Consider the following 47,292-nt stretch of genomic DNA (forward strand, 5'->3'; position numbering starts at 1 on the left):
ATCCCTTCAAAATTCTGTTTTTCTATCATTTTATCTAAACTCATAATCTATATTCTAAAGACTCGCCATTTTTGCAAGTACACCTCTTCTCCCTCTCGGAAGATTATGATGGGTTTTTACAACATCCCTTTTGTTGATGGTAAAATCATTTTTTCTACATCGCGTTTTACTGCCATTTTTATAGCTTTCGCGAAGGCTTTAAATATCGCTTCAATTTTATGATGCTCGTTAGTCCCTTCCGCTTTTATGTTTAAATTACATTTTGCACCATCGGTAAACGATTTAAAGAAATGATAAAACATTTCTGTTGGCATTTTACCAACCATTTCACGTTTAAAATCAGCATCCCAAACCAACCAGTTTCTTCCTCCAAAATCGATTCCAGCAGATGCTAAACAATCGTCCATTGGCAGGTAAAAACCATAGCGTTCTATTCCTAATTTGTTTCCTAAAACGGTGTTGAATAATTCTCCTAAAGCAATCGCTGTATCTTCAATAGTATGGTGTTCGTCTACTTCTAAATCGCCAACCACTTTTAAATTTAAATCTAACTGCCCATGACGTGCAATTTGATCTAACATATGATCGAAAAAAGCAATACCTGTTTCAATATTACTTTTACCAGTTCCGTCTAAATTTAAATCGATTTTAATTTTAGTTTCGTTGGTGTTACGCTCAATACTTCCCGTCCGATCTTCTACTTTTAGATGTTTATAAATAGCTTCCCAATCGTTAGATTCTAAAGCGATATAAGCATCTAAAGCCTCACGTTTCACAGTGATTTCATCGGTACCAAGATTTGTATTGTCGTTTATAAAAATGCCTTTAGAACCTAAGTTCTTCGCTAATTCAATATCTGTTAAACGGTCACCAATAACATAAGAATTTTCTAAATCGTAAGCTTCAGAAAAATATTGAGTTAATAATCCGGTGTTAGGTTTACGCGTAGGCGCATTATCTTTTGCAAATGTTCTGTCTATAAATTGTTCTTTAAACTCTACACCTTCATTTTTAAAGGCTTCAAGAATAAAATTATGAACAGGCCAAAAGGTATCTTCAGGATACACCTCTGTACCTAAACCATCTTGATTGGTAATCATGACGATTTCGAAATCCAATTCTTTTGCTATTTTACTTAAATATTGAAATACTTTAGGGTAAAATTCTAACTTCTCAAAGCTATCAATCTGTTCGTCAGCAGGCTCTCTAATTATCGTGCCATCACGATCTATAAATAATACTTTTTGTTTCATTTTAACTTGGTAAGTGCGGTGATTAGCGTTTTATTTTCTGAAGGTGTTCCTACGGTTAAGCGTAAACAGTTTTCGCATAACGGTTGGGTGGTTCGGTTTCTTATTACAATACCTTCTTGAATTAATTGATTATAACGTGCTGTAGCGTCGTCTACTTTAACGAGTACGAAATTAGTATCCGACGGATATATTTTTTCAATGTAAGCAATAGATTTTAATTCCGATAGCAATTTACTACGCTCAATTAAAATGGAATCTATTTCGTCGCTAACAACTTCTGTTTGTTTTAATAATTCTACAGCTTTGTTTTGCGTTAACACGTTGATATTATACGGTGGTTTTATGGTATTTAAAACTGAAATAATTGTTTCTGATGCATAACAAATTCCCAATCTTAATCCTGCCATACCATAGGCTTTAGATAAGGTTTGCGTGATGACTAAGTTTGGAAATTCTTCTAAACGATGTAACCAACTGTCTTGTGTAGAAAAATCGATATACGCTTCATCTATCACAACAATACCTTCAAATTTCTTTAATAGTGTTTCAACTTCATTATCATTAAAACTATTCCCAGAAGGATTATTCGGGGAACATAAAAATAGAATCTTACTATGTGCATCTGCGACATTCAAAATCTGATCGACCTCCGGTTGAAAAGACTCAGAAAGCAATACCTTTTTAATGGCTACTGCATTTAAATTCGCCAATACTTCATACATACCGTATGTTGGTGGCAAGATTATGATGTTGTCTTGGTTAGGCTCACAAAATGCACGAACTAATAAATCTAAAACTTCATCGCTCCCATTTCCTAATAAGATTTGAGATTTCGACACGCCTTTAATATCTGCTAAAATGTCTTTTACAGCATTCTGATGCGGATCTGGATAACGATTTATTCCGTTTTCAAAAGGATTCTCGTTAGCATCTAAAAACACCATATTACTGGTTTCTTCTTGAAATTCGTCGCGTGCAGACGAATACGCTTTTAGTGCTTTTATGGACGGTCTTAAAAGATCTTGTACAGTCGCCATTAGTTTTTATTTAAATCGTTTAATCGTAAAGTAACCGCATTTTTGTGCGCTTCTAAACCTTCGGCTGCTGCCATTTTTTCTATAATCGGACCTAAATCTAATAAGCCTTTATCTGTTATTTTCTGAAATGTGATACTCTTTAAAAAACTATCTAAATTTACACCAGAATACGAACGACTAAATCCATTTGTTGGTAAGGTATGATTGGTTCCTGAGGCATAATCGCCTGCACTTTCAGGTGTATAATTCCCAATAAAAACAGAACCTGCATTACGTATACCATTTACAAAAAGGGCTTCATTCTTAGCGCATATAATAAAGTGTTCTGGTGCGTATTCATTAATTAATTCTAAAGCAATATCATCGTTTTCAACTAAAATCAACTTAGAATTAGCAATGGCTTTTTTAGCGATTTCTTGTCGTGGTAATTGTTCTATTTGAACATCTACAGCTTTTAAAACATCATTAATCATGGTTTTAGAAGTCGATACTAAAATCACCTGACTATCGGCACCGTGTTCTGCTTGGCTTAATAAATCTGAAGCCACGAAAGCAGCATTTGCAGTATCGTCTGCGACCACTAACAATTCACTTGGTCCAGCTGGCATATCAATAGCCACGCCGTGTTTAGTCGCCAATTGTTTGGCTACGGTTACAAACTGATTTCCTGGTCCGAAAATTTTATAAACTTGTGGAATATTTTCAGTTCCGAACGTTAATCCAGCAATAGCCTGAATCCCGCCTACTTTTATAATTTTTGAAACCCCACATAAATCTGCAGCAAATAAAATTTCGTTAGCAATTTTGCCAGATGCGTTTGGTGGTGAACATAACACGATTTCTTTGCAACCTGCAATTTTTGCTGGAATAGCTAACATTAAAACCGTAGAAAACAACGGTGCAGTTCCTCCTGGAATATATAATCCTATTTTTTCAATAGCACGTTTTTCTTGCCAGCAATGAACACCAGGCATGGTTTCAACTTCAACTTTAGTTGTTTTTTGAGCCGAGTGAAAGCGTTCAATATTTTTATATGCAGTTGTAATGGCTATTTTTAAGTCTTCTGAAACTTGTGCAATAGCTGCTTCAATTTCTTCTGCACTCACTAAATTATTTTCTAAAGTAACGCCATCGAAACGCGAAGTATATTTTGCTATTGCCTCATCCCCAATACATTTTACGTCATTGAAAATTTGAGTCACCGTATCTTCAATATCATTTACGGTTTGCGTTGGGCGCTGCAGTATATCTGACCAATCTGATTTATTGGGATTTTCAATAATATTCATCTTGTATGTTTTAATTATAACACCATATTATCTATAGGACAAACTAGGATACCTTCTGCTCCATGCGCTTTTAATTCGTCTATAATTTCCCAAAATTTATTTTTGTCGATTACAGTATGTACAGAGCTCCATCCTTCTTGTGCTAAAGGTAATACTGTTGGACTTTTCATACCTGGTAAAATGGTAATAATTTCTTCTAATTTATCATTTGGTGCATTTAGCAATACATATTTAGAACGTCGTCCTTTTAAAACAGAATCTATTCTAAATTTTATAGTATTTAAAATGGCTAATTTTTCTTCGGTAATTAAAGGTGAAGATGCTAAAACAGCTTCAGATTTAAGTAAAACCTCTACTTCTTTTAATCCGTTTTTAAATAATGTACTTCCGCTAGATACAATATCAACAATGGCGTCTGCAAGTCCAATATTTGGAGCAATCTCTACAGAACCGTTAATAATGTGTAACTGAGCATTTACATTGTTTTTATCTAAAAACTGTTGTACGGTATTTGGGTAAGATGTAGCAATACGCTTACCATCTAAGTCCTGCATACTAGTGTATTTAGCCGATTTTGGAACAGCTATAGATACTTTACAAGACGAGAAACCAAGTTTCTGAACAATTTGAATGTCTCCGCCTTTTTCAATCAAAACATTCTCTCCAATAATCGCGGCATCTACTACACCATCTTTTAAATACTGTGGAATATCGCCGTTACGTAAATAAAATACTTCTACTGGAAAGTTTTTTGCTGATGCTTTTAATTGTTCTTTTCCATTATCTATAGAAATACCTATGTCTTTAAGGATTTGCATAGATTCGTCGTAAAGTCGACCTGATTTTTGAACTGCAATTTTTAGTTTACTCATTTTGTTATTTAATATGTTCGAGTAAAATCATTCGGAGAAAAATAAAACCCCATCTGATTAACTCAAACGGGGTTTAAAAATATATTATTATGAAATTTATTCAATACACTTTCTGCTCGTTTAAGTACAAGTATGAAAATGATGATGATGTAATTGAATAAAGTTCATGGCTTTGTTTTTTGTTCTTTACAAATATTCAGAAATTTAAAACACTTATGCAAGTTTTAAACTAAAAAATATTAATTTATTATTGATTTCCAAGAATGATAGGCATTCCGCTTTTTCCAGAACCAATAACAATTACTTTAGAATTTGGAGATTCAGATAATTTAACTGTAGCTTCTATGCCTTTATCTTGTAAAATTTTATCGTTTAAAGACTCACTTAAAATTCTATTCGCATCAGCTTTACCTTGTGCTTCAATAATTTGTTTTTGAGCTTCTTTTTGCGCTGTAACTAATCTAAACTCATATTCTAAAGATTCTTGCTCTTGCTTTAATTTACGCTCAATAGCATCTTTAATTGTTGAAGGCAATGTGACGTCTCTAACTAAAATCTGATTTAATTGAATGTATTGATCATCTACAATATTCTTTGTTTCGTCAAAAATTTCTTGCTGAATGGCATCACGCTTACTAGAATACAATTGCTCAGGTGTATAACGCCCTACTACACTTCTCGCTGCCGAACGAATGGCAGGAAGTAAAATACGTTCTATATACATTTCACTTTTTTCTTGATGCAATTTTCCTAAGTTTTCGAATTGTGGTTGAAACCAAGCTGAAGCCTCTAATTTAATATCTAATCCGTTTGAAGAAAGCACATTCATTTTCTCGTAAATCTCTTGTTGTCTTACTTCGTAGACAAAAACTTTATTCCAAGGTGCTACAATGTGAAATCCTTCTCCCAAAGCTGGCTCATCTGTAACAACTCCATCATCAAATGTTTTATAAAGCACGCCAGCTTCCCCAGAATTAATGGTCACTGCCGACTTAGAAATTAAAATAATTATTGCTATGATAGCAACAACAAAGGGTAATGCAATTTTAGGTAATTTGTCCATTATTTATATATTAAGTTAATCCGTTATATTTTCTTAAAAACCATTCTAAAGATAAGCAGAAAACTATGATTCCTAGCACATATTTCCAGTCTATTAATCCCTGTGTTGTCTTTGTGCTTTTTTGAATCGTCACATATTTTTTATTAGCGATTAAATCATTAAACATATTATCGTAATTCGCTATAAAATAAGATGTTCCAGCCGTTTTACTCGCTAACTGATTTAACTTAGAAACATCTGCATTTAAAAACTGTTGTTCTACATTATATTCCAAAATTGTAAAGCTTCCAGAACTAGATATTTGCTCTGAGGCTGCACTAACCGTAAACTCGTATTCTCCGGCAGACAAATGACTTAAATCGACTTGATAATTATTGCTTTTAATTACAAAAGGCAGATTAAAAACATCTCCAGATTCTTTGTTTTTTAAAGCAATTTGAAGAGTTTCTCGATTATCGAACTCGTAATTTTTATTAAAAAATTGCGCTTTTATAATCACATTATTTACGCCTTCATAAAACGATTCGAAATCTACAACTAATCTGGTTTTACGTTTAGTAGTTGACAAATACTGTACCAACTTCCCTATAAAATTATCAAATGTGTTAAAGCTTTTGGTATTTAAAAAACTTTGAGCTCTCCATTGCCAAATGTTTTCGCCTAACAAGATCGCTTCTCGCCTACCTTTAGTTTCAAAAGTGGCTAATAATGGCTGATTTGTGGTTATGTTTCCATACTTTTTATACAGCAAGGTTTCATACGCACTAAAAAAAGTAAGTTCTCCAAAAGCCGATTGTAAAGGCGGAAACGATTCAAAATCTAAATCGTCTACTATAAATGTAGAATAATTAGTATTAAATACACCTTGATACATTTCTGTTTGCGAAGTAATATCGTGTTCATATATATCTGATTGATCATTTAGAAAAAACCAATCGGTTTGCGTTCCAGAAATGATAAACGTATTCTTGTTCTCAGCTTTTATATCATCGAAAATAAATTTAAACTGATTATCCGGCTGATACAATATAACCAAGTTAAAATCATTAAGTTTAGATTGAATTTCGTTTGGTTTTAAAATGGTAACTGCTCGTTGCTCATTACTTTCAATACTCTTTTTTAACGTTCCTAAATCTGGATGAAAGAAACTAGAAACTATCGCAATATTCATTTTTTCGTCAATCACTTCAACAGCAAAATTCTTAGCATTATTTACCTTATTCTTTTCTGAATCTAGAGGTTGTATTTGCGCCTTATAAGCAGATAGGCCCACTTGATTTGCAGGTAATGTAAATTGTAATACTTCTGAAGTGTGATTTGCAGTAAACGTAATATTTTTACTGTATACCGTTTGGTTCTTAGAGGTAACTGTAAATGTAGAGGTAACAGTTTCTTTTCCATTGAAAACGACAATCGTTTCTACAGGAAATTTATTCTTTAAATAGGCATATTTATTCACGTTTAGTTGCCTAATACTTAAATCTAAATATGTTGTAGTGTCTCCTAAAATAATAGGATAAACGGGCTGATTATAAGTAGAATATTCATAATCGTTACCAAAGGTTTGATTTCCATCTGTGATAAGAATGGTTGGAGCAACATCGTCTTTATAAATATCCTGAAGTGCTTCTAAAGCTGAAGAAATATCGGTTTGTTTTTCAGAGAAAGTTAAAGAATCTGATGCATTTAAGGTCTTACCAAAACTGTAATACTCTATATTAAATTTATCGTTTAGTGCGGCATGCGAGCGAATAGCTTCCACGGTTTGCTCAGCATTTTTATGTTGTCCTAATTGCGCTACCGAGTTAGAATTATCTACAGCAACTAAAAGTTTTGGCTTTTCTAAGGTTAATTGAAGTTGTTCGAACTTAGGATTAATTACCAATAAAAGCACAGAAAAAATGGTAAAAAAACGTAAAAAAGCAAAAAGCATGTACAATTTAGACATGCTTTTTACTTTATATTTATACTGAAATAAAGCTAATACGAGTGCTACAATTCCAGCAATAATTATATATAATACGGTTTGTGTAGGCATATATTAAGTTAACATTCCGCCATCAACATTTAACGTTTGTCCTGTAACATACGCACTTAAATCGCTTGCTAAGAATACACAAACATTAGCCACATCGTCTGGAGTACCCCCACGTTTTAGTGGAATACCTGCACGCCATCCTTTCACAGTCTCTTCATCTAATTTTGCAGTCATTTCGGTTTCTATAAAACCTGGAGCAACAACGTTACTTCTAATGTTTCTAGATCCTAATTCTAAAGCTACAGATTTAGAAAACCCAATGATTCCTGCTTTAGAAGCTGCATAATTGGTTTGACCAGCATTTCCTTTTACTCCCACTACAGAACTCATGTTAATAATAGAGCCTTTACGTTGTTTAAGCATGGTACGCTGTACTGCTTTAGTCATATTAAATACAGATTTTAGATTCACTTCTATAACCTGATCAAAATCTTCTTCACTCATACGCATTAACAAATTATCTTTTGTAATTCCTGCGTTATTTACTAATATATCTATGCTTCCAAACTCTTTTACTACATCTTCTGCTAAGGTTTGAGCTTCTGCAAAATTGGCAGCATTACTTTGATAACCTTTTGCTTTTATCCCTAAGTCATTTAACTCTGTTTCTAAAGCATTTGCAGCTTCTACAGAAGAACTGTAAGTGAATGCTACATTTGCACCATGTTGTGCAAAAATTTGTGCAATTCCTTTACCTATTCCACGGCTTGCACCCGTAATAATTGCTGTTTTTCCTTGTAATAATTTCATGTATAGTTAAATAAAATTTATGAAAATCAAAGATACTAATTCAAATTTTGACAGTATAAAAAAACCTCACAAATATTTGTGAGGTTTTCATGTGTTTATAAGATTAAATGAATGCTTTACAGCTTTACTTTATCTGTTGTTTCGTAATTAAACAAGTAATCGACATCCATTTCATTAACTTCTCCTAATTTCTTTAGTGCCGTAAAGTCTATGTCTTTTTTATTACCAACAACCATAACATTATAATTCTCTCCTTTAATATTCTCATTAAAGAAATCGCGTAAATCACTTATAGTCATGTTTTGTATAGTATTGTACATCTCTTCACGATTGTCGTTTTCTATACCTAATTTTTTCAAGCCTTCGTATTCCCAAAAAATATTGGCCTTAGTAATACGTTCTGCAGCAATTTTCTTTAATGCAGCATCTTTTGCAGCTTCAAACTGTTTATCTGCTTCTGGCATATCACTCATTAAAGACATCATTGCATCTACCGCCTGCTCCATTTTATTAGCTTGCGTACCAATATAAGCCATTACATAATTAGAATCTTCTTTTTTACTCGCTGTACTATAACGTGAAAATGCTGAATATGCTAAAGATTTAGATTCTCTAATTTCTTGAAAAACGATAGACGATAATCCACTACCAAAATAAGCATTAAATAAACTTGTCGCTGCTAGGTTTTTAGCATTAAACTCTCCACCTTTAGCTAAGAACACCATTTCTGATTGTACCATATCGTAATCTGCAAAATACACTTGTCCGCCAGTTTCTTTTTCAATATAACTTGTTGCTTCTGGATATTCTTTAAGAGGTGTATTTAATTTATGCTCTTTATTTAAGGCAGCTACAGCTTGATCTACGTCTTTACCATAATAAAAAATACGTTGTTTGTAATCTTTTATTCCTTTTACAATATCCACCAATTCTTGAGGATCTTGAGCTTTCAATTCTGAAGCTTTAATTATGTTTCTTAAACGTGAGTTTTCGCCATACTGACCGTAATTTACTAAGCCATTCCATAAAATATTGCTTTTTTGAGTTTTGCCATCTTGTCTCCCTTTTAAAATCTTATCTACATATTTAGCATAAGCCTCAGGATCTGATTTAGGATTATTAATTAAATCTTCTAATAACGCTAATCCTTTTGGTAAGTTCTCTTTTAATCCGCTTAAACCAATATAACTCACATCGTCTCTACTCACGACATAATAATTAATACCTAACTTATAAAACTCTTTTTTAATGTCTTCTGCAGACATGGTTTCTGTACCAATATATTCTAAGAATCCAACTGCTAAACTTAATTTTTTATCATTATCTGTCCCCATATCAAAAATGATATTCAGGTTAAACAAATCGTTAGACTCATTATTTATATATGATACTTTTACACCGCTGTCTAGATCTTTTTCTTTGATAGCCGTTTTGTAATCTACAAATTTAGGCACTAAAGCCTCTGCTTCTATCTTTTGAAAATCTGATAAATACTGAGAGCTTTTATCTCTATTTAAATTTACTGGCGTAATTCCAGGATTTTCTACCTTAACAATAGAGCTATCTTCACCCTTTCGCTTATAAACAACGACATAGTTTTCCTGATAAAAACGATTAGCAAAAGCCACTAACTCCTCTTTAGAAATAGCCTTTAATTCATCTAAAAACTTCACTTGATCTTCCCACTTTTGGTGATGGATAAATGCATTGTAATATGCAGATGCTAAAGCTGTACTGTTTTCGTATTGTCTGGTCTGACTTAATTTTAAATCGTTAACCACAGCATCAATCAACCAATCGTCAAATTCTCCTTTTTTAAGTTTATCGATTTGTGTGAATAATAAATCTTTAACTTCATCTAAAGACTGACCTTCTTTTGGGCTACCTGATAACTGCTGTAAACCATAATCGTTTAAAAACATGGTAGAACTTCCTGCTCTTTGCACCAATTGTTGTTGATTTAAATTTAAATCCATTAAACCTGCTTCACCATTTGCAAGAATCATATCTGCAAGAGTTACGAATTTTTCATCTTCAGAATTTATTCCGTCACTTCTATACGCAATACTGATTCGCTCTGAAGTTGGTCCAAATACTTCTTTAACGACCGGAGAAGTAATAGGGTCTTCTTTAGGAAGGGTTGGGTGTGTAACTTCTTTATTTTTTAGTTTTCCAAATGTATCATTGACGTCTTTAATTGTTTTTTCAAAATCGATGTCACCAACTAAAACCATAGCCATATTATTTGGCACATAATATTTATCGAAATAATTATTAATATCAACCAAAGACGGGTTCTTTAGATGTGCTGCCGTACCAATGGTTTGCTGTTGCCCATAAGGATGATTTGGAAATAAGCCATCAAGCATAGCTGTATACATTTTTCTGCCATCGTTATCTTGAGATCTATTAAATTCTTCAAAAACAGCTTCTAATTCTGTATGAAATAGACGCAAAACCAATTTACTAAAACGCTCACTTTCTAGAGATAACCATTTGTTTAACTCGTTAGTCGGAATTTTATTTTTGTATACCGTTTCCTCAAACCACGTATGCGCATTTGTTCCTGTTGCTCCCATACCGCTAACCATTTTATCGTATTCGTTAGCTACGGAATAGTTCGAAGCCTCTAAAGACACTTCATCTATTTTCTTATAAATTTCTAACTTTTTAGCTTCGTCTGTTTCTGCACGATGCGCTTCATATAAATCTGAAATTTGTTTAATGTATTCTTGCTCTTTTTCCCAGTCTGTAGTTCCGATTTTATCGGTACCTTTAAAAAGCATGTGTTCTAAATAATGTGCTAAACCTGTAGAATTACTTGGATCGTAGTTTGATCCAGCACGCACAGCAATGTAAGTTTGAATTTTTGGTTCGTCTGTATTTTTACTTAAATACACTTGTAAACCATTCTCTAAAGTATATAACCGTAATCCTGTAGGATCGTTATTTATAACTTCATAAGAAAAGCCGTTGGGGTCTTTTTTCACTTCTGTTTTGACTGCTAAGTCGGTTGAGTTGTTAGTTTCTGCATTTTGTTTACAAGCGAAATTAAAAGTCACTAATAGACAAAGCACAAGCATGGAGTTGATGTGTTTCATATAAATTGTTTAGTATTAAAAAATCCGTTAACAAATTAGTGTTAACGGATTTAAAAGTTACAAATTTTATATAAAATTTAACAGTAAACTCCTGTTAAATCACTGATAGTCTTAAGCTAATTGTGCTAATACTTCAGCTATCTTTTTACCTATCTCTGCTGGAGAATCTACAACGTGAATTCCACAGTCTCTCATAATTGCTTTTTTAGCTTGAGCAGTATCATCACTACCACCTACAATGGCACCAGCGTGCCCCATTGTACGTCCTGCAGGAGCAGTTTCACCAGCAATAAAACCAACAACTGGTTTTTTACTACCACTAGCTTTATACCAGTTTGCAGCGTCTGCTTCTAACTGACCTCCAATTTCGCCAATCATAACAACAGCTTCTGTTTCTGGATCGTTAATTAAAAGTTCTACAGCTTCCTTAGTCGTTGTTCCAATAATTGGATCTCCACCAATACCAATAGCAGTAGTAATACCTAAACCTTGTTTTACAACTTGGTCTGCTGCTTCGTAAGTTAAAGTACCTGATTTAGATACGATACCTACAGTTCCTTTTTTAAATACAAAACCTGGCATAATACCAACTTTAGCTTCACCTGGTGTAATAACACCTGGACAGTTAGGACCAATTAAACGGCAATCTTTACCTTTAATATAATCTGCAGCTTTAATCATATCTGCAACAGGAATCCCTTCTGTAATTGTAATAATAACTTTAATACCTGCATCGGCAGCTTCCATAATAGCATCGGCAGCAAACGCTGGCGGAACAAAAATGATTGTTGTATCTGCTTCTGCTTGAACAACAGCATCTTTTACTGTATTAAAAACTGGACGGTCTAAATGTGTTTGACCACCTTTACCTGGAGTTACACCTCCAACTACATTTGTACCATATTCAATCATTTGTCCGGCGTGAAAAGTTCCTTCACTTCCAGTAAACCCTTGAACTATTATTTTTGAATTTTTATTTACTAAAACGCTCATTTTTGTTTGTTTTATTTATTTAAAAGCTTTACAAATGTAAAGTTTTAACAATTATCATTAAAGATTTTTTTTGACTTTATTTAAAAATATAAATCTTTTCCAATTCAATAAAAATTATTGAATCTCTTTTAATTTTTCAATTAATTTAGGAAGTTGTCTAAGTAAAGCAAATTCTTTTAACTTATTCCTAGATTCTTCAATAGGTGTTCCGAAATATGTTTTCCCTCCAGCTACAGATTTTGTAACTCCAGTTTGCCCCATAATTACGGCTTTTTTTCCTATTCTTATTCCGCTAGTTGTTCCAACTTGTCCCCAAATTGTAACTTCATCTTCAATAACTACACACCCTGCAATACCAACTTGAGAAGCGATTAAACACTTCTTCCCGATTACGGTATCGTGTCCAACTTGAATTTGATTATCTAATTTAGAGCCTTCTCCTATTATAGTATCTCCAGTGACACCTTTATCTATAGTACACAACGCACCAATATGCACATTGTTTTCTATAACTACGCGTCCACCAGATTTTAACTGATCGAAACCTTCTGGTCTATTTTTATAATAAAATGCTGAAGCACCTAAAATAGTTCCCGCGTGTATAATCACGTTATCTCCAATTACAGCATCATCATAAATACTAACATTAGAATGTATAATACAGTTTTTACCAATAGTTACATTATGACCAATAAAACAATTAGGTTGAATGGTGCTATTTTCTCCAATTTTGACCGAATCTGATATGCTCTGATTTGCATTCTTAAACGGTTTAAAAAACTGAGTTAGTTTGTTAAAATCACGAAACGGATCGTCTGATATTAACAAAGCTTTACCTTCTGGACATTCAACTTCTTTATTAATTAAAACAATAGTTGCGGCAGATTGTAAGGCTTTATCATAATACTTTGGATGATCTACAAATACAATATCACCCGTTTCAACCACATGAATTTCATTCATGCCTAGAACAGGAAATTCGTCTTGTCCAACAAATTCACAATCAATAATCGTTGCAATTTGTTTTAATGTATAAGGTTGAGGAAACTTCAAGGTCTTATTCTTTAACGCGTTCTTTGTACGTTCCTTTTTCTGTTTCTACTTTAATTTTATCTCCTTCATTTATAAATAAAGGGACATTAATTATAGCTCCAGTTTCTACTGTTGCAGGCTTAGTTGCATTTGTAGCTGTATTTCCTTTAATACCTGGTTCTGTTGCAGTAATTTCTAAAATAACACTTGCTGGCATGTCTACAGAAAGAGGCATACCATCTTCAGAATTAATTAAAATGGTAACTACTTCGCCTTCTTTTAATAAATCTGGAGTATCTAAAGCATTAACATTTAACATGATTTGATTATAATCTTCAACATTCATAAAGTGATATAAATCGCCTTCTGGGTATAAATATTGAAATTTATGTGTTTCTACACGTACATCTTCTAATTTATGTCCTGCAGAAAACGTATTATCTATAACTTTACCTGTTGTTACACTCTTTAATTTTGTTCTTACAAACGCTGGCCCTTTACCTGGTTTTACGTGTAAAAATTCAATCACTTTAAAAATATCATGATTATATCTTATACATAATCCATTTCTAATATCTGATGTTGTTGCCATTCTATTTTTTTAATTTGATTTAAAATATCCTTTCATAATTCCGCGTTGCGAATCTCTAATAAATTGAAGAATTTCGTCGCGTTCTGGAGTAGCTTCCCACTCTGCTTCTATAATTTCTACGGCTTGCGTATTGTTATAATTCTTTTGATATAGTACACGGTAAATATCCTGTACTTCTCTTATTTTTTCGGTGCTGAAACCTCTGCGTCTTAATCCTACAGAATTAATACCGACATAAGATAATGGTTCGCGTGCTGCTTTTACAAACGGTGGCACATCTTTTCGTACTAAAGATCCTCCTGTTACAAAAGCATGGTTACCAATAGAGCAAAACTGATGAACAGCTGCCATACCCGCTAAGACCACATAATCTCCAACAATAATATGTCCTGCTAAAGTACTGTTATTTGAGAAGATACAATTTTTCCCCACAATACAGTCGTGAGCAATATGGCAATATGCCATAATTAAACAGTTGTCTCCAATCACAGTTTTCATACGGTCTGTAGTCCCTCTATTTATGGTTACACATTCGCGAATGGTAACATTGTCTCCAATAATAGTTAATGTATCTTCGTCGTTATATTTAAGGTCTTGAGGTACACCAGAGATCACCGATCCAGGAAAGATATTACAATTTTTACCAATTCTAGCACCTTCCATAATGGTAACATTACTTCCAATCCAAGTTCCCTCTCCTATCACTACGTTATTATGAATGGTAGTAAAAGGATCTATAACTACATTTTTTGCAATTTTCGCACCAGGGTGTACGTAAGCTAATGGTTGATTCATGTGATAATTATTATTTAACTTTTGAAATTTGAGCCATTAATTCGGCTTCTGCACATAGTTTTCCATTAGCATAAGCATAGCCTTGCATATGGCATATTCCTCTTCTTATAGGTGTAATTAAATCGCACTTGAAAATTACGGTATCACCAGGAACAACCTTTTGTTTAAATTTAACTTTATCTATTTTCATAAAGAATGTAAGGTAATTTTCTGGATCCGGAACTGTACTTAATACTAAAATCCCTCCAGTTTGTGCCATGGCTTCTACAATTAAAACACCTGGCATAACTGGTGATCCTGGAAAATGTCCCACAAAGAACGGTTCGTTCATTGTAACATTCTTCATTCCTATTACTCCACTATCTGATAATTCAAAAATCTTGTCAATCAATAAGAATGGTGGCCTGTGAGGCAACATATTCATAATTTGATTTACATCCATTAAAGGCTCTTGATTTAAGTCTACGAAAGGCACATTATTACGTCTTTCGTTCTTAATAATTTTAGACATTTTTTTAGCAAACTGAGTGTTTACAAAATGACCAGGTTTATTTGCTATAACTTTACCTCTAATTCGTGTTCCTATTAAAGCTAAATCACCAACAACATCTAACAATTTATGTCGAGCAGCTTCATTAGGATAATGTAACGTTAGGTTATCTAATATACCGTTAGGCTTAACGGTAATAGAATCTTTTTTAAAGGCTTCTTTTAGCTTCTCCATGGTTTCTGGAGACAATTCTTTATCTACATAAACTATGGCATTGTTTAAATCGCCACCTTTAATTAATCCATGCTCTAAAAGCATTTCTATTTCGTGTAAAAAACTAAAAGTTCTTGAGTCTGCAATGGTTTCTTTAAAGTCTTTAATTTGATTTAAAGTTGCATTCTGAGTTCCCAATACTTTAGTTCCAAAATCTACCATAGTAGTAATTTGGTATTCTTTAGATGGCATTAAAAGAATTTCACTTCCGTTTTCTTCATTAATATAAGAAATCACTTCGGTAACTACATATTCTTCTCTAAAGGCTTTCTGCTCTATAATTTCTGCTTTTTCTAAAGCTTCAACAAAAAACTTTGAAGACCCATCCATAATAGGTGGTTCTGCTGCACTTAGTTCTATTAAAACATTATCTAAATCTAATCCAACTAAAGCTGCTAAAACATGCTCGCAAGTTTGAATAATGACACCATTTTTTTCTAAACATGTACCACGTTCTGTATTGGTTACATAAGTCGCATCTGCTTCTATAACTGGCGTCCCTTCTAAATCCATGCGTTTAAACGCAAACCCAAAATTTTCTGGTGCAGATTTAAAGGTTAAGGATACATTGTTACCTGTATGTAAGCCTACACCATTTAAAGAGATACTGTTTTTAATGGTTTTTTGTTTGATATCTGTATTAACTATAGCCATTATTTCTTTTCTAATTCGTTTATTTCTTTAACTATTTTTGGTAAATTCTTAAAATGCACATACGACTTATTGTAATCACCGTAAGAGAATGCTGGAGACCCTTGTAAGACTTCATTGTCTTTTATATTTCTTCCAATACCAGACTGTGCTTGCACTTTTACATTGTTTCCAATGGTAATATGTCCCACAATACCGACTTGACCTCCGATAACACAATTTTCGCCAATTTTAGTAGAACCTGCAACACCTGTTTGAGCAGCGATTACTGTGTTTTTTCCAATTTCTACGTTATGTGCAATTTGTATTTGATTGTCTAATTTTACACCTCTTCTAATTATTGTAGATCCTAAAGTTGCACGATCTATAGTCGTTCCTGCTCCAATATCTACAAAGTCTTCGAGTATTACATTTCCTATTTGGGGTACTTTATCGTATTCACCACTTTCACTAGGTGCGAAACCAAAACCATCGGCCCCGATTATACTTCCAGAATTAATAACGCAATTGTTTCCAATAACACATTCTGAATAAATTTTAGCTCCTGCGAAAAGGATCGTATTGTCACCTATAGTAACATTGTCTCCTATATATGAGTTTGGAAAAATCTTTACATTATCTCCAATTTTAACATTATCTCCTATATATGAAAACGCTCCAATATAAATTTTATCACCATATTTTGAAGATTCGGCAATAAATGAAGGCTGTTCTATTCCTTCTTTACTAAGCTTAACAGAGTTATAATATTCTAATAATTTAGAAAATGCTTTGTAAGCATCGTTCACTTTTATTAAAGTAGTCACAAGATTATGCTCAGGAATAAATGTTTTATTTACTATAGTAATAGATGCCTTAGTCGTATATATATAATGTGTATATTTTGGGTTTGCCAAAAATGTTAGCGCACCTTCAATACCTTCTTCAATCTTAGAAAGCGTAGAAACTTCTACGTCGGGATTACCCACAACTTCTCCTTCTAAAATTCCTGCTATTTGTTCTGCTGTAAATTTCATCGTGGCAAAAATAGGAAAAATGTCCTAAAGTTTAGCTTTAGGATAACATATATAATATTTAGTAACCGGTTTTGAAAGCGCTTTTAGGTTTAATTGATCTGATGCTTTCACAATATCTTCTATCTTACCAGACTTATATAAAATTTTTATTTGAGGTCCATTTTGCTGATATGCCTGATTGGTTATTTCTCCTTTAAATACAAAATAATCGGCTTCGGCTTCGCTAATATTAAACGTGGACATTAGTGCCTTTTCCTGAGCTTTTAATTCACTTTTCTTTATTTTTTTCTGCTTGACTTTAATTTTCAATAAATCTCTATTTAAAATCATTTCACATAAATTACGAAGCACAAAATCGTCATGATATTGCCATTCTTTCATTGCCGAAATAATATCATAATCATCTAAATTAGAAAACGTTTCAAGTGTTTGTGTATCAAAATTAGTCGCGTTAAATTCTGTTTTTAAGAAATAAGACAATGCTCTGCTCGCTACTAAATCTACATTGTTATGAGATAATTCTTTAGCACGTTTTAATACCCGAATTAACAACTGTTCGGCAACAACGCTTGTTTTATGTAAGTAAACTTGCCAATACATTAAACGTCTTGCTACCAAGAATTTTTCTACACTATAAATCCCTTTATTTTCTACCACCAATTCGTCGTCTACCACACTTAGCATAGTAATTAAACGTTCACTATTTATATTGCCTTCTGCAACACCTGTATAAAAACTATCGCGTTTTAAATAATCTGCACGATCCATGTCTAATTGTGAAGAAATTAACTGACACATAAAGTTTCTGTGGTATTCCCCTTTAAAAATAGAGATGGCTAGCGTTAAACTTCCGTTAAATTCATCGTTTAACTGCTCCATAAAAAGCAACGAAATCTGCTCGTGAGAGATCCCATTTACTATACTATGTTCCATGGCGTGCGAAAACGGACCATGCCCAATATCGTGTAAAAGTATGGCTATATTTAAAGCAATTTCTTCATCTTCAGAAATGTCAACCCCTTTAAAACGAAGCACATTCACTGCTTTTTGCATTAAATGCATACAACCAATTGCATGATGAAATCTGGTATGATGTGCGCCTGGATAGACTAAATAAGACATCCCCATTTGGGTGATTCTTCGTAAACGTTGAAAATATTTATGCTCAATTAAATCAAAAATTAACGAATTTGGTATGGTAATAAATCCGTAAATTGGATCGTTTAATATTTTAAGTTTATTCATCTATATAGTTTAGAAATGCTTAAGATGATCTTCTAAAATACTTAAAAAACCACTAAAACATTACAAATATAACGATATGAATAAGATAAATATACTTTGGGTTGATGATGAAATTGATTTACTTAAACCACACATACTTTTCTTAGAGAAAAAAAACTACATAGTTACTAAATGTAGTAGCGGTACAGAGGCGCTCGAAGTGTTAGAAAGCAATAAATTTGATATCGTTTTTTTAGACGAAAACATGCCTGGCTTAACCGGTTTAGAAACTTTAAATGAAATTAAAGAAAAAGACCATACACTGCCTGTCGTTATGATTACTAAAAGTGAAGAAGAGTATATTATGGAAGAAGCTATTGGAAATAAAATAGCAGACTACTTAATAAAACCGGTAAACCCGAACCAAATTTTACTAAGTCTTAAAAAGAATTTAGACCACTCGCGTTTAATTTCTGAAAAAACCACATCTAATTATCAGCAAGAGTTCAGAAAAATTGCAATGGATTTAATGTCTGTGAACAGTTACGAGGACTGGGCAATACTTTACCAAAAATTGGTGTATTGGGAAATTCAGTTAGAAAATATTGAAGACGCAGGAATGTTCGAAATTTTAGAATCTCAAAAAACAGAAGCTAACGCCTTATTCGGAAAGTTTATTGCTAAAAACTACACCGATTGGTTCGACCATAGCACAGATGCTCCAACCATGTCCCATACCCTATTTAAAAATAAGGTGGTTCCTGAATTAAGTAAAGAACAACCAACGTTACTTGTGGTAATAGATAATTTAAGGTACGACCAGTGGAAATCTTTTGAACCCTTTTTAACACCTTATTATAAGAAGGAAACAGAAACCCCATTTTATAGTATTTTACCAACCGCTACACAATATGCTAGAAATGCAATATTTTCTGGTTTAATGCCTAGTGACATGGAAAAATTACATCCAGAATATTGGAAAAATGATACAGATGAAGGTGGAAAAAATTTATTTGAAGGCGAATTTCTTGAGGCGCAATTAAAACGTTTAGGTTTACAAAACTTAAGCTGCGAGTATCATAAAATCACCAACCTTAAAAATGGGAAGAAATTAGTCGATAATTTTAAAAGCATGAAAAACAACGACCTGACTGTTGTGGTTTATAATTTTGTTGATATGCTTTCGCATGCTAAAACTGAAATGGATGTGGTAAAAGAATTGGCTTCTAACGATAAAGCTTACCGTTCTCTAACACAAAGTTGGTTTAAAAACTCGCCTTTGTTCGAAATTATTCAGCAAGCCCATCAATTAGGGTTTAAATTAATATTAACTACAGACCACGGGACTATTAACGTTAAAAACCCTTCTAAAGTGGTTGGAGATCGAGATACGTCTTTAAATTTAAGATATAAAACGGGAAGAAGCTTAACATTTGAGTCTAAAGATGTCCTGGAAATAAAGAATCCAAAATCTGCACATTTACCAACTTTAAATATGAGCAGTTCCTTTATTTTTGCCAAAAACGATTTGTTTTTCGCCTATCCTAACAACTACAATCATTATGTAAGTTATTATAGAAATACGTACCAACACGGTGGTGTATCTTTAGAAGAAATGATTATTCCATTTGTAGTGCTTCAACCAAAAAAGTAAAATTTCAACTCATAAAAATCATTAGCAATATTAAATTTTATTACTTATAATTGCACTTTTACACTATGCTAAATACAAGAGAATTTCAGTTAGAAAACCTAGACGAAGTTGCCAATCAAATTCTTGAAAATGCAACCTCTAAAACCATACTTTTCTATGGTGAAATGGGGGCCGGTAAAACCACTTTAATAAAAGCTTTAGTGAAAGCTTTAGGTTGTGACGACGATGTTAGCAGTCCGACCTTTTCAATTGTAAATGAATATAGTGTAAATGATGGTTTAGTATATCATTTCGATTTTTATAGACTTAACGACGAAGAAGAAGCTTATAATTTCGGAATTGAGGATTATTTAGAATCTGGAGCTTGGTTATTTATAGAGTGGCCAGAACGGGTAAAACATATTCTAGAAAACGAAAGTTGTAATCGTTTAACGCTTGAAAGTTTAGATTCTAAAACTAGATCAATAAAGTTTACAACACATTAAAAACTAATATTTAAAGCAATTTAGCACGCAAATACGATCACAAAAATAAATAAGTACGGTTTTACCGTAACGGCAATGATAGAAAACAGTGCTTTTTAACATAATTTTAACATTTGGGCTTAATACCGATTTATGCAATCTATATATTTGATTCATTAATTAATTAAATCCCTTATAATTATGAAAACTAAAAAGTACGTTATCGCAGCCGCGATTATTGGAGGAATGTTTTTTACTGCACAAGCAACAAACCTAATCAACTTAGATGGCCAACAAACAACAAACATCGAAAAATGGAAAATTAAAATTCCTACTCACGGATAGTAGAAGTTTAATTTTAGGGAGTGTGATTGCTACTTTTATAGCAACGACTCCTTACCTATTTTATCTTTATGAAAGTGTGCCGTCTAATATTAAAACATGGCACACTTTTTTATTTACATACGAAAGTAGATTTTACGGCGGTTTAGATATTGTAGCATGGACATTAACAGGTAAATTAATACCATTAATGCTTTTGTTTATATGGTTTTTTACTTGTCGCCATTGGTGGTACCACGTATTGATTGTACCTATAGCAATGTATATGTTTCAAATTTTCACCATTTTAAACGACGACATACAATATGTAGATAGTAACCAAATCTTATATTTACTACCTGTAATGGCGTTTATAATTCCTTCAATTTATCTCATTAGAGCAAGAATTTTTAACAGATTAAACACCGTAGATAAATCACTTCAAGACCTTGAAGACGAATTTAAAATTTCGCCAAGAGGATTTAAAGATAAGATGAAAGATTATTTTTAAATTACATTTAACAGATCTAATTATTATTTGTATTTTGAATGCTTATTATAGGGTAAAAACATATGTCTAAATCATTTTCTCCGTTTACACACCAACAGTTAATTCCACAAGAAGAAACACTTGAAATTTTTAAAAATAAAGGCAGTTTATTTATTGGCATTCCCAAAGAAACTGCTTATCAAGAAAAACGTGTGTGTCTAACTCCAGATGCGGTTTCTGCTTTAATATCAAACGGACATCGTGTACTCATGGAGGCAGGTGCTGGATTAGGCGCTAATTTTACAGATAAAGATTATAGTGAAGCTGGAGCAGAAATTACTAGAGACACCTCTAAAGTTTTTTCTTGTCCCATGATTCTAAAGGTAGAACCTCCTACTCTAGAACAGATTGATCTTATTAATCCGCAAACTATTTTAATTTCTGCTTTGCAACTAAAAACTCAGGATAAAAAATATTTTGAAGCTTTAGCGGTAAAACGTATCACGGCTTTGGCATTTGAATTTATACGTGACGAAGATGGTCACTATCCGGCAGTGCGCTCTCTAAGTGAAATTGCAGGAACAGGTGCTGTAATTATTGCTTCAGAATTATTATCGAATATTAATCAAGGTAACGGATTATTATTTGGAAATATCTGTGGTGTGCCTCCTGTAGAAGTTGTCATTATAGGTGCTGGAACGGTAGGTGAATTTGCAGCCAGAAGCGCTATAGGATTAGGTGCTAATGTAAAAGTTTTCGACAATTCTATTTCTAAATTAAGACGCATTCAGACCAATTTAGGACGTCCTATTTTCACTTCTACCTTACAGCCTAAAAATCTTACAAAAGCATTAAAACGTTGCGATGTTGCCATAGGTGCAGTTAGGGGAAAATCACGTTCCCCAATAGTTGTATCAGAATCTATGGTGCAATGCATGAAAAAAGGTTCTGTAATTATGGATGTCAGCATAGACATGGGCGGGTGTTTTGAAACGAGTGAAGTCACTTCTCATAAAATTCCAACATTTAACAAACATGGTGTAATACATTATTGCGTACCCAATATACCAGCCAGATTCTCTAGAACTGCCTCTATATCAATAAGTAATATTTTTACACCGTATTTATTAAAGATCGCAGAAGAAGGTGGTTTAGAAAATTCCTTAAGATTTGAGAAAGGTTTAAAAAATGGGTTGTACTTTTATCACGGTATTTTAACGAATCGTTCCGTTGGAGAATGGTTTAATTTAAAATATAGCGATATTAATCTCTTAATTTTTTAAATGACACTTATACATCGTATTGGATATTACTTAGGCGGATTTTCATTAGGCCTTATACTGCTAGCTTTTTTTTTAAGCGGAAAAAAAACATCTTGTAGTTACGGACTAGATGCTCGCGTAATTAAAAACATAAACACAAAACCTGTAGTGTATAGCGAAAATGCTAAATCTATAATTAAAAATCAAAGTATAGACACTATTATACTTAACCATGTTTTACACAAAGGCGATGTCGATTTTTCTAAAAGCGACACCTCCTCAGAGCCTTGTAAAACCTACTATTTAAATGGTACATTAGATAAAAAATCTATTGCATTAATTATAAAAAACTGCAAAGAAAAAGCAACTATCGAAGACATTAAACTTCTAGACTAAACTAGTTTACAGCAAAAAAGGTTGACTTCACGAAGTCAACCTTTTTTGTTTAAGTATATTATTACATATTATAATTTCTTTCTTCTTTTCTTCTCTTTAGAAAGTAAATTTAATTCTCTTCCTGTCTGTCCTGCAACAGACGTATTTTCTTCAGCACGTCTTATCAAGTAAGGCATAACATCTTTAACGGGGCCAAAAGGCACATATTTAGCCACATTATAACCTAAATGCGATAAGTTAAAACTAATATGATCGCTCATACCATATAACTGCCCAAACCAAACACGTTTATCTGAATTAGCAACCCCTTTTTCAGACATTAAATCCATTAATAAATACGAGCTATTCTCGTTATGCGTGCCATTAAATATAGACATCTCATCTAAATGATCTAACATATAGGCTACAGCATTATTAAAGTTTAAATCTGTAGCTTGTTTATTTTCGCAAATTGGCGTCGGATATCCAAGCTTTTCTGCCCGTTCATTTTCCTTTTCCATATATGCGCCACGCACGAGCTTGTATCCTAAATAAAACCCTTCAGCTTTAGCTAGTTTATGTTGTTGCTTCAAGAAATCTAAGCGGTCGTGTCTATACATTTGTAAGGTATTAAACACTATAGCTTTCTCGGTGTTATATTTTCGCATCAATTCAGTAATTAAATCGTCTGCAGCATTTTGCATCCAACTCTCTTCGGCATCAATCAACAACAACACATCTCTTTCTTTTGCCGCTTTACAAACCGTTTCAAACCGATATTTTACGCGCGACCATTCTTCGGTTTCTTTTTCTGATAAAGTTGTGTGTGCCCCTATTTTTTCAAACAATGCAATTCTTCCAAAACCAGAAGGCTTAAATACTGCAATAGGAATAGATTTACGCTCTTCAGCAAAATTTATAATTTTCATGGTGATTTTAAGTGCGGCATCAAATTCGGTTTCATTTTCTTTACCTTCAACAGAGTAATCCAAAACAGAACTTACACCTTTCTCATACATATTATCAATAACAGGTAAACAATTTTCTTCATTAACTCCTCCACAAAAATGATCGAACACTGTGGCCCTAATCAATCCTTCTACAGGTAATTTTGCCTTTAAAGCAAAATTTGTTGCAGCCGTTCCAATACGCACTAAAGGCTCTATTGAAATCATTTTGAAAAGAAAATATGCTCTTTCCAATTCAGAATCACTTTTTAATGCAAAAGCAATTTCCGTGTTATCGAAAATTGTATTTTTATTCATTCACTTAAAATATTTATGTAAATATAATGAAGCTGAACTTACTTTTTTGCAAAAAACTCCTTATTTTCACGGTTATTTTTTTAGACCTATTTTATGAAAACTATAGAAAGTAACACCAATAAAATTCACTTCACTACAAGTGCGTATCAACACGTAAACACACATATAAAAGAGAGCAATCCTTCTAATATATTTATTATAGTAGACGAAAACACTCACAAACTTTGTTTACCGCATTTATTATCTGAAATAGAAACAACTAGCACTATTGAAATTATTGAAATAGAGTCTGGAGAAATTAATAAAACTATTGAAACTTGTGTTGGTGTATGGAACGTACTTTCTGAACTTGGAGCCGATAGAAAAAGTCTTGTTATTAATTTAGGCGGAGGCGTAATTACAGATTTAGGTGGTTTTGTAGCTTCTACTTTTAAACGTGGTATAACTTTTATAAACGTTCCTACTACCCTATTATCTATGGTAGATGCTTCTGTGGGAGGAAAAACAGGAGTAGATTTAGGGACTTTAAAAAATCAAATTGGTGTTATTAATACACCCGAAATGGTTATTATAGACACTACATATTTAAAAACGTTAGCTCAAAACGAAATGCGTTCAGGTTTAGCAGAAATGCTTAAACATGGATTAATACAAGACAAAGCGTATTGGGATAAATTTAAAGACTTGTCTGTATTAAACTCAGAACATTTAGACGAGTTAATTTACGAGTCTGTTTTAATAAAAAAACATGTTGTAGATATAGATCCTAGAGAAAACGGACTAAGAAAAACACTTAATTACGGACACACTATTGGACACGCTATAGAATCTTATTTCTTAAGCAATACACATAAAACAAATTTACTACACGGTGAAGCTATTGCTATTGGAATGATTTTAGCCTCGTACATCTCTACAAAACTTACAGGCTTAAGTGAAGCCGAAAACACAGAAATAAAAGATCTTATTCTAAGTATATATGATTTTGTTACTATTAATGAAGAAGATTACGAACCTATTATTGAGCTTTTAAAGTACGATAAGAAAAACTCTCATGGTAATATTAATTTTGTGCTTCTAAGCGCTATAGGCCAAACTAAAATAGATTGTCTGGTGCCAAATGATCTGATTATTGAAGCGTTAAATTTTTATAACGGTTCGTATTAAATAAAAATAATTTGTAAATTTAGTATCCCGAGATAAGCGACATTTAACAATACTATTAAACATCTAAAACACTTTTAAGATGAGAAAAGTTATTGTTGATTATAAAAAACTAACGCCTGAGATTTTAACAAAATTGACAGAGAAGTTTCCTGATGGTTATAATGATCGAGATATTATTACGTTCGATAACCACCATAATGAGACCATAGAAGCCGTTGAAATAACAGTTAACGATACAAATTATTTAGTCAAAGTAAGTTGTAAACTACATTATACGATGACTAATTTTGATCGTACTAACGACATGGTCTTAAATAGCCTTGGACACATTGTTGTAGATTTTCCAGACGAACCCAACCTAACTTTAGACGAAGATTTAATATTTACAAATGAAGAAGAATAAAAAAAGAGCCTAATATTTAATATTGGGCTCTTTTTTATAATTTGATTTAAAATGCTTACGACTATAATTCTTTAAAGATATAGTGCATTAAACGTTTTTTATCATTTATGCTTTCTTCTAAAGAAATCATAGTTTCTGTTCTGTATACACCTTCTATGTCGTCAATCATAAAAATAACGTCTTTTGCATGAGCTGTGTTTCTTGCTCTAATTTTACAAAAGATATTAAATTTGCCAGTTGTGATATGAGCAACCGTAACAAATGGTAATTCGTTAATACGCTCTAACACAAATTTAGTTTGAGATGTATTATTTAAATAAACACCTATATAAGCGATAAAAGAATATCCTAATTTTTTATAATCTAAAGTTAAAGAAGAACCTTTAATAATCCCAGCGTCTTCTATTTTCTTAACTCTAACATGAACAGTACCAGCCGAGATCAATAATTTCTTAGCGATATCTGTAAAAGGAACCCTTGTGTTATCAATTAACATATCAAGAATTTGGTGGTCTATTTCATCTAATTTAAATTTTGCCATATCTGTACTTTTTGTTCTTTACAGCAAAAATAATACATTTTTATGTATTAATCTTATCAAATTATTAAGGTTTTCACAATTTTAATAAAAAATTGACATCACCTATGGTCACGAAATCGTTTTCGATACCTACTTTCACCACTTGCTCATCCACACCTAACACCCTCATTCTATTGGCGTTAATCTCTTTATGACCATAAAAATCTGATAGCATTGCGATACTCTCAATCTTTGATAAAAACTCAATTTTTTTGTTAATTAATTTTTCAACAAACAGTATTCCAATGTCTAAAATCTCAGGATTTTCAGTTGTACCTACATTAGCATCTCTAATAATAATATCGTAAAAACACTTACCATTTTCTGGAATTGTAAAGTAATCTTCATATTTATCGCCATTAACAGCATGCTTAGCGATATAGTTAAATGCAGAGAGATAAGCCGCATAAATATAGAAACGTGTAATATCTCTATCGTAATCATTTGCAAAATGTCCAGCTTCAAATAGTATTGTAGGTACATTAAAAGACTGAAAGCTGTCCCCTACGCAATTTATATTAAAAGAATCATCATAACGTCCTACATGTCCTGGAATTAAGTCTTGTAAAGTATTATTCATTTCAGCTATAATATCCATACCAACCTTTCTTGAGTCGGTTACCGCTCTATGTTCATCTTGAGCTGGAGATAAAAATGAAACTGTAGCTGTTTTATTAGCACGTGCCACACTAAATATAGTACGTTGTCCATGTAAGTTAAAGCAATAATGAGGTTTAAAGTCATTAAAAGCAGCTCTCAACACTTTACTCTCTGGTTGCGACAAGGTTTGTGCATCTCTATTTAAATCGATGTCTATAGCATTAAGCCTTGTGTATGCTTCAGCACCATCAGGATTTAAAATAGGTATAATATAAAAGGTACATGCATCTTTTAAATGGCTTAATGTGGTATTTGGATGTTTAAGGGTATTAATGAAATCGAAAAGTGCTTTTGTGGTTGTAGATTCATTTCCGTGCATTTGAGACCACAGTAACAATCGTTTTTTACCTGTTCCAAATTTAATAGCAGAGATAGGTTTACCTAATACAGAAGTTCCAATTTCTGAAACTTCAAAACTAGAATCCAATGTTTCTAAAAGTGGTTTAATATGTGAATTGGTAATATAGCGCCCTTCTAATTCTTGCTCTTTATGAGTCTGATATAGACTTGTAATTTCTTTAATAGTCATAGCATTTTTATAAGTACACAAATGTAAACAATTATACATTTACAATTGTAAACGTTTTGACATGGTCTGTTTGTATACATTTATATACATCCTAAAAGTGATTTATAAGTAAATATAGGTCTTAAGTAGCCTTAAATTATTTCACCTCAAAACAAACACACTATAAACTGTATTTCAGTAGTTTATACATATATATTTAAAGCTAAACATTAATATATATGTGACATAAATCACCAATAATGTTGACAGCATTATTCTTTTTGTTACATTTGTAATCAGCTAACAGCTTTAAATTGGTTTACAATGATAAACAGTGATGAGTTTACAAAACGACTTCAAAAAGTGATTGACTTTTACGGTGAATCTGCTTCTTCTTTCTCTGAAAAAATTGGCGTACAACGCTCTTCTATTTCTCACATTTTATCCGGGAGAAATAAACCGAGTTTGGATTTTGTAATGAAAATTCTAAGCACCTATCCTGAAGTAGAACTCTATTGGTTATTAAACGGGAAAGGTTCCTTCCCTGCCGAAACTAAAACAAAGCATACTCCAGATCTGTTTTCAAAAGACACAGCACCTGCACCCCCACCTAAACAAAAACCACAAGAAATACAGAGACCACAAGAACCGCTTGCAGATCAAATTCCTAATCCTGTTTTTAAATCAGATCCTTCTAAACAAATAGAACGCATCGTAATTTTTTATACAGACGGAAGCTTTAAAAACTTTGAGAACTCAATTTAAGTTCACTATTTTTACCGAAAAGAAACTTTTATGAAACCATTGCTTCTATTACTACTTGTCTTAAGCATGGCAAGCTGTTATAATGTGAACAGAAATTGTACAGATTTTAAAACTGGGCATTTTTACAGTGAAATTAATATTGATGGAACCACATTTAAATCGGAGTTTAGCAGAACAGACAGCCTGCAAATAGAATCTTATGAAGGAAAAATTGATTCTTCCCAAGTACGATGGATAAATGATTGCGAAGTTGTTTTTAGAACTATACATCCTAAAAACAGAGTAGAACGAAAAGACATTCACTTAAAAATACTAACCACAACAGATTCTTCTTACACTTTTGAATATTCTTATGTTGGTGAAGACTTAAAACAAAAAGGTATCGCTATTCGAGCCAAATAAGCCTATTTAAAGCACAGTTTTCTCTATAACGACACCAAACACATCTCTAAGATTTTTAATTCGTTAATTGACTTAAAAACGATTTAAAACAAAAAAATCACCATAAGAATAATTCTCATGGTGATTTTTTAATCTATATAAACTCTTTTTTTAGAACAGTGTAGGCTCAGAATTTTCAGATGAATCTTCACTATCCTCATTGTCGGAATCATCTTCAGAAGTATCTGTTTCAGTTTCATATGGTAGCGGATCCAATAAATTTATTTGTTTTACTTTATCTGTAGTTAATTGATTTCCTAGAGCTTTAATACCTTTTATTGAAATAAATTCTTCAAGATTGACTTCTTGATTTTCCTTCTGATCTTTACCACGTTCTTTACCAAAAACAATCTCTGCGATTGGCAACCAATCTGTAGAAACTATTTCTAAATGCGATTTTTCATGTTCAGAGATAAAGACTTCTTCTCTGTTTTCATTTTCAACCATAAAACGTTTTACGTAATATCGTTCTTTCTCTCCTTCATAATAAATAGCAGATATCGGTTTCTTTGGTGTCCATTTTTCAAGCACAATCATGTCGTTGTCAAAATGCGCAGTTAATTCAGGTAGTATGGTTTTCACTGACCCTGATTGACTAATAATCAACAAGCGATCTTCTCCTCTAAATTCACCTAACAATTCACCTCTACCATCTACATTTAAACGACGCACTGTATCATCAAACCATATTTTACGTGGTTTTAATGTTGAAACTCCTTTTTCTTTAAGCTCAATTTTTTTAATTGGGAATTTGCTAACTAGATTTCCTTTAGACGCACGACCTTTTATAAGGATATCAGAAAAATCTAAATCCCATTTTAACTTCTTAATACTTCCTACTTGTCGCAACAATACAGTTACAACTTCTGCTTCTCCATTAGGGTTGGCAGAAAAATACAAACCTGTAGAGCCTTTTGCTCCTGTTGTTAAATCGTATTCTTTGTCGCGCGTAATTGCAGTAACAGCAAAGCGTTTAACATATGTTGGTCCTTTGCTGCCATCTCGATAAATCATATTATAAATGGTACGCTTGTCTTTTTTCTTAAACACAGCCACATGAATAATATCTTTACCTATAAATGTTTTAGAATCCACTTTAGTAACTATCATTTTACCGTCTTTGGTAAAAACAATAATATCATCTATATCACTACAATCTCCGACATATTCGTCTCGCTTTAAAGAGGTCCCTACAAAACCTTCAACACGGTTTACATATAATTTTGTGTTACGAATAATTACCTTAGTCGCATCTACATCATCAAAAATTCTAATTTCTGTTTTACGCTCACGTCCTGCTCCATATTCTTTTTTCAATCTCACGAAATACGCTATTGCATAATCGATTAGATTTGCCAAGTGATGTTTTACTTCAGCTATTTGCTCGTCTAAAGCATCAATTTTTTGTTGTGCTTTATCGATATCAAATTTAGAAATACGCTTAATCCTAATCTCTGTTAACCGTACAATATCATCTTCGGTAACCAAACGTTTTAAATGTTTGGTAAACGGTTTTAAACCAGAATCGATAGCTTTAATAACACCTTCCCAAGTTTCCTCTTCTTCTATATCGCGGTAAATTCTATTTTCAATAAAAATCCGTTCTAGAGATGCAAAATGCCATAGCTCTTCAAATTCGCTAAGTTTAATTTCTAATTCACTTTTTAGAAGCTGCACCGTATTATCTGTAGACCGACGAAGCATTTCTGTAACACCAACAAATAATGGTTTATTATCTTCAATAACACAACCTAAAGGCGAAATAGAACTTTCGCAACTCGTAAACGCATATAATGCATCTATTGTTTTATCTGGAGAGATTCCCGCTGGCAAATGCACTAAAATCTCGACATCTGCAGCTGTATTATCCTCAATTTTTTTAATTTTTATTTTACCCTTATCATTTGCTTTAAGGATAGAATCTATAAGTGACGATGTATTTGTTCCGAAAGGAATCTCTGTTATAACTAACGTATTTTTATCTAGTTGCGAAATTTTTGCACGTATACGCACTCGACCACCTCGCAAACCATCGTTATAATTAGTAAAATCTGCAATACCAGCAGTTGGAAAATCTGGTAAAATTGTAAATCCCTTACCTTTTAAGTGCTTTACAGATGCATCTATTAATTCTATAAAATTATGAGGTAATATTTTTGTAGATAATCCTACAGCAATTCCTTCACCGCCTTGCGCTAATAACAACGGAAACATAACCGGTAAATTTACCGGCTCTTTTCGTCGACCATCATAAGAGGCTTGCCATTCTGTAATTTTAGGATTATACACTACATCTAAAGCAAATTTGGATAATCGCGCTTCTATATATCTTGATGCAGCAGCACTATCTCCTGTTAAAATATTTCCCCAGTTTCCTTGAGTATCTATTAACAGATCTTTCTGACCAATTTGCACCATAGCGTCTGCAATACTCGCATCTCCGTGTGGATGATATTGCATGGTATGCCCTACAATGTTCGCGACTTTATTATAACGACCATCATCCAAGTCTTTCATAGAATGCATAATCCTACGTTGTACTGGTTTAAAACCATCTTCAATCGCAGGTACTGCACGTTCTAGAATTACATAAGATGCATAATCTAAAAACCAATCTTTATACATCCCGGAAACCCTAGTAATCGTCTCTTGGTCTTCGGGAAGATTAGTATTTAATTCGTCGTTATCGCTTTCAATCATTAATAATTACGCTTTATTTGAAATATTCTTTTTTACTATTTTACTTAAAGATTGCCCAATATATCTTCGCTTTCTACTCGTCACTAAAGTTGTATTGAAGCGTTCTTTTATAGTTGATTTATCACTTTTAATATACAACACTAAACACCTGTATATTAAATAGTTTTTGAATTTAAAACCAATTAAATCTTTCTTTTCAAACTCAATTTCATGAGCTCTATAATTAAATCTTTCAGACAATAATAACCCTTTATTAGTCACTACAATCTGTTCCCCATCACTATCATACTCAAAGTATTTAGCAATTAAATATACTGCTAAAAACACACATGCGTAAATAGAAAACACAATAACAAAGGTTAACCAAAAGTTATTTGTTAAATCACTAAAAGCTCTAAATACCGTAGCCAAAACAATGGCTAAGACAATTAAAACGAAATACACTGAAATAATAGTATTTTTTACGTTCCCGTTATCCGTTCTCATTTTTTTCTGCTACTAAATCTATTTCTACTTTCAAATTATTTATAATGAATTTCTGACGTGTTGGTGTGTTCTTACCCATATAGAATTCTAACAACTCTTCTATAGACATATCCTTATCCAACATAACAGGTTCTAATCGAATATTCCCACCTATAAAATGCTTAAACTCGTCTGGAGAAATTTCACCTAAACCTTTAAATCGTGTAATTTCTGGTTTCGGCTTTAATTCGTCAATCGCATTTACACGTTCTTGTTCTGAATAACAATAAATGGTTTTTTTCTTATTTCGAACTCTAAACAATGGCGTCTGTAAAATATACAAATGGCCTTCTTTTATAATTTCTGGAAAAAATTGCAAGAAGAACGTAATTAATAATAATCTAATATGCATTCCATCGACATCGGCATCTGTGGCAATTACAATATTGTTATATCGTAAGTCTTCCATAGACTCTTCGATATTTAGGGCTGCTTGAAGTAAATTAAATTCTTCATTCTCGTATACAATCTTTTTACTTAAGCCATAACAATTTAAAGGTTTCCCCTTTAAACTAAAAACAGCTTGTGTATTTACATCTCGAGATTTAGTAATACTTCCGGAAGCCGAATCACCCTCGGTAATAAACAAGGTAGACTCTAAATTTCGTTCATTTTTAATATCGCCAAAATGTACACGACAATCTCTTAATTTTTTATTGTGAAGACTCGCCTTCTTAGCGCGATCTTTTGCCAGCTTTCTAATTCCAGATAATTCTTTACGCTCACGTTCTGCTTGAAGAATTTTTCGTTGAATCTTATCGGCTGTATCTGTGTTTTTATGAAGAAAATTATCTAAATATCTTTTTATAAAATCGTTTATATAGGTTCTTACCGTTGGTAATTCTCCACCCATATCTGTAGACCCTAATTTTGTTTTTGTCTGACTTTCAAAAACGGGTTCCATTACTTTTATAGCAATTGCTGTAACTATAGACTTTCTAACATCTGAAGCATCGTAATTTTTACCATAAAACTCGCGAATGGTTTTTACAATCGCTTCGCGATAGGCAGATAAATGCGTACCTCCTTGTGTTGTATTTTGTCCGTTAACAAACGAATGATATTCTTCAGAATACTGTGTTCTACTATGCGTTAGAGCCACTTCTATATCATCGCCCTTTAAGTGAATGATTGGATAAATCATATCACTTTCTTTAATGTTTTCGCTTAATAAATCTTTTAATCCGTTTTCGCTATAATATTTTTCACCATTAAAAACTATAGTTAACCCTGGATTTAGGTACACATAGTTTTTAAGCATTTTTTCTACATACTCATTTCTAAATTTGTAGTTTTTAAATATTATTTCATCTGGAACAAAGGAAACCTTAGTTCCTTTTCGTCTGGTAGTTTCTTCTAAGAATTCCTGATCTTTAAGATTTCCTTGTTCAAATTCTGCAGAAGCCGATTTTCCATCTCTTGAAGATTCTACTCTAAAATAAGAAGACAAAGCATTTACGGCTTTGGTACCCACACCGTTTAATCCTACAGATTTTTTAAAGGCACGAGAATCGTACTTTCCTCCGGTATTCATTTTAGACACCACATCTACCACTTTTCCTAAAGGAATTCCACGACCGTAATCGCGAACAATAACTTTACTACCTTGAATAGAGATCTCGATAGTTTTTCCTGCCCCCATGACATACTCATCGATAGAGTTATCTAAAACTTCTTTTAAAAGAATATAGATTCCATCGTCTGGAGAAGATCCGTCACCAAGCTTACCAATATACATCCCTGGTCGCATACGAATATGCTCTTTCCAGTCTAATGAACGTATATTATCTTCGGTATAATTGGTTTGGTCTAGCATAGATTTTTAGAGATGAGTTGCTAATATAACATTTCGGCTTCAAAAATAAAACAGTAACACTAGTATTTATCAACAAAAAGAGCCAATGTTTTCACATTGGCTCTGATTTTTTATTTAAAAATAAATCGTTAAACGTTGAATAAGAAATGCATAACATCTCCATCCTTAACAACATAATTTTTTCCTTCTACTCGCATTTTTCCTGCTTCTTTTACTTTTGCTTCACTTCCGTAGGTCACAAAATCCTCGTAAGCGATAACTTCTGCACGAATAAACCCTTTTTCAAAATCAGTATGAATCACTCCTGCAGCCTGTGGTCCTGTTGCTCCAATATCTATAGTCCAAGCACGAACTTCTTTAACTCCAGCTGTAAAATACGTTTGCTGATTTAATAATTTATAAGCCGAACGAATTAATTTAGACGCTCCTGGCTCTTCCAATCCGATGTCTTGTAAAAACATTTGACGTTCTTCAAAATCGTCTAATTCGTTAATATCTGCTTCTGTTCCAACAGCCAAAACTAATACTTCAGCATTTTCGTCTTTCACCGCTTCTTTAACTAAATCTACATAAGCATTTCCAGAATTTGCAGCAGCTTCATCTACATTACAAACATACATTACTGGTTTTGCTGTAATAAATTGAGATGGCTCTACAAAATCTTCATACTCATCATCTTCAAAATCTATAGCACGCACAGAAACACCTGCTTCTAAATTTGTTTTAATTTTCATTAAAGTCGCCTCTTCTTTCTGAGCATCTTTATTTCCTGTTTTTGCAGCACGTTTTACTTTCTCAAGTTTTTTATCAACCGTTTCAAGATCTTTCAACTGTAATTCCATGTCGATAGTTTCCTTATCACGAATCGGATTTACATTACCATCTACGTGCACAATATTATCATTATCAAAACAACGTAATACATGAAGAATTGCATCTGTTTCACGAATATTTGCCAAGAATTGGTTTCCTAAACCTTCACCTTTACTTGCGCCTTTAACCAAACCAGCGATATCTACAATCTCTACAGTTGCAGGCATAACTCGCTCTGGATTCACTAATTCTTCTAATTTCTCAAGTCTTGGATCCGGCACATTTACCACACCAATATTAGGCTCGATAGTACAAAACGGAAAGTTTGCACTTTGCGCCTTAGCATTAGATAAACAATTAAATAAGGTTGACTTTCCTACGTTTGGTAATCCTACAATTCCAGCTTTCATGTATAATATAATTTTGCGAGTGCAAATGTAAGTAATTATCTGAAGTTTTTAAGATAAAATAAATCCTGAATACGAGTATTAAAAATAGGGCTTACTAATGAGATAGATTTCATAGTCTATTAATTAACCAAAAAGCAGTTACTCCTCTATTAAAACTTAATATGTATTTACATTTTAAATTGTAAATCGTAAAAAACTTACTAAGACCATACAAAAACTTAAACATTACACAATTAAAAGACTAAAAATAAGTAATTACTAAAAACACACGCTGTAAATCTGTTGGAAATTGATATTTTAATAAATATACTGACAGACAACATTCTACAATCTATTTAAACTATTAATTTTTATATCTTTAAGATAATTAACCAACAAATCACGCTCTTATGAAACAATACTACTTTATTTTACTTTCTCTATTATGTTTTCAAATATCAACCGCCCAAGAAGTAACTGGTAAAATTATAGACTCGGAAGGCCTACCTGTTCCTAGTGTAAATATTATTGAAAAAGGTACATCTAATGGTGTTATAGGCGATTTTGATGGTAATTTCACCATTACCGTCAGCGAAAATGCCACACTTGTCTTTAGTTTTTTAGGGTATCAGCCTAAAGAAGTTAAGGTGAATGGTCAAACTACAATTAACGTCACTTTAATTGAAGGTGTAGGTCTCGATGAAATTGTTCTTGTGGGATCAAGAAATCCAAAACGAACCATTACAGATTCTGCTGTTCCAGTAGATGTTTTGGATGTTGCAGAAATCGCATCTACTACTGGAAAAGTAGAAGTTAATGAAATTTTACAATATGCCGCTCCATCATTTAACGCTAGTAAACAATCTGGATCTGATGGTGCCGATCATGTGGTGCCTGCATCACTTCGTGGACTAGGTCCCGATCAAACTTTAGTATTAATTAACGGAAAACGTAGACACCAATCTTCTTTGGTAAATATTTTCGGAACTCGTGGTCGAGGAAATTCTGGAACAGATTTAAATGCCATTCCTGCATCTGCCATTAAAAGAATCGAAGTATTAAGAGATGGCGCCTCGGCACAATATGGCTCTGATGCTATTGCAGGTGTAATAAACATCGTCCTTAAAGATAATACCGAAGGCTTTTCTGGTAGTGTTACTTACGGCGCATACAGCACAGCTATTGGAGATGGTTGGGAAGAAAAAACTGGAGAAACGCTTTATAATGTAGAAGGAAAAAATAGACTAGATGGAAAAGACAAAAGTTTTGATGGTGAAACGGTTAAAGTAGATTTCAACTACGGTGTAGATATTGGTCAAAACGGTGGTTATATTAATTTTACCACAGAACTACTTTCTAAAGACAATACACTTCGCCCAGGGTTTTCTTGGCGAAAAGGTTATGGAAGTGCTGGTGTAGATAGTTTTAATTTTATGATAAATACAGCAATACCAATTGATGATAACACTGAAATTTATGCTTTCGGAGGTCGAAATTTTAGAGATACTGATGCTTATGCGTTTTCTAGAGATAGTTTTGAAGATGGCGATAATAGAAGTGTGCCTAGTCTGTATCCAGACGGTTTTACACCAAGAATTACGTCTAATATCACAGATGTTTCTGTATCTGCTGGAGTAAAACATGAAATGAGTAATGGCTGGACTATAGATTTTAATAATACTTTCGGAAAAAACAATTTTCATTATTATGTTAAAGACAGTAACAATGCGTCTATGCAAGATGCATCTCCTATAGATTTTAATGCTGGAGGCCATTTTCTTTCTCAAAACACTACAGGATTAGCATTAAATAAATATTTTGAAGACACCATGTCTGGCTTGAGTTTAGCTTTTGGAATGGAATACCGTACTGAAAACTTCGGAATCTTTGCCGGAGAAATCGCATCGTACTCCTTATACGATGAAAACGGCGTACCCATCACCAATCCAGCAACTCAAATAGTTGCTACAGACTCTAACGGAGATGCACTTCCTGGAGGCTCTCAAGGATTCCCTGGATACAGCCCAGATAATGAAGTAGATAGAAGCCGAACAAATTACGGCATCTATATAGACTCTGAATTAAATGTTACAGATGATTTCTTAGTTGGTGGAGCCTTAAGATTTGAGAATTACAGTGATTTCGGAGAAACTTTTAATTTTAAACTTGCCAGTAGATACAAATTGTTAGACGACGCACTTGCAATTAGAGGTTCTATCTCTACAGGATTTAGAGCACCTTCTTTAGCGCAATTATATTACAACCTTATATTTACTAACATTGTCGCAGGAGAATCTATTCCTTCGTTATTATCGGCAAATAATAGTACAGTCACTAAAGCTTTTGGTATCGAAGATTTAAAAGAAGAAAAAGCATTTAACGCAAGTGTTGGTTTTACCTTTAATACTGGCGGATTTACTGCAACTATTGATGGTTATTTAATTGATGTAAAAGACCGTATTATACTGACAGATAATTTTACAGACCAAGCTATTCTAGGGCCTTTAAATGTAGATGCTGCTCAGTTTTTTGCTAACGGTGTAGACACACAAACCACAGGATTAGACATTGTTTTGAGTTATAAAACAACTTTAGGTGCTAATGGGAATTTAAATATCAACCTAATTGGGAATTTAAACGATTTAAAAATAGACAGTATTAACACTCCTGAATTTGAAGGCAGCAGCATGACCGACGAAGAAGCTCAATTGAGATTCTTTAGCCCGTTCTCTCAGGCGTATTTAGAAGCTGCAGCTCCAAAATATAAATTTGGTTTAAATCTTGGGTATAGTATAAATAAATTCAATATTAATGCGACTCTTACTCAATTTAGCGAAGTTATTTTACAAGATTTCCAATGGGTAGACTCACCTCCTACAACTTTCGCAGAAGCAGATGCTTTAAAACTGGTGGCAACAGATACTTATGAAGCCCGCTTAGTCGCCGACATAAGTTTAGGATACAAATTCACAGAACAACTAAATCTAACTATAGGTGCAAATAATCTGTTTAACACCTATCCTAGCTCTCAGTTCGACGGATGGTCTGACCAAGGAGGTTTAGCAGATTCTGTACAGATGGGATCTGATGGCCGCTATATATTTTCTAGATTAGGATTTAGTTTCTAATCCAAATCATATTTAAACAAAAAAACCGAGCAAATGCTCGGTTTTTTTGTTTTATAACTGTAAAACAGATTTAATCTTCAGGGTGCATAAAACGTTGCTTTCCTAATAATTCTTCTTCTGTTTCTACGTGATCATCATCAGGGACACAACAATCTACCGGACATACAGCCGCACATTGTGGTTCTTCATGAAACCCTTTACATTCTGTACATTTATCTGGAACAATATAGTAAATCTCATCACTTACTGGTTCTTGAGCCTCATCAGCATCAACTTGTTTTCCATTTGGAAGCACAACAGAACCATCTAAACCTGTTCCATCCTTATATCTCCAATCATCTGCACCTTCATATATAGCTGTATTTGGGCACTCTGGTTCACAAGCCCCACAATTTATACATTCGTCTGTTATTATAATTGCCATAGCGTATTTCTTTTTCTAACTTTGTGCGACAAAAATAAAGCCAAAACCTTTCATAACCAAATTAGACTATGAATTTACAGCAAAGAATTAATGCTTTTGCAAAGTTAGGTGATTTTTTAAGCCAATTTTCAAATGAAAAAATTCAAAAAAAAGACGATATTCTTTTCAATGATTTATTTTTTGATGGGTTTAAACATCAATTAAAATTAGCCAGAGAACACAACGGCTGGTTTAATCAAGACAACCTCGTATTCGCCTTAGATGGATGGTCTAAATCACTGACAACAAACAATATTACCCACTGGTTAAACACCTACTCCTTTAACAATGTTACAAGTAAAAAAGTAGCTATAATCATGGCAGGGAATATCCCTTTAGTTGGTTTTCACGATTTTTTATCGGTTTTAATTTCAGGGCATGATGTGGTTGTAAAACAATCGTCTAACGACAAGCATCTACTCCCCTTTCTAGCAAAATATTTAGAACACGTAGAGCCTGAATTTAAAGGAAAAATTACTTTTATAGAAGATAAATTAAAAGATTTTGATGCCGTAATCGCTACAGGAAGCGACAATACCGCGCGTTATTTTGAATACTATTTTAAAAACAAACCTTCTATAATTAGAAAAAACAGAAATTCTGTGGCTGTACTTACAGGTAAAGAAACCACAGAAGACCTAGAAGCTCTTGCAGACGATATTTTTAGATATTATGGTTTAGGTTGCAGAAACGTATCTAAACTATACGTCCCGGAAGGCTATGATTTTCAAGACTTTTTCCAAGCCATGTACAAATGGAAAGACGTTATTAACGACCATAAATACGCCAATAATTACGACTACAACAAAGCCGTATATTTAATGAGCGAATTCGATATGCTTGAAAATGGGTTCTTAATGATTAAAGAAGATCAAAGTTTTTCGTCTCCAATTGCGACCATATTTTACGAGTACTATAACGATGTAAATACGCTAAAAAACGACTTATTTTCAAAAAAATCCGATATACAATGTGTTGTCTCTAAAGGAATTATAGATTACGAAATTGTTTTCGGAAACACCCAATCTCCAAACCTATGGAATTATGCCGATAACGTTGATACTGTGGACTTTTTATTAAAAATTTAGCATAAAAAATATTAATTTTATTATATAAATTCATCAATTATTTAGCACCTTTGTGCTTATCACAAAATTATCGAAATAATGAAAAAACACAATTTTAGTGCTGGCCCATGTATCCTTCCACAAGAAGTCTTACTTAAAGCTTCAGAAGCCGTAATCGATTTTAACAATAGCGGTTTATCTCTAATTGAAATATCGCACAGAAGCAAACCTTTTATTGAGGTTATGGAAACTGCTAGTGCATTAGCTTTAGAACTACTTGGCTTAGAAGGAAAAGGCTACAAAGCATTATTTTTACAAGGTGGCGCAAGCACGCAATTTTTAATGGCTGCGTACAATTTACTTGAAAACAAAGCAGGCTACCTGAATACAGGAACTTGGGCTGCAAAATCTATAAAAGAAGCTAAACTTTTCGGAGAGGTTGTAGAAGTTGCTTCATCTAAAGATGCCAACTACAACTATATTCCAAAAGGATTTAGTGTACCATCAGATTTAGACTACTTCCACTGTACATCTAACAACACCATTTTCGGGACTCAGTTAAAAGAATTCCCTACAACGTCGGTACCATTAGTGTGCGACATGAGTAGTGATATCTTTTCAAGATCTTTAGATTTCTCTAAATTCGATTTAATCTATGCTGGAGCTCAAAAAAATATGGGTCCTGCTGGAACAACTTTAGTAGTTATTAAAGAAGATGTTTTAGGAAAAGTAACACGTGCTATTCCTTCTATGTTAGACTACAAAAACTTTATTGAAAAGGAAAGTATGTTTAATACACCTCCAGTATTTGCAGTCTACACATCTATGTTAACCCTACAATGGTTAAAAGATTTAGGTGGAATTGCAGCTATTGAAAAAGAAAATGAAAAGAAAGCGCAATTAATGTATTCTGAAATTGACTTAAATCCTTTATTTAAAGGATTTGCTGCTAAAGAAGATCGCTCTAACATGAATGCTACTTTTAATTTAGTAGACGAGAGTTTGAAAGATACTTTCGACGCTATGGCAAAAGACGCAGGAATGAATGGTATTAACGGACACAGAAGTGTTGGTGGTTACCGCGCATCTATGTACAACGCTTTACCTTTAAGTAGTGTTGCTGCTCTTGTAGAAGTTATGAGTGAGTTAGAAAGAAAAGCATAAACAAATTAATTAATAATAAAATCAATGTCATTTAAAAATGACGACAAATCTTATGAAAGTATTAGCAAACGACGGTATTTCTAAAAGTGGAATTGACGCTTTAGAAAAAGATGGATTTGAAGTTATCACAACCACGGTAGCGCAAGAACAATTAATCAATTATATCAACGAAAACCAAGTTGTTGTTTTATTAGTTAGAAGTGCAACTACAGTACGTAAAGACTTAATAGACGCCTGCCCTAGCCTAAAAATTATTGGTCGTGGTGGAGTTGGTATGGACAACATTGATGTTGAATATGCTCGCGAAAAAGGATTAAAAGTAATTAATACGCCTGCTGCGTCTTCGCATTCTGTTGCAGAATTAGTATTTGGACACTTATACGGTTTAGCTCGTTTCTTACATAACTCTAACAGAGATATGCCATTAGAAGGAGATAAAAACTTTAAAGGTTTAAAGAAAGCTTACGCTAAAGGAACAGAATTAAAAGGAAAAACATTAGGTGTTTTAGGTTTTGGACGTATCGGTCAAGCTACAGCTAAAGTAGCCTTAGGAGCCGGAATGAAAGTGGTTGCATTTGACCCGTTTTTAGATAAAGCCGATTTAGAATTAGAATTCTTTGACGGACAAAAAGTAAGCTTTGAAATTAAAACCATCTCTAAAGAAGATGTTTTAAAACAGGCAGACTTTTTAACCTTACACGTACCAGCACAAGATGGTTATGTAATTGGTGAAGCAGAATTAAATAGCATGAAAGATGGTGCCATAATAGTAAACGCTGCACGTGGTGGTGTTGTAGACGAGATTGCTCTTGTTAAGGCTATTGAAAGTGGTAAAATTTCTAGAGCTGCGTTAGATGTTTTTGAAAAAGAACCACAACCAGAAATGGGATTATTAATGAACCCTTCATTATCGTTAACACCACACACTGGTGCTGCGACTAATGAAGCTCAGGATAGAATTGGTACAGAACTAGCACAACAAATTGCGAGTATCTTACTATAATTTTATTTATTAAATATTAAAAAAAAACCGTCTAAAATATATTTTAGACGGTTTTTTTATGCGTTATCATATTAATGATGAATTTTAATCTTATTTGATTTCATATTAGTTGCAATCACATGAATAAAATAGCTTTTTAAACGATTATAATCACTTTAAACCAAAACCTCTAATCATTTTAGTCTTCTTCAAAAAATTCGTCTTTAAAACCAATTAAATACAGTTTTTCTTTTGCACGAGTTACAGCAGTATACAACCAGCGTAAATAATCTTTATCTATTCCATTTGGCAAATACGGTTGTTCTACAAAAACCGTATTCCATTGTCCTCCTTGCGATTTGTGACAAGTTATGGCATAAGAGAATTTAACCTGTAATGAATTAAAGTATTTATTCGCTTTAACTTTGGTGAATTTTTTATAATTACTACCTTCATCTTCATAATCCTTCATAACTTCTTGATACAATCTGTTAGAATCTTCATAAGGTAAAGATGGAGATTCTGCTGTTATAGTATCTAAAAGCAAGACTGTTTCAAACGGGATCATTCTAGGATAATCTACCATTCTCACTTTAACTTCAGCAAAACGAAAACCATATAATTCTTTAATAGAAAAAATTTCTAAGACCTCAATAATATCTCCGTTTGCAATAAATCCAGCTTCAGAAGTTGGCTTTAACCAGAAATAATTATTCTTTACAACCATGACATAATCACCTGTCGATAATTCATTTTCATTAAATAAAATTCGATTCCTAATTTGTTGATTATAAAGATTTGCACGCTTGTTACTTCTAACAATGATTGCAGTCTCTTCGTTTCCTAAATCGCTATAGCAATCGTTAATTGCATCCATTATTTCTTGTCCGTCTATAAGCCTAACAATATCTTTATAAGGCAAAATATCAAACTTAAAACTCTCGTAAAACACTCCTGCTAATGTCTCTCGAAGTATGGTTGCATTAAATAAAATTCCTGAATCTTGTTCTTGTCGTACCACTTCATCCAGCTCCATAGTAACCACATCTTTGTCGTATTGCAAGCTTAAGGTTTTAGGTTCTAAAGCAGGACTTATATCTAATTTTACAGGAGGTAATTGTGCGGTGTCTCCTATTAGTAATAACTTACATTGATGCCCAGCATATACATACTGCATTAAATCGTCTAATAGCGAGCCGTTTTCAAATAATTTAGATTCTCCAGGCGTGTCCGAGATCATAGAAGCTTCATCAACAATAAAAATGGTGTTTTTATGCTTATTAGGTTGTAAAACAAATTTTACACCACCACCCTTATCTTTACGTGGGAAATAGATTTTTTTATGTATTGTAAATGCTTCTTTTTTAGAATAATTTGAAATGACTTTTGCGGCACGACCCGTTGGAGCCATTAACACGGCACTTTTCTTAATTTTCCACAGATTACTCACTATAGTGCTGACTATCGTGGTTTTACCCGTTCCCGCATACCCTTTTAACACATAAAGTGATTTTGAGTTGGTATCAAAAATAAATTCAGATAATTGAATTAATACAATATTTTGTTTTGGGGTCGGATTAAACGGAAACTCCTGTTTTATAAGGGAATAAAATTGAGATGCATTCATTTATGGGGCTTCAGAAAAAAATTTATTCAAAGATAGTAATGATTTTTACTCTCTTAGGTTTTTACGAATAAAAAAAAATTGTAGATTTGCGTTAGACCTTTAATAAAATTTAATTAACAAAAAACACTATGCTTACAATAATTCTTATTGCAGTTGCTTCTATCCTGCTAACGATTGGTTTAGTTTGGCTGATTGACAAATTTTTACCATCTAAGTTAAAACCTGTTATAATTATTGCACTTTGGGCTCTTATCGCCTTCTTAGGATACCAAACGTTTATGTCGGTTTACACACCAATCCAATTTAACCAAGTTAAAAAGAAACGTTACGCTGTAGTTATCGAAAAACTTATTGACATTAGAGATGCTCAATTAGCTCACAAACAAGTTACAGGGACATTCGCAGGAGATTTTGATCATTTAATTAAATTTATTGATACAGCAAAATATACAATTACACAACGTCGTGACTCTACCATCATTGATGAAGAGTTAACAAAAAGATATGGTGGTGTAGAAACTACAAAAGATATTATTATTATTGATACATTAGGATTTGTTTCTGTAAAAGATTCTTTATTTAAAACATCTCCTCGTTATAAAACCATGATGAATCTTCCTGCAGGTATTGGACCAGAAGGCTCTAAATTTAAAATGGAAGCTGGAACTTTAGACCAAAACGATGTTAAGATCCCTGTTTTTGAAGCTTCTGTTAAGAAAAACGTGATCTTTTTTGATCAAGAAAAAGATTTAGTTATTCAAGAAAACCAAATTATTGCAGTAGACGATGTAAACGGAGATGCCTTAATGGTAGGTTCTATGTCTGAAGTTAAAACAAACGGAAACTGGCCTAAAACATATGGCGACGACGAATAGTAACACACATATCACAACACATACAGAATTGTCCATTCAAATTAGTTTGAGTGGACTTTCTTTTTGTATATTAAATGCTAACACAAAACAGGTTGATGTTTTAAAACATATTCGTTTTAATAAACACGAAACACCTTATCAGTTGTTGGAGCATGTACAGGCTTTGTTTAAAAATGAAACCTGCCTACAGCAAGATTTTAGTAATGTACAAATCATTCACACAAACGAATTATCTACTTTAGTTCCTAAACCCCTATTTAACGAAGATTGTTTAGCAGATTATTTAAAATACAATTCAAAGATTTTAAAATCCGACTTTATAACATGTGATGATATTGACATAAACGATAGTGTAAATGTTTATGTCCCTTATGTAAACGTAAATAATTTTATATACGAGCACTTTGGAGCATTTACATATAAACACTTTTCTACGGTTTTAATAGAAAGTATTCTACAAATAGAGAAAAATGCAGATCAGCCTAAACTGTATATACATATGGGCGCTCGAAATTTTGAAATAATAAGTGTTGTTAACAGAGAGTTGCAGTTTTACAATACATTTGAATACAGTAGTAAAGAAGATTTTATTTATTATTTGCTATTTACAGTAGAACAATTAAAACTCAATCCAGAAACCATTCAATTGGTATTTGTGGGAGATATTTTAGAGCATAGCGATATTTACAATATAGCCTATAAGTATGTACGACATATTTCGTTTGGATCTAATAAACACAACTATACTTTTAATCAACAACCAGAAACTCCACATGCAGAGTTTGTCATCTTAAACAGTTTTTAATGCGAATAATATCTGGATTATACAAAGGAAGAAGAATTACAGCTCCAAAAAAGCTACCCGTTCGCCCGACCACCGATATGGCCAAAGAAGCCTTATTTAATATTTTAAATAACACATATTATTTTGACGATATTTCTGTATTAGATTTATTTGCAGGAATTGGTAGTATAAGTTACGAATTTGCTTCGCGTGGCACCACTAATATTACATGTGTAGATCAGGAATTAGGATGTACTAAATTTATTAGCGAAACAGCCCAAGCTTTCGAAATGCCTTTGCAGGTTATTAAAAGTGATGTGTTCAAATTTTTAGAACAAACCACGATGAAAGCCACTATTATATTTGCAGACCCACCTTACGCCTTTCCTGTAGAAGCGTTTAGTAAAATTCCGCAATTAGTCTTTCAAAATGATTTGTTAGAAGACGACGGTCTGTTAATCGTAGAACATTCTAAACACACAGATTTATCAGATTTAGAGCATTATAACTATTCCAAAAGTTACGGCGGAAACATGTTTAGCTTCTTTAATAAACCTGAAACCGAAACAGCAGAGTAAATTTCCTGATATACAAGTAAAAAAGGCACTTTACACATAAGACTTTGATAAAAAGACAATTAAACGCTAAAGCACTAGCTTTTTATATAATTTACTCAATCGTTTTCAAATTAATTTTAAAAATAATCACGCCTTTTATGTTAAAATAAATATAAAAGATGTAATTTAGTTTACGCTAATCATATGGATTAGTAACCATTAACCCCATTATTAGATTTCTTTATTATGAAAAAAATTATTTTGTTCGCTTTTTCTTTAGCTGTTATGGCTTCTTGTACAGAACCGGTAAAACAATATACTAAATCGTCTCCAGAAATAGAAACTATTAAAACGTTACACGAATATTTCGAAGACAGTAATTATGATAGCTTACAAACATTATATGCAGAAGATGCTGTAATCTTTGAAAATTCATTTGATTCTAAATCAATTTCAGATGTCATTAAAGAAGGAAAAGAAGGACGTGCTCTTATTGCCGATTACACCTTTGTAGATGGAGTAAAATGTGAAATGATTATTAACGATGAAGGTGAAACATGGGTAAACAGCTGGGCACACTGGAAAGGAACCTTAAAAGGAAGTGAAAAAGTAATAGAAATACCAATTATTTCTCGATTTCAATTTAAAGACGGAAAAATTGTAAAAGAATATAGTTATTGGGATAATTTACCGAGTTATGTTGCTTTTGATGAATTAGCGACTCAAAAATTAGACAACTTAGAACAAACACTTGAAGAAGACGAGTAAAAAATAAAATACCAACCAAATATTTTATAACCAACCAACCAAAATTGAAAGCAAAGCCCTTTTTTATAATATAAAAAAGGGCTTGTTTATTTAAGTAAATCTATAAGCCGAATCCTGTACTTTTTCTTTCAAAAAAGCCCTTATCATTTATCTCAATGTATTATTACTAATACACTTTAGCTGCCCACCCTCCAACATCGAGCGTGCCGCCCTCAAACATTGGTATACATGGCATTGCACCACATAGAGTTTACCTGGTTTCACTACAGCATTACCTGTACATACTTTCTGTTGCACTTTTCCTAATCTCACGACTGGTGGCCATTAACCACTATGTTGCACTACGGTGTTCGGACTTTCCTCCATTCTTTATATAGAATAGCGATAAGGCGATTTACTTGGCGGCAAAAATACAATAATTACCAACTAATACTATTAAACTCGCTTTTATTAAATTTCTAAAATTGTTAATAACTCATTGTATTTTTAGTCAACATAGCTCAAAAATATACCCTGAATTTTTAACTTTGTTGTTCTAAGCATTTATATGGAACATTTTATTGTATCGGCTCGTAAATACAGACCCCAAACATTCAAGGATGTTGTTGGGCAACAAGCTATTACTAATACATTATTAAATGCTATAGAACATAATCATTTAGCACAAGCCCTACTATTTACAGGACCGCGTGGTGTTGGTAAAACAAGTTGTGCACGTATACTTGCTAAAATGATTAATAGTAAAGACGGAGAACAAACAGACGAAGATTTTGCTTTTAATGTCTTCGAACTCGATGCTGCTTCTAATAA

At 32.9% G+C, this 47,292-nt stretch carries 44 protein-coding genes and 1 other RNA gene (1 of these 45 running past the window's edge); 19 read left to right on the forward strand and 26 right to left on the reverse strand.

Going from position 1 to position 47,292, the window contains the following annotated elements; translation table 11 throughout:
- The 16 genes from hisH to AST99_RS12015 form a co-directional block, all read right to left on the reverse strand.
- Window positions 1-2 carry a 2-nt sliver of an imidazole glycerol phosphate synthase subunit HisH gene (hisH, locus tag AST99_RS11940; RefSeq protein WP_057782110.1) on the reverse strand. It extends 586 nt beyond the left edge of the window, so just 2 of its 588 coding nucleotides fall inside the window; only part of the start codon is in view: it crosses the left edge, with 2 bases visible at window positions 1-2; its stop codon lies beyond the left edge, outside the window.
- A gap of 114 nt (window positions 3-116) precedes the next feature.
- Window positions 117-1,253, reverse strand: coding sequence for a bifunctional histidinol-phosphatase/imidazoleglycerol-phosphate dehydratase HisB (hisB, locus tag AST99_RS11945; RefSeq protein WP_057782062.1), 1,137 nt, complete (start codon window positions 1,251-1,253; stop codon window positions 117-119).
- Window positions 1,250-2,290 (reverse strand): histidinol-phosphate transaminase, encoded by a 1,041-nt coding sequence (gene hisC, locus AST99_RS11950; protein WP_057782063.1) that lies wholly within the window; start codon window positions 2,288-2,290, stop codon window positions 1,250-1,252. Before hisC ends, hisB begins: the two co-directional genes overlap by 4 nt.
- Window positions 2,290-3,579, reverse strand: coding sequence for a histidinol dehydrogenase (gene hisD, locus AST99_RS11955; protein ID WP_057782064.1), 1,290 nt, complete (start codon window positions 3,577-3,579; stop codon window positions 2,290-2,292). The genes hisC and hisD overlap by 1 nt, the downstream gene beginning before the upstream one ends.
- Before the next feature lie 14 nt (window positions 3,580-3,593).
- The gene (hisG, locus tag AST99_RS11960; RefSeq protein WP_057782065.1) at window positions 3,594-4,451 is read right to left on the reverse strand and encodes an ATP phosphoribosyltransferase; all 858 of its coding nucleotides are present in this window, start codon (window positions 4,449-4,451) and stop codon (window positions 3,594-3,596) included.
- A gap of 247 nt (window positions 4,452-4,698) precedes the next feature.
- A complete protein-coding gene (locus tag AST99_RS11965) occupies window positions 4,699-5,514 on the reverse strand; it encodes a prohibitin family protein (RefSeq protein ID WP_057782066.1) in 816 nt (271 codons plus the stop codon).
- Window positions 5,515-5,524: 10 nt separating this feature from the next.
- Window positions 5,525-7,552, reverse strand: a complete 2,028-nt coding sequence (locus AST99_RS11970; RefSeq protein ID WP_057782067.1) for a hypothetical protein — start codon at window positions 7,550-7,552, stop codon at window positions 5,525-5,527.
- Window positions 7,553-7,555: 3 nt separating this feature from the next.
- Window positions 7,556-8,302, reverse strand: a complete 747-nt coding sequence (fabG, locus tag AST99_RS11975; protein WP_057782068.1) for a 3-oxoacyl-[acyl-carrier-protein] reductase — start codon at window positions 8,300-8,302, stop codon at window positions 7,556-7,558.
- Window positions 8,303-8,418: 116 nt separating this feature from the next.
- A complete protein-coding gene (locus AST99_RS11980; RefSeq protein WP_057782069.1) occupies window positions 8,419-11,403 on the reverse strand; it encodes a M16 family metallopeptidase in 2,985 nt (994 codons plus the stop codon).
- A gap of 111 nt (window positions 11,404-11,514) precedes the next feature.
- Complete coding sequence (gene sucD, locus AST99_RS11985; RefSeq protein ID WP_057782070.1) at window positions 11,515-12,396, reverse strand: succinate--CoA ligase subunit alpha; 882 nt, start codon at window positions 12,394-12,396, stop codon at window positions 11,515-11,517.
- A 114-nt stretch (window positions 12,397-12,510) separates the two neighbouring features.
- Window positions 12,511-13,449: a UDP-3-O-(3-hydroxymyristoyl)glucosamine N-acyltransferase gene (locus AST99_RS11990; RefSeq protein WP_057782071.1), complete on the reverse strand. Its 939-nt coding sequence runs from the start codon at window positions 13,447-13,449 to the stop codon at window positions 12,511-12,513.
- Between the two features lie 4 nt (window positions 13,450-13,453).
- Window positions 13,454-14,020: an elongation factor P gene (gene efp / locus AST99_RS11995; RefSeq protein WP_057782072.1), complete on the reverse strand. Its 567-nt coding sequence runs from the start codon at window positions 14,018-14,020 to the stop codon at window positions 13,454-13,456.
- 9 nt (window positions 14,021-14,029) lie between these two features.
- Window positions 14,030-14,815 (reverse strand): acyl-ACP--UDP-N-acetylglucosamine O-acyltransferase, encoded by a 786-nt coding sequence (lpxA, locus tag AST99_RS12000; protein ID WP_057782073.1) that lies wholly within the window; start codon window positions 14,813-14,815, stop codon window positions 14,030-14,032.
- Between the two features lie 10 nt (window positions 14,816-14,825).
- On the reverse strand, window positions 14,826-16,232 hold the full coding sequence (locus tag AST99_RS12005) for a bifunctional UDP-3-O-[3-hydroxymyristoyl] N-acetylglucosamine deacetylase/3-hydroxyacyl-ACP dehydratase (protein ID WP_057782074.1): 1,407 nt from the start codon (window positions 16,230-16,232) through the stop codon (window positions 14,826-14,828).
- The gene (gene lpxD / locus AST99_RS12010; protein ID WP_057782075.1) at window positions 16,232-17,245 is read right to left on the reverse strand and encodes a UDP-3-O-(3-hydroxymyristoyl)glucosamine N-acyltransferase; all 1,014 of its coding nucleotides are present in this window, start codon (window positions 17,243-17,245) and stop codon (window positions 16,232-16,234) included. Before lpxD ends, AST99_RS12005 begins: the two co-directional genes overlap by 1 nt.
- A 24-nt stretch (window positions 17,246-17,269) precedes the next feature.
- The gene (locus tag AST99_RS12015; protein ID WP_057782076.1) at window positions 17,270-18,490 is read right to left on the reverse strand and encodes an HD domain-containing protein; all 1,221 of its coding nucleotides are present in this window, start codon (window positions 18,488-18,490) and stop codon (window positions 17,270-17,272) included.
- A gap of 76 nt (window positions 18,491-18,566) precedes the next feature.
- Between AST99_RS12015 and porX the strand changes: the two genes are divergently transcribed.
- The 6 genes from porX (at window position 18,567) to AST99_RS12040 (ending at window position 23,056) form a co-directional block, all read left to right on the forward strand.
- Window positions 18,567-20,123: a T9SS response regulator signal transducer PorX gene (gene porX, locus AST99_RS12020; protein ID WP_057782077.1), complete on the forward strand. Its 1,557-nt coding sequence runs from the start codon at window positions 18,567-18,569 to the stop codon at window positions 20,121-20,123.
- A 65-nt stretch (window positions 20,124-20,188) separates the two neighbouring features.
- Window positions 20,189-20,608, forward strand: a complete 420-nt coding sequence (gene tsaE, locus AST99_RS12025) for a tRNA (adenosine(37)-N6)-threonylcarbamoyltransferase complex ATPase subunit type 1 TsaE (protein ID WP_057782078.1) — start codon at window positions 20,189-20,191, stop codon at window positions 20,606-20,608.
- A gap of 180 nt (window positions 20,609-20,788) precedes the next feature.
- Entirely contained in the window at window positions 20,789-20,932 is a 144-nt protein-coding gene (locus AST99_RS18760; RefSeq protein ID WP_172441747.1) for a hypothetical protein, read from the forward strand.
- Window positions 20,874-21,419 (forward strand): hypothetical protein, encoded by a 546-nt coding sequence (locus AST99_RS12030; protein ID WP_057782079.1) that lies wholly within the window; start codon window positions 20,874-20,876, stop codon window positions 21,417-21,419. The genes AST99_RS18760 and AST99_RS12030 overlap by 59 nt, the downstream gene beginning before the upstream one ends.
- Before the next feature lie 62 nt (window positions 21,420-21,481).
- The gene (locus tag AST99_RS12035) at window positions 21,482-22,681 is read left to right on the forward strand and encodes an alanine dehydrogenase (protein ID WP_057782080.1); all 1,200 of its coding nucleotides are present in this window, start codon (window positions 21,482-21,484) and stop codon (window positions 22,679-22,681) included.
- Window positions 22,682-23,056, forward strand: a complete 375-nt coding sequence (locus AST99_RS12040; RefSeq protein WP_057782081.1) for a hypothetical protein — start codon at window positions 22,682-22,684, stop codon at window positions 23,054-23,056. It begins immediately after the preceding gene.
- 68 nt (window positions 23,057-23,124) lie between these two features.
- On the opposite strand, the gene AST99_RS12045 is transcribed toward AST99_RS12040, so the two are convergent.
- Complete coding sequence (locus AST99_RS12045) at window positions 23,125-24,300, reverse strand: proline dehydrogenase family protein (RefSeq protein ID WP_057782082.1); 1,176 nt, start codon at window positions 24,298-24,300, stop codon at window positions 23,125-23,127.
- Between the two features lie 93 nt (window positions 24,301-24,393).
- Between AST99_RS12045 and aroB the strand changes: the two genes are divergently transcribed.
- Both aroB and AST99_RS12055 read left to right on the forward strand, forming a co-directional pair.
- Window positions 24,394-25,467: a 3-dehydroquinate synthase gene (aroB, locus tag AST99_RS12050; RefSeq protein ID WP_057782083.1), complete on the forward strand. Its 1,074-nt coding sequence runs from the start codon at window positions 24,394-24,396 to the stop codon at window positions 25,465-25,467.
- A 79-nt stretch (window positions 25,468-25,546) separates the two neighbouring features.
- Window positions 25,547-25,870, forward strand: coding sequence for a hypothetical protein (locus AST99_RS12055; RefSeq protein ID WP_057782084.1), 324 nt, complete (start codon window positions 25,547-25,549; stop codon window positions 25,868-25,870).
- A gap of 61 nt (window positions 25,871-25,931) precedes the next feature.
- On the opposite strand, the gene AST99_RS12060 is transcribed toward AST99_RS12055, so the two are convergent.
- Window positions 25,932-26,411 (reverse strand): Lrp/AsnC family transcriptional regulator, encoded by a 480-nt coding sequence (locus AST99_RS12060; protein WP_057782085.1) that lies wholly within the window; start codon window positions 26,409-26,411, stop codon window positions 25,932-25,934.
- A gap of 73 nt (window positions 26,412-26,484) precedes the next feature.
- On the reverse strand, window positions 26,485-27,639 hold the full coding sequence (locus tag AST99_RS12065) for a M14 family zinc carboxypeptidase (RefSeq protein WP_057782086.1): 1,155 nt from the start codon (window positions 27,637-27,639) through the stop codon (window positions 26,485-26,487).
- A 303-nt stretch (window positions 27,640-27,942) separates the two neighbouring features.
- Between AST99_RS12065 and AST99_RS12070 the strand changes: the two genes are divergently transcribed.
- Window positions 27,943-28,383, forward strand: a complete 441-nt coding sequence (locus AST99_RS12070; protein WP_057782087.1) for a helix-turn-helix domain-containing protein — start codon at window positions 27,943-27,945, stop codon at window positions 28,381-28,383.
- Between the two features lie 30 nt (window positions 28,384-28,413).
- Complete coding sequence (locus tag AST99_RS12075; protein ID WP_057782088.1) at window positions 28,414-28,785, forward strand: hypothetical protein; 372 nt, start codon at window positions 28,414-28,416, stop codon at window positions 28,783-28,785.
- A gap of 150 nt (window positions 28,786-28,935) precedes the next feature.
- On the opposite strand, the gene AST99_RS12080 is transcribed toward AST99_RS12075, so the two are convergent.
- The 4 genes from AST99_RS12080 to ychF form a co-directional block, all read right to left on the reverse strand.
- Window positions 28,936-31,524: a DNA gyrase/topoisomerase IV subunit A gene (locus AST99_RS12080; protein WP_057782089.1), complete on the reverse strand. Its 2,589-nt coding sequence runs from the start codon at window positions 31,522-31,524 to the stop codon at window positions 28,936-28,938.
- Between the two features lie 6 nt (window positions 31,525-31,530).
- Window positions 31,531-32,010: a hypothetical protein gene (locus AST99_RS12085; protein WP_057782090.1), complete on the reverse strand. Its 480-nt coding sequence runs from the start codon at window positions 32,008-32,010 to the stop codon at window positions 31,531-31,533.
- A complete protein-coding gene (locus AST99_RS12090) occupies window positions 31,997-33,865 on the reverse strand; it encodes a DNA topoisomerase IV subunit B (RefSeq protein ID WP_057782091.1) in 1,869 nt (622 codons plus the stop codon). Before AST99_RS12090 ends, AST99_RS12085 begins: the two co-directional genes overlap by 14 nt.
- 128 nt (window positions 33,866-33,993) lie before the next feature.
- A complete protein-coding gene (ychF, locus tag AST99_RS12095; RefSeq protein WP_057782092.1) occupies window positions 33,994-35,088 on the reverse strand; it encodes a redox-regulated ATPase YchF in 1,095 nt (364 codons plus the stop codon).
- 389 nt (window positions 35,089-35,477) lie between these two features.
- Here ychF and AST99_RS12100 point away from each other — a divergent pair, with 389 nt between their 5' ends.
- Window positions 35,478-38,195 carry a TonB-dependent receptor gene (locus AST99_RS12100; protein WP_057782093.1) on the forward strand — a complete coding sequence of 906 codons (2,718 nt, stop codon included), beginning with the start codon at window positions 35,478-35,480 and terminating at the stop codon, window positions 38,193-38,195.
- A 70-nt stretch (window positions 38,196-38,265) separates the two neighbouring features.
- On the opposite strand, the gene AST99_RS12105 is transcribed toward AST99_RS12100, so the two are convergent.
- Window positions 38,266-38,619, reverse strand: a complete 354-nt coding sequence (locus AST99_RS12105) for a 4Fe-4S dicluster domain-containing protein (protein ID WP_057782094.1) — start codon at window positions 38,617-38,619, stop codon at window positions 38,266-38,268.
- 68 nt (window positions 38,620-38,687) lie between these two features.
- On the opposite strand from AST99_RS12105, the gene AST99_RS12110 reads away from it, so the two are divergent.
- The 3 genes from AST99_RS12110 (at window position 38,688) to AST99_RS12120 (ending at window position 41,892) form a co-directional block, all read left to right on the forward strand.
- A complete protein-coding gene (locus tag AST99_RS12110) occupies window positions 38,688-39,746 on the forward strand; it encodes an acyl-CoA reductase (RefSeq protein ID WP_057782095.1) in 1,059 nt (352 codons plus the stop codon).
- A gap of 78 nt (window positions 39,747-39,824) precedes the next feature.
- Window positions 39,825-40,889 carry a 3-phosphoserine/phosphohydroxythreonine transaminase gene (gene serC, locus AST99_RS12115; RefSeq protein WP_057782096.1) on the forward strand — a complete coding sequence of 355 codons (1,065 nt, stop codon included), beginning with the start codon at window positions 39,825-39,827 and terminating at the stop codon, window positions 40,887-40,889.
- A 52-nt stretch (window positions 40,890-40,941) separates the two neighbouring features.
- Window positions 40,942-41,892, forward strand: coding sequence for a D-2-hydroxyacid dehydrogenase (locus tag AST99_RS12120; protein WP_057782097.1), 951 nt, complete (start codon window positions 40,942-40,944; stop codon window positions 41,890-41,892).
- A 178-nt stretch (window positions 41,893-42,070) separates the two neighbouring features.
- Here the strand turns inward: AST99_RS12120 and AST99_RS12125 are convergent, their stop codons facing one another.
- Complete coding sequence (locus tag AST99_RS12125; RefSeq protein WP_057782098.1) at window positions 42,071-43,498, reverse strand: ATP-dependent DNA helicase; 1,428 nt, start codon at window positions 43,496-43,498, stop codon at window positions 42,071-42,073.
- A 128-nt stretch (window positions 43,499-43,626) separates the two neighbouring features.
- Between AST99_RS12125 and AST99_RS12130 the strand changes: the two genes are divergently transcribed.
- The 4 genes from AST99_RS12130 (at window position 43,627) to AST99_RS12145 (ending at window position 46,482) form a co-directional block, all read left to right on the forward strand.
- Window positions 43,627-44,373 carry a hypothetical protein gene (locus AST99_RS12130; RefSeq protein WP_057782099.1) on the forward strand — a complete coding sequence of 249 codons (747 nt, stop codon included), beginning with the start codon at window positions 43,627-43,629 and terminating at the stop codon, window positions 44,371-44,373.
- Entirely contained in the window at window positions 44,357-45,178 is an 822-nt protein-coding gene (locus AST99_RS12135; RefSeq protein ID WP_057782100.1) for a DUF3822 family protein, read from the forward strand. The genes AST99_RS12130 and AST99_RS12135 overlap by 17 nt, the downstream gene beginning before the upstream one ends.
- Entirely contained in the window at window positions 45,178-45,735 is a 558-nt protein-coding gene (locus tag AST99_RS12140; protein WP_057782101.1) for an RsmD family RNA methyltransferase, read from the forward strand. Before AST99_RS12135 ends, AST99_RS12140 begins: the two co-directional genes overlap by 1 nt.
- 225 nt (window positions 45,736-45,960) lie before the next feature.
- Window positions 45,961-46,482, forward strand: coding sequence for a nuclear transport factor 2 family protein (locus tag AST99_RS12145; RefSeq protein WP_057782102.1), 522 nt, complete (start codon window positions 45,961-45,963; stop codon window positions 46,480-46,482).
- An 87-nt stretch (window positions 46,483-46,569) separates the two neighbouring features.
- On the opposite strand, the gene rnpB is transcribed toward AST99_RS12145, so the two are convergent.
- Window positions 46,570-46,883: RNase P RNA component class A (rnpB, locus tag AST99_RS12155), an RNA gene on the reverse strand.
- Window positions 46,884-47,029: 146 nt separating this feature from the next.
- On the opposite strand from rnpB, the gene AST99_RS12150 reads away from it, so the two are divergent.
- On the forward strand, window positions 47,030-47,292 hold a 263-nt coding region (locus AST99_RS12150; RefSeq protein WP_157486375.1), incomplete at its 3' end, for an AAA family ATPase.

Origin of the sequence: Formosa algae, assembly GCF_001439665.1 — a bacterium.
In the GTDB taxonomy this organism is placed as follows: Bacteria; Bacteroidota; Bacteroidia; order Flavobacteriales; family Flavobacteriaceae; genus Formosa; species Formosa algae.

What these genes read in the sequence shown, in the direction of transcription:
- AST99_RS18760 (WP_172441747.1), top strand. Translation starts at nt 20,789, where the DNA reads ATGAAAACTAAAAAGTACGTTATCGCAGCCGCGATTATTGGAGGAATG.
- porX (WP_057782077.1), top strand. Translation starts at nt 18,567, where the DNA reads ATGAATAAGATAAATATACTTTGGGTTGATGATGAAATTGATTTACTT.
- AST99_RS12035 (WP_057782080.1), top strand. Translation starts at nt 21,482, where the DNA reads ATGTCTAAATCATTTTCTCCGTTTACACACCAACAGTTAATTCCACAA.
- AST99_RS12080 (WP_057782089.1), bottom strand. Translation starts at nt 31,524, where the DNA reads ATGATTGAAAGCGATAACGACGAATTAAATACTAATCTTCCCGAAGAC.
- AST99_RS11965 (WP_057782066.1), bottom strand. Translation starts at nt 5,514, where the DNA reads ATGGACAAATTACCTAAAATTGCATTACCCTTTGTTGTTGCTATCATA.
- tsaE (WP_057782078.1), top strand. Translation starts at nt 20,189, where the DNA reads ATGCTAAATACAAGAGAATTTCAGTTAGAAAACCTAGACGAAGTTGCC.
- AST99_RS12075 (WP_057782088.1), top strand. Translation starts at nt 28,414, where the DNA reads ATGAAACCATTGCTTCTATTACTACTTGTCTTAAGCATGGCAAGCTGT.
- hisD (WP_057782064.1), bottom strand. Translation starts at nt 3,579, where the DNA reads ATGAATATTATTGAAAATCCCAATAAATCAGATTGGTCAGATATACTG.
- AST99_RS12085 (WP_057782090.1), bottom strand. Translation starts at nt 32,010, where the DNA reads ATGAGAACGGATAACGGGAACGTAAAAAATACTATTATTTCAGTGTAT.
- AST99_RS12105 (WP_057782094.1), bottom strand. Translation starts at nt 38,619, where the DNA reads ATGGCAATTATAATAACAGACGAATGTATAAATTGTGGGGCTTGTGAA.
- AST99_RS12045 (WP_057782082.1), bottom strand. Translation starts at nt 24,300, where the DNA reads ATGAATAAAAATACAATTTTCGATAACACGGAAATTGCTTTTGCATTA.
- AST99_RS12005 (WP_057782074.1), bottom strand. Translation starts at nt 16,232, where the DNA reads ATGGCTATAGTTAATACAGATATCAAACAAAAAACCATTAAAAACAGT.
- lpxA (WP_057782073.1), bottom strand. Translation starts at nt 14,815, where the DNA reads ATGAATCAACCATTAGCTTACGTACACCCTGGTGCGAAAATTGCAAAA.
- AST99_RS12090 (WP_057782091.1), bottom strand. Translation starts at nt 33,865, where the DNA reads ATGCTAGACCAAACCAATTATACCGAAGATAATATACGTTCATTAGAC.
- AST99_RS12065 (WP_057782086.1), bottom strand. Translation starts at nt 27,639, where the DNA reads ATGACTATTAAAGAAATTACAAGTCTATATCAGACTCATAAAGAGCAA.
- AST99_RS12110 (WP_057782095.1), top strand. Translation starts at nt 38,688, where the DNA reads ATGAATTTACAGCAAAGAATTAATGCTTTTGCAAAGTTAGGTGATTTT.
- AST99_RS12125 (WP_057782098.1), bottom strand. Translation starts at nt 43,498, where the DNA reads ATGAATGCATCTCAATTTTATTCCCTTATAAAACAGGAGTTTCCGTTT.
- AST99_RS12100 (WP_057782093.1), top strand. Translation starts at nt 35,478, where the DNA reads ATGAAACAATACTACTTTATTTTACTTTCTCTATTATGTTTTCAAATA.
- serC (WP_057782096.1), top strand. Translation starts at nt 39,825, where the DNA reads ATGAAAAAACACAATTTTAGTGCTGGCCCATGTATCCTTCCACAAGAA.
- ychF (WP_057782092.1), bottom strand. Translation starts at nt 35,088, where the DNA reads ATGAAAGCTGGAATTGTAGGATTACCAAACGTAGGAAAGTCAACCTTA.
- lpxD (WP_057782075.1), bottom strand. Translation starts at nt 17,245, where the DNA reads ATGAAATTTACAGCAGAACAAATAGCAGGAATTTTAGAAGGAGAAGTT.
- sucD (WP_057782070.1), bottom strand. Translation starts at nt 12,396, where the DNA reads ATGAGCGTTTTAGTAAATAAAAATTCAAAAATAATAGTTCAAGGGTTT.
- AST99_RS11970 (WP_057782067.1), bottom strand. Translation starts at nt 7,552, where the DNA reads ATGCCTACACAAACCGTATTATATATAATTATTGCTGGAATTGTAGCA.
- AST99_RS12070 (WP_057782087.1), top strand. Translation starts at nt 27,943, where the DNA reads ATGATAAACAGTGATGAGTTTACAAAACGACTTCAAAAAGTGATTGAC.
- AST99_RS12135 (WP_057782100.1), top strand. Translation starts at nt 44,357, where the DNA reads ATGGCGACGACGAATAGTAACACACATATCACAACACATACAGAATTG.
- fabG (WP_057782068.1), bottom strand. Translation starts at nt 8,302, where the DNA reads ATGAAATTATTACAAGGAAAAACAGCAATTATTACGGGTGCAAGCCGT.
- AST99_RS12040 (WP_057782081.1), top strand. Translation starts at nt 22,682, where the DNA reads ATGACACTTATACATCGTATTGGATATTACTTAGGCGGATTTTCATTA.
- AST99_RS12120 (WP_057782097.1), top strand. Translation starts at nt 40,942, where the DNA reads ATGAAAGTATTAGCAAACGACGGTATTTCTAAAAGTGGAATTGACGCT.
- AST99_RS12015 (WP_057782076.1), bottom strand. Translation starts at nt 18,490, where the DNA reads ATGAATAAACTTAAAATATTAAACGATCCAATTTACGGATTTATTACC.
- efp (WP_057782072.1), bottom strand. Translation starts at nt 14,020, where the DNA reads ATGGCAACAACATCAGATATTAGAAATGGATTATGTATAAGATATAAT.
- AST99_RS12055 (WP_057782084.1), top strand. Translation starts at nt 25,547, where the DNA reads ATGAGAAAAGTTATTGTTGATTATAAAAAACTAACGCCTGAGATTTTA.
- hisG (WP_057782065.1), bottom strand. Translation starts at nt 4,451, where the DNA reads ATGAGTAAACTAAAAATTGCAGTTCAAAAATCAGGTCGACTTTACGAC.
- AST99_RS11980 (WP_057782069.1), bottom strand. Translation starts at nt 11,403, where the DNA reads ATGAAACACATCAACTCCATGCTTGTGCTTTGTCTATTAGTGACTTTT.
- AST99_RS12140 (WP_057782101.1), top strand. Translation starts at nt 45,178, where the DNA reads ATGCGAATAATATCTGGATTATACAAAGGAAGAAGAATTACAGCTCCA.
- AST99_RS12030 (WP_057782079.1), top strand. Translation starts at nt 20,874, where the DNA reads ATGGCCAACAAACAACAAACATCGAAAAATGGAAAATTAAAATTCCTA.
- hisC (WP_057782063.1), bottom strand. Translation starts at nt 2,290, where the DNA reads ATGGCGACTGTACAAGATCTTTTAAGACCGTCCATAAAAGCACTAAAA.
- aroB (WP_057782083.1), top strand. Translation starts at nt 24,394, where the DNA reads ATGAAAACTATAGAAAGTAACACCAATAAAATTCACTTCACTACAAGT.
- hisB (WP_057782062.1), bottom strand. Translation starts at nt 1,253, where the DNA reads ATGAAACAAAAAGTATTATTTATAGATCGTGATGGCACGATAATTAGA.
- AST99_RS12060 (WP_057782085.1), bottom strand. Translation starts at nt 26,411, where the DNA reads ATGGCAAAATTTAAATTAGATGAAATAGACCACCAAATTCTTGATATG.
- AST99_RS12145 (WP_057782102.1), top strand. Translation starts at nt 45,961, where the DNA reads ATGAAAAAAATTATTTTGTTCGCTTTTTCTTTAGCTGTTATGGCTTCT.
- AST99_RS12130 (WP_057782099.1), top strand. Translation starts at nt 43,627, where the DNA reads ATGCTTACAATAATTCTTATTGCAGTTGCTTCTATCCTGCTAACGATT.